We start from the raw sequence: 57,671 nt of genomic DNA, 5'->3' as shown, positions 1-57,671 counted from the left end.
AGAGAGAAACTCACTGTATCACGGGCTGTATTTTCAGTGATGATATGATTAAAGATATCTACAAATTCTTCTTTATCAGTGTTGGCTCTCAGTACTCTATAGCCAGCTAAATCTGCTTCAGTATTAGCTTTCCACGAAAGAGTAACTACACCTAAACTATCAATTTTTCCTTGTAGCCCTATAGGTCGGGCAGGAGGAATAGAATCGGATGGTTGCACTAAAGTACTATGTGAGAAATGTCGTTTTTGTTGTTTATCGACTGAGGCTATTTTGAAGTAGTTAGACGCTGAAAGTTTCTTATAAATCAGTTTTCTGTCTTCTTTTTTGATATTGTCCACTACTTTTTGATAGTTCGCATCTTCTTTGGTATTGTGCCAAAGTTCAAATTTTTCAGTAGCTTTTTCAGCTTCTTTAGGGTATTCCCAAATAAGTTCTACCCCGTCGTTAATGAAATTATAATCGGATATACGAGGGACAGCTGTAGTAGCAGAAATCCCTTGTACTTTTATAGGGGCTGAAGGACTACCTTTTTCGCCAAAGGCATTGATACCATAGATGCGAAAGAAGTAAGGCGTATCATTCGTTTCTAAAGTAGTCGCATAGAACATTTGTTTTTTACTTGTTCCATTCATATCTACAATAGGTGTTGAAGAAATGGGCTGAAAGTCAGTGCCATTTTCAGAACGTTCTATAATATAAGAAGTATATATATCTTTCAAATAGGTAATCCCCCACGAGAAGAGCACCTTTTTATCATCGGGAATAGCTGTGAAATCGTGAATTTTAGGAAGTGTTTCAACATCAGAAAGCCCTACCATCACCGCAGACGACTCTATTTCGGGCATTCCGAGAACTTCTACCTGATAAATATAGGTTCCTCCCGCTTTTACATCGGTATCTATAAATCCCCAACCTGCTTTCTGAGCTGCTACAAATGACATATCTGCTGCAAAAAGAGCAAAAGTATGACGCTGGTTTAGTTCCTCTGCTATATTTACAATTTTAGATATACCATTTTTACTATCTTGTTCTACAGAAAAAGATTCACCATATAGTGCCTGAGCAATGATAGCACCATAATTATCTTTTTGAATGAAGTCTATCCAATCTTCTTGTTTATCAGGTTTTAGAGTGGCTATAGTTTGTTTTTCAGGGTTTTCGAGGAGATTACCATCTTTTTTGAGGAGTATTTTGTGAAGAACAAAGCCTTTTTGATTTGCTTTCTGCCATTCAATAGGAGTATTTACCGCCCAACGGAGCAGTATTCTATCTTTTTGAACGTAGGACTTGAGCATTACTGAAGGAGTAGTATCAGACAATTGAGCAAAAGACCAATTTACTACCCAAAAGCAGATAAGAAATAAGGCTTTTTTCATACTTATAGCATATCAAAAGTATAGTAATATTTTAAACGCCACAAAATTATACATTTATTTTTAAATTACAAATATATTCTCAAATAAAATTGAAATATATTTTGTTATAAAAATACAAAACTCTGTAATTCAATAAAATATAATTTATATCTTATTCAAAAAAGATATAAAAACCCATTTCTAAAACACTTCATAAATGTATTTAATTTATAAGAATTGTTTCAATTTTTCTCTATCTCGCCGTTAATTGTGTAATCTAAAAGAATGTTTTTTGAATTTACTAATAAAATACGTACCTTTGCACAATCAAATTAGTAACTTAACATTAACATTTTAATACTTAACAACAATGGTAAAGAAAATATTTTTACTCACCTTTATGGCAATAGGAATGACTGCCTGCTCTAAGTCTGACGACACTCCTACTAATACTAATAATGGAGATAACAATAAGCTGCTAGGAACTTGGGTAGGTACAGTAGAAGTTATTGCAGAAAAACCTGCACAACAAAGTAAAGTATCAGAACTTTTTAAAAAATCGTATGGAGCTTTATTAGGTAGTCCTGAAAGTAACTATCAAACCTATGCAGTTAGAGTAGTTTTTAATGAAAAAAGGCTAAACATAACTAACAAGGAAGGTAAATATTCTTTTCAGGATATTGCATACTCAACTTTAGGCGACAAAATAGTTAATGAAGAAAATAAGTTGCCTTTAGCTACTTATTCTATTGAAAATAACAAATTATTAGCTGAAAATACTGATTTTTTCTATTTAGTAACAGATACTAACTTAGATAATTTAGAAAATGAAAAAGCAGAAGCATATCTAAAAGAATTTTCACAATTAGATACAACTGCTCCTGATTATCCAGAAAAGCTAATAGAATTACAATTAAAATATGGTTTAGCCTACAAGTATAAGTACAAGTACAATCTCGTACGCCAATAGATATAAAAACAGCCTCTGATAAGTAAGTCAGTTTATCAGGGGTATTTTATTATCGTTTAAAAGCTTTGTAAGTGCGCTGTTGCTCATCTTGAGATGTTTTATTTTCTGCAACCTTATTCTCAGACTTTTCAGCAGTTGGACGAAGTTTAAAGAATGTTTTATTCTCTTCAGCCCGTTCTTGCACAAAGTCTATTTGTGGGGCGTTGAGGCGCTCTTGCTTTTCTTGTTTGTACTGTGTAATAAGTCTTTCACGGATAATGGGTAATTCCTCATTGATTGCTTTGTCTATAGAGGCTATTTTATTTTCTACAATCTCTTGCTGATGTTGAAAATCGGCTATATTGACACCCTTTTTCGCCAGTTTTTCAATTACTTGCTCGATTTCTTTTTTAGCTCTTTCTACTTGTAGAGCTCTATATGGTAGTTTCTCTTTCCAATAATCATCTGTTTTAGCCCATTCCTTTACATCTTCATAGCTTTTTTTCTCTTTTAAATATTCATCATATACGTTAGTATAATCTTCGAATTTGCGAGAGATAAAACCTAAATCAGCAGCGTGTTTGGTTTTCTCATTCTCATAGCGTTTTTTCATCAACTCTACTTCAATTTCAGCACGTGTTTCGGGGTTGGTGATAATAGCGGTTTTGAGTTCTTGTGTATCTACATCAGACACATCAATGATGTTTGCCCCTTTTTTTATCGCCTCCATATAACGAGATTGCTTGGCTTGTAGTTTTTGTAACATAAATACATCAATACTATCATTAGTAAGCATATAGTTCATACGTACATTTTCCCATTTGTTGCCTTGTCGCCACATTCGTCCCTCTGTTTGTCGTAAAGAGGTAAAGTTGTAAGGTAGCGTTAAAAGGTACATATCGGTAGTGTTTTCCTGCAAGTTCATACCCTCTTGGATAGCTTCTGAGCCAATAACTATCTTTATCTTACCCGCATTGAATTTTTCTTGAATATCCAAACGTTGGTTTTTGTTGGTAGCCCCAGTGATGATACCTACTTCATCGGATTTATAGCCTACTTGGTCTACCAAATACTCTTTGAGACGAGGAAATTGTTGTACAGCTAACTCAGAATAGATGATTTGCCCCGCTTCGGGCTTGTCGGTTCTATTCTGACGAATTAAGTCCATTGTGGTTTTGAGTTTTGGAGAGTTCTCTATAAAATTTTTAGTACTTACTTTGTCTACATCACCTTCATAATTTTCAGAGAGGTAAGGAGAAAAAGCGATGAGTCTTGCATTGAGTATATGAGAAAGAATAGCCCCTTCTTCACTTTCGTCAAAAAGGAGGTTTAGGGTGTCGTATTCTTTTTTTGTAAACTCATTTTGTTCAATCTTGTATTCCTTATTGATACGGTTAGGGCGTACCAATTGCGGGTTGTCCTCTTCGCCTTTAATATCAATAAACTCGGATAAGAGTTGTTGAAATAGAGCGTTGTTCTTAAACCTGCGTACATTAGTTTTAAACTTTACATCACCTTTGGCATCAATTTCCATATCGTTGTCGGCTTCCATAAAGGTCTCAAAGAAGTTATTTACATTGAAATAGCCCGATTTTTCTAATCGCTGATTGGCAATAAGGGATAATACAGAATAATACTCTAACGGCTTGTTAGTGAAAGGAGTTGCAGAAAGTAAAGTAACATTACGCCCATCGTAATTTTCTTGTATATACTGAGAAGCTACCCAAGTGTTGAGTCCCAATTTTGAGGGGCGTTGGTTCTGACTGCGGAAATCGGAGGCAAAACGTTTGTCCTCGATACGTACCTTATCTATGATATGGTTGGCGTTGTGTACTTCATCAAAAGTAAGGTGGTCAAAACCAAAATCTTCCCAGTCGTATACCTTGCCTCGTTTCATTATTCCCTGCATTTTCTTTTCTTTTGCAATAGCTATTTCTATTTCACGCATTGTTTCATCGGAAACGCCTCCCGTAATAGGATTTTCTAAGCTATCAACATCTTTTTTATTGATATACGAGAATTTTTCAGCCAATCGTTGGGTAATTTCATCACTAAAGCCGATATTTTGAAACCCCTCGTAAGTTACTAAGGTTATTTCACTGTCTTTATTGTCAAAATGAGACAAATCGTAATCTTTACCAAGGTTGCCTAATACATTCACTTTGGCATTAGGAATAGCTTCAAAAATAGTTTCTACCCACTGTTTTAAGATACTATCATTAGGTACGACAATAAGAGGGCGTTTGGCATTGCCTCGCTCCATAGCCTCGTGCATAGAGAGCACTCCTGAAAGTGTCTTACCAAAACCTACTTCGTGGGCAAGTAGCCCTACTCCTTTGGTAGTAAGGCGACCGATACCCGCCCTCTGCACTTCTGTCAGCTTTAAAGGTTTGCCTTTGAAATTCTGATGTATCTTAGAAAACAATGGAAACTGAGAATAGTCAGGGATGTGGAGGTTATTGTATTTGCGGTTGAACTCGTTTACAAAACGCTCTTTAAGGTCATTAGGAAGTTCCTCACGCAGGAACTTTTGAAAGAGGTTATTAGCTATTTCTTTACGACGTTCTCGTATCAATGCATTACGCTCTTTATCATTACCAGTTACCATCTGGTTGTCTACAAATTCTATGACCTCCCAAGAAGAAGAAGGCTCAAGGGCTTGGCTTGGTAATTTTAAAACAAAGTCTTTGAACTTATCCGCTAAATTATAATCTACTTTGACCATATCATAGCGCCTCATATAGCTGTTATAGACCTCTTTTTCCACCTTTCCTAAGTCAAAATTATGTACAAACTCGTGATTAGGTGAAATGATAATATCTTCTAACTGTTTTTTAGGAGGTAAAACGCTTTGTAAGAGAGATTTTTGTTTGTTATATTGTGCTTTTAGTTTTTCATCATCTAATCTACCTGCAAAATCAACCGTTAGACGTTCTAATTTTTCGTAAATATCTCCTTCGGCATAGTAAAAATCGTGAATGTACTTTCCCTTGTAATAATTAGCATACTGGGCGTGTATTTCAGGATTGGCTATTTCGCCATTGTAATTGGTATCAGTAAAGGCTTTTACTTGCTCAGGAGTGATGTTATGACTATTCTGTAAAGCTGTATCTACCACGATATCATCTTTTACAAAATGATATTTGAGTGTCTTTTTGCTAATCTCTGGAGTGGATTGTACTTTGTACTCACCAGTATTTTCTATGGCTTGTTTTTTGCTTTTAGCAACAACTTCAATATCCGTTGCTTCTTGTGCCTTTTTAAATTTCGGGGTATGCTCTTGAATAATGCTATCCGCTTTCTTGCTAATATCCGAAAGTTCTTCTTTGGTAAATTTAGTATTTTTTCTATCGAGTTTTCTCAGTAAGGCAGCATAATTATCCCATTCAGTAATGACTGCTAATGATTTAAACTTGATATTCCTAAAGATATTAATTGCTTGTCCTACTTTTTCTTTAGCTTCAACAAGTAAATTGTTATACTCTTCATTAGGGACAGTAGTCACAACAACATCTTCTTCTTTTTCTGCAATAGGTTCTTTGGCAGGAGCACTCTCAAAAGTTGAAAACATATCAAGTTGTACCTCTCGTGTTGTTTGAGTTTGTTCAAGTTGTATGACTTTTTTTGTAGCAAACTCTTGTAGGCGTGTAAGGGCATCATCTAAGTTGCCTTTCACGTAGTCCTCCTCACGACCAAAGCGGTTTTTGCGCTGTAAAGTATTGCCTAATATCTGTTGAGGGTGTTCCTTAAAATAGTTGCTGATATCTTGGGTTTGCGCCTGACTATTCTTTTTGAGAATTACAATATCAGTACCTATATCGGTAGCTTTGAAAGCTCCGTTAGGCAGACGATACGCCTCATAGAGTTCAGCACCTGAGAGTTTATCCTGTCTATTGAGCCAACCTGAAGGGAGTACCATTGCAAGGGTAGCCCCTTCGTTCATTACATCGAGGGAACGTTTTACAAAATAATCTTCGTAGCGGGGGAGTTTAGTTTCTTCACCTAAACCTAAATAAAGTCCTCTGTGGCTACCATAAGGAGGATTTCCAATAACCAAATCGTACCGAGGGGTAAAGTCTTTTTTGGTACCATTGTCGGTAATAAATTCGGTTTCAAAGGAACGCAGCTTAATAGTAGCTTGGGGGTGCAGAAGTTTTGCTATTTTGGCAGTAGTTTCATTGATTTCAAAGGCGGTGATATTGGTTTTTAGTCCTAAATTATCAGTAGCGTGCAAGAAGTTACCCGTGCCTACACTGGGTTCTAATACATTGATGGACTGTTTACCTGTGAAGTTGTTTTTGATGAGGTTGCGTACGGCATTCACTAACTTTTCATCGGTGTAGTATTCATCTAATACACCACGATTGTCTTTAGTAATACCACCACTTTTATATTGGCTAATGGTGTCTTTTATCTCGTCAGTGATTTGTACCCCCTCTTTGAGCTGAATAGTATTATCATCAGCAACGAAAGTCAGCGAATTGACTAAGGTAGTTATTTCCTCATTGCTGACTTTCGTGCTGTTAGATTTGTTTAAAAGGGTAGGTCGTACAGAGTCTTTAGGTAATTGTTCGCCATCTCCTTGAGGTCGAGGTCGGTCTCCGTTTGGAATATCTCTTCCAGTGCTTCGGTGTTCTTCTGTTGAAAGAGGTCTTTGATTAGGTAGAATTTCTTGTTGTGCTCCAATGTTGCTGCCCATTTCGGGTCTTCCTGCTCGTCCTCCCAAATCGCTCCGCTCTGAGCTGCCAAGTCCATTTCCAGCATTGTTGCTGCCCACAGCTTGTCGGCTTGGGTGAGTTCCTTCTTGCTGGGATTGGCTTGACGAGAGAGGTTCTCTAAGGTTTGGTTCAAGTGGTTGCTCTCCCACCTGCTTAGGTGAGGATACTCTGTTGGGTTCAATTGTAGTGCTTCCATTTTGTGTCTGAATTTGTATGTTATTATCATTGGCAAATGTACGACTTTTATTTGGATTACGCAAGGAATTAAAGACTTTTAAATGAAAATCATTTAAGTCATTTATTTCACCTTTACCTATACCATATCTACCTCTTTCATCTACACTGTTTTTCAAACTGTTAAGTATGTTTTGTGTAGCATCATTACCTGCTTTGTCCCCATCTAAAAACAGATGTATTTTGCCTGTGTAGTTTTTAAATTGCTCAATAAAAGTACCCGTATTGGTAATGGAGTTCAGTACTACCAATGTACGGTCATTAGGTTTGCCGTTATCTTTAGCCATTTGCAGATAAGAAAACATATCGGTCATTCCCTCAAAGACGACTGTTTCGTTACGAGTACCAGAGATAATGCTTATATCACTTGCTCCTACTTTAGCTTTGATATAAGGATTACGTACATCGTAACCTCCCGATTGATTGCGCAAACCAATACCAAAATAATTTTTACCATCGTTATTGCGGTAATGTACTTGTTGAGCGTATTGCTGTAAAATTTCTTTTGAGATACCACGCCCTGCAAAATACTCTAACAATTTATCATTGTTAGGAATAGCTAATTGGGTAATTGTAGTTCTGGAGCTTTTCTCAATGTTATGCTGAGTGGAAGTAGCTATTTTATTTTCTGCATTTTTATTTTTGGCACTTTGGCTAATGGTAGTATTAGAAAAATCTTTCAGGAACTCGACAGCTTCTTTCCAAGTTTTCTTTTCAAGCTCCATTACAGCTTTAAAGATTTGTCCGCCTTTACCTGCCTTAAAGTCATAATAGCCTTTTTCGTTTACCGAAAACTTTTCACTATCCGTAAGGAAATAGTAATCTTGTCCGCGCTGACGATCGAATTTTACTCTACCTAATCTTTCAAGGTAGAAAAAATAATCAACTGCAGAAGTATTATTGACAATATTCTCAATATCTTGTGGTAATAATGTAGCCATATAGGTATTTCTATTTGCGTTTTTTGATAAAATCGTTAAATTCAAAGATGTTTTTAGCTTCGCTATCCCATTCCTTGCGAGGAAGGAGTTGCAGAGATATAAACACATCGTTTTGCTTGTTGTACAGGTCTATGCGTTCTATACGACCTCCGTACTCTTTGCCTTGCCTTTCATATAATTGATAAGGCAATATCGTATCGGTTTGATAAACATAATAGGTAGTGTAATTCTCAGGGGTGATTACCCTAAAGCGTTTGTATTGCTTTTTAAAAAGAATGGTATCATTAAGGTCTTTTCTGTAACCGTAATTCAGTAAGTGTTTTGATTTAAACACAGCCCCCTGTTCTTTTTTAGATTTCGGAATAGAGGGTGTTTTAGAGAGCGTGGAAAATATGAACTGTTGAGGATTTCTTTCGGTAATATCAAAAGCAAGCGTATCAGTAATGATAAATACTTTTTCAGTGATTTCAGGATAATCAGCATAAGGAACGAGCTCCACAATAGTATCGCCTTTGTAATTGAGTTTAGACACAACTACGCTTTTCATATCCTCTAAGCCTTTGGAGGCATTGAAATAGATGTTGGACACTATATCAATACCTCCTTTTTCAGCTTTTATCTCCTTTTTACCACAAGAAAAACACAATAATGCAGAAAATAAAAAGAGAGTTTTTTTCATTGTTAAGTTAGGTTTTATCGTGAAATACTGTGTTCAGGAACGTTGTTCTTTTGTTGAGACTGGGTAACTTCGGGCTTTACCAATTGGTTTTGAGTAGTAACCCTGTTCATCGCACTATCGTACAAATTGAGCATTTTCCACTGAGGATTTAACACAGCAAAACCTTGTATTTGTTTGTTTTCGTGTTGAAAATTTACCTGAGTGATATTGCCTTTTTCCAAGTGTTTTTTAGTGCGTTCTCTCTCTGTATCATTGGCAAAGGTTAAGTTAGACTTTTGCATAATGCTGTCTACATCCACACCGTAAGCTTTTTGATTATACCACTCGTACTTGTAGTTACCATAGTCAGTCTTAGGCTCTTTCATATTGAGTTTGATAAAGCTCTCGGTGCGTGACAATTCTCCCGTTTCCTTGTCTACTACATCGTGCTCCATTTTTACAGAACGCCCCTCAAGGAGGTTAATCGCTTCTTTGGCGGTAATACTATTTTCTTTCTGCACCTTAAAGGTTTGAGAGCGTTCCTCCCCTTTTTTGGTAGTGAGATTAGCACGGTAAGAATTTAGGAACACGCCCCCTTGCTCGGTTTTATTGATGTTTAAGTCAAAGGTAGCCGTGTTGCCTTTCATTAGGCGGTCGGGGTGATTGTATTCGGCACGAACGGTAATTTTAGCTTCGGGCGATAGTATAGCGTTTTCTAAGTCCTTGTGTAGTTTACTATCTTCGCCTAAACCAAGATATTTTACTTGGTTTTTAAGGTAGTTCAATTGAGTAAATTGTTGCTCTGACAGTTGAGTACTTGGTTGTGCTTGTTGCTGTTGTTGAGTAACCTCTACAAGTCTTCCTTCTTTAAGACCACTTTCTAAAGCTAACTTGCTCCAATGGTACTCTTGGTTGCCTGCGTACACACCTACGGGTTTCATTGTTAGTTCATCACTACCATCAGGGTGAGCATTTTTGTCAATCTTAACAACTTCTAAAACAGAATTACTTTCTTTGAGTTGAAATCTCTGACCTATGCTTACATCGTTTGTTTGAGCTGTTGATTGATTAACATTTTGATTTTGTTGCTGTTCAATGTTGTTAGGTTTTGCAAACTTGTACTGCCCGCTACTTATGACCTCCTCTAATTTTGACCTATACCAAGGGATTTCTACTCCCATTCCAATGGAGGGGTCTTTTAGAATGACCATATCTTGGCCGTTTTTGTCTTTAGCAAATCTTGCTACTTCAAAAACATCCTCTTTGTAATGGAGTTTTTGTCCTACTTGTAAATCAATTGTAGGTTGTTGATTTAGTTCTTTTTGTTCTGTTGTTTCCATTTGTTTTACAGTGTTAAAAAAGTTATTGATTTTGTTTTCTAAATTCTCTTTTTCGTCCTTTGATAATGGTTTCTCAAAGACTTCTTCAATAGAATTTGCCCCTTCTCTCACAGCATTTTTTTCTACAAATTCTCTCTCTTGAGGAGAAAATGAGAGGTATACTTGCTTAAGTCTGTCCGTTTCAGTACCATTTCCCCAAGCTAAATCGTCTATAAAGTCATTAAGTAAGGAGGTGTTTAAGGACTTTTTAGTTGTTTCTACAGCTTTCAACCTCTCTTCATTGAGAAGTCTCACAATATCAGACTTGTAAACGGTAACTTCTCTATCGGAATCAGTACCTCTCAGATAGATTTTAGGGTCGGTTTGCTGACGAATGCTATACACTTCTAAAGTTTCGTCGTAATCTTTAGAATAGAATTGCTGACCGATGTTAATCTGCAAGTTTTGCTTTCTAAGGTTATCAACTATTTTGAGAAGTTCTTTTTTAGCTTTTCTCTCTTCTCCCTCTTCAAAGCCTCTAACTTCCATTTCGTAATAATCTCCCTTAGTTCCATCGAAGTTATGAATGTCAAACTTGCTTGTTGGGTTTTCAAATACTTGTCTTACTTCTTCTAAAGTAACATCGTCTTTACTTACTTTTATATAAACTGCCATAATTTTGTATTTTTGATGTTATCTTCTAAAGCCACGATGGCGTTGCTGTTCTTGCTCTTGCTGTTCTTCACGGTGACGATTAGCATCTTGGTAGAGGTCATCGTCATTGACATCTAAACGGAGTTTAGACTGCTGTTGCTTTTGTGATTGGTTTTCATTAGGCGTAGTATCGTCTATGGTACTGATGGTCTTGGATACAATGTTTAGATTATTGGTGATTTCTTTGCCAATCTCAGGGAACTTCTCAATCTTATCCTGCAAATAACCTTTGAGTTTGAGAAGCTCATTTTTAAAACGGTTACTTTCTTGGATATCTTTTTTTTCTGCAACCACTTGTGCGATTTTCTCAGTATCCTTGAGAAGGTCATACTCAGTTACTTCTTGCGTTCTTTGGTCGTAGATAAAGGCTTTTTTCTCAATATCTATGGACTTACTATTGGTGAGTTCGTTAAGCAGGCTATAGACAATTTCCTTTTGGCTTTGTTTTACAATCTCGTCAATGGTTTTGTCGCGCTGATAGATATTCACATTTAAACGGGTGTTGTTATCCGTTAGGAGGAAAATTAAACGGTCTTTGCCGTTGTCGGCAATCATTGCGTGTCCTTTAAGGAAGTTTTCAATATCCTTGTTGGACAGTTTCTTAGAGAAAGTATTATCTTCACTCATAATACCATACTCTTTAAGGTCAGATGTGGGTAATTGTTCGTTCATATTGTTACTGATTTATTTGTTTTTAAATTTGCTTAACTGTTTCACCATTTTGATTAATTCAGGAGCTAATAGCCCTATACATACTCCCAACATTAGATTAACAGGAGCTATACATTTTTTAATAAGAATAGCTAACTCATTAGCCATTTGAGCTTCTTTAGAGGTAATGAGAGTCGAATCATCGATAGATTGTAAAGTTTCTATTACCAAACTATTAAAATCAACTACTGATACAACAATTCCTATAAAAAGCAATAGTAGTATAACGTTGCAAATAATTTCTAATTTCTGTTGTTTTGTCATTTCTTCTTATTGTTTTTAAATTCAAAATCTACTTTATAATTTTTAAGTACTAAGTACGCTTCAAAGTCTTTACCCACTTTGCTTTTAAAGCCTTTTAGCAGACTTGTTTTGCCTTTGGCAACAAGGTCGGCTACTTGCTTTGCGGTGATGGTTTTATGGGCTACCTCTTTCCAAATGGTAAAGTCGCAACCGTTTTTGTAGTTGGTGCAGCCAAAGGCTTTTTTACCCTCCACGATTTGCCCTTGTTTACATTTGGGACAAGTTCCCAAGGTTGGACGTTCCACCTTAACAGTAGCCTCAATGCTAAAGATGTTATATACCATATTCTGCACGTATTGCAATAAGTTATTGTAATACTGTGTTACTAATAACTTTCCTTCTGTTATCTGCTTTAGTTGATACTCAAGGCGGGCGGTTTGGGCTACATTCACCACTTCTAAATCTTTGATAGCATTGTAAAACTGTAGTCCCAACTCTGTAGGCAAATACTTGTTCTTCTGTAAGGTGATAAACTGTCTTTTTTGAATAAGCGTATCAAGTATGCCAGGGCGAGTACCTTTGGTACCGATTTGCAGACCTTTCAACTCAAACTGACTTGAAAGCTCCTTGTGTACTTCGGGCGATTGTTCTTGTAGGAACTTGTCCAAGTTACATAAATCATCGGTAAGGGTTGCAGGTGTGTATATAGCGGGAGGTCTGCTCTCAATTTCACGAACGTTTTTCGCCTCGATAGCGACCGCGTCGCCCTGCCTGTAAGGCAGATCCAAAACAGTAATTTTTTCATCGTCTGCTTCACTCTCTTCATCAGTAGCTGCTGTTTTATTTTTAGGCGTGTAACGCTCCCAACCTGCATATAACAGTTTGTTAGTATTGGTTTTAAAAGGCGTTCCTTGATTGTCAAAAAGATATATGCCTTTTTCATATTGAGAGCTCTCGGAAAAGCTTTCTAAACAGCGATATAGGATAAGTTCAAATACACGGTGTTCCTGCTCGGCTAAACTTTCTAAACCATTGGTGTAACCTGTAGGTATTAAAGCATCGTGTGAACCTGTTATTTTACTATCATCTACCGATTTTGGCTTGCTCATAAAAGCAAAGTCAGTAACGCCTAAAAAATCTCTACACAAACCGACAAAGAACTTTTGGAGGTTGTAATACCCTTCTTCAGTGATATAAGGGTCTTCAGTACGCGGGTAGGACAAATATTTACCTTCATACAGCTTTTGAGCAGACGCCAACACTTGGTCGGGCGTGTACTTATAGAGTTTGTTAGCTACAATCGTCAAACTGTCCAATGTATGCAATAGAGGCGGGTTTTTAGACACTTTTTTCACCTCGTGAGATACAAAGCTATGAGCGGGCAAAAGTCCGTTAAAAACGGTTTGAGCTTGTTCTTTGCTCTCATATATGGGGCTCTCGGTCGTATAGGTAGTACCATTGTAAGAATGATTGGTGATAATCTTGTAAGTATAGGTTTTTTCGTGCCCCTTATTCTTGATGTATCTATCGCAAATAATCTTTAAAATAGTACTCTGTACGCGTCCTATCGATAGCAATTTCCCTTGTCCTAATTGTAGGGTGGCTGCTTGGGTGGCGTTTACGCCAATGAGCCAATCGGTAAAAGCACGAGCATAGCCACTTTTACAAAGGTTTTCCAAAAATGGGTCACCCTGCTTGTAGATAGGGTGGGCAAAGGCTTCACGAATATTTTCATCAACTAATGCCGATACCCACACACGAATAAAGGGTTTCTTGCACTTAAAATAGTTGTAGATGTACCTAAAAATAAGCTCTCCCTCGCGGTCGGAGTCAGTAGCAACAATGATATTACCGATTTCAGGACTGTTCAGTAAGCTGCCTAACTTATTGAGTTGGGCTTGTCGGTTCTCCTCTTTCTTAGGTTCGTACTTATAATCTTTTATCTGCAGAAGCAGTGGCAAATAGGATTTATCCCATTTTCCTTCTCCTCGATAGGCGGTATCTTCAGCAAGTTCTAACAAGTGTCCAGCTGCACAAGAAAGGATAGTATCGCCTTTCTCGTAATGGTCTCCTTTGAGGGTAAAACCTAATGCGCGGGCGTACTCACGCATTTGTGTTGATTTTTCGGCTATGATTAGGGTTTTAAGCATAATCAATTATTTTATAGAGTTTCTTTTGTAGATAAAATCACGTAAATGATACATTATATCTACATATACATCTCTTGCGTCTATTTCTCCTTCTGTAGAGATAAAACCATTAGGGCGCATTGATTTTAGATATCCCAATAGATTTTTTACGGCATCTAACGCCTCTTGCTTAAGATTGTCTAAATATTCTTTTTGTTCTTCGTTCATAGTTTTGTTATTTTAGAGATATTAAATTGTTAAGAAATGTTACAGGGTTGATATATTCATTATTCTGCTTTACAGAAAAGTGCAAATGAGGTGCTGTTGAGAGTCCAGTATTACCGCTTTTACCAATAATAAACCCCGCTTTTACAGATTCCCCTTGCTGGTAATAGACTTCGGAGAGGTGACAGTAGGTTGTTTCAAAATTCTGATGTTTGACTTTGATATATACGCCTCCGCCTTTGCTATCCCAGCCTACTGCGCTAATTACCCCGTCTAAAACAGCGTATATGTGTTGGTAGTTAGCCCGTAAATCAATGCCGTTGTGCATACGCTCTTGCTTTAGAATGGGGTGGAAACGCTCTCCAAAATGAGAGGTAACGTGCAATTCTCCCTTCAGAGGCAGAGAGAGCCGTACGACTTCTTTGGTAGGAGTAGGTTGCTCATTGTCCTGCTGTTTGGTATGTGCTTCAGTCACTGCCTTTTTAGCAAGGGATAAGATGATAGAATCTTGCACCTGTTTGAGGATATTAGGTGCGGTAGGTTGTGATTGACAGATAAGTGTCTTCAGCGAATCTACCTCTTTGCGAAGGGCTGCCTTTTCACTGCGAAACAATCGCTTCCACACGCCACTGCTTTTTTTTTCTGCACTTACATTGCTATTACTTAGCTCATTATTCTCTACTACTCTAAATTTTTGGTACTCTTTTTCGGGAGCTACTTTTGGGGTGAGTGTATTGAATTGTGCATAGGTGCTACCTATTGCAGAAAAGAAAAGGTATAGGGCTATTGTTTTGATATGTTTTTTATTGGGTTGCATTTTTCAGGTGTTAGGTCTTAGGGTTTAGGTGTCAGTTAGGCTACTGCTTCTTTTATTTCTCTAATCATCATTTCAACTTCTTTGTTGATACGGCGGAAATTGGTCATAAGGATTTCATTTTTGCGGTCGTTGCCTGCACTGTCTTTGAATGAATAGTAGGTAGGCATTTTCACGTAATTTGCTTCCTCGTGTTTGATAGCTTTCATATCAAGGTTGATTTTACCTGAAATAGCTGATGTTTTAAACTCTTCGGTGGCGTTGTCCTCGCCTTGTACGACCATACCTACCATTTCACCTGTGCGTTGTCCTGCAATCTTGCCCGCGGGTATCATTACATCCATCTTCTCGCTGATGGTCATATTGGTACCTTGGTTGGAGATAGATTCCGAGTAGCTTTTTTGTTTGATTTTACCAAAGAGCTTTTCAAGCCAATCAAGGGTACCCTTGTCTCGCACGGCTCCTGAGAGGATATTCCCCATAATAGCTGAAATGGTTTCGGCTACTTCTTTTTTGTAGAATTGGCGCAATTGCGGTTGTTCCTGCAAACCGAGCATTACCGCTACTTGATTACTACGTGCAGTAGCTACGAGGTTGTCTATCTTGTGAATGTAGATAGTAGGAAACTCATCGGCAATAAGTCCGCTGTAGAGATTGCCTTTGTCGTTTATCTGACTTATTACCCTATTGAGTACCGCTGAATAAAGGGCTGAGTTAATATCCTGCGTGCGCGGATTGGAGGCGAGAATGAGGATAGAGGGATTTTCAGGGTCGGATATTTTAAGTTGCACTTCGTCGCCACTGAATACCCAAAAACTCTCTTTAGTAGCCAAACGCGATAAGAAAATCTTAATCGTTCCTATCTGTCCTTCGAGCTGGTCGAAGGCTTTATTTTCATAAGCTGATTTGAAAGGCGACATAAGCGATACTAACTCTTCATTGGTAAAGAGAGTGTCGAATATTTCTTGGTAACTGCGATTCATAAAGGCGAGTATATGAGGAAGGTCGGAATACTTACCATTCTCATAAGTAGCAAAGTAATAGATAGTAGAAGCGAGGAAGTTCACCGCTGACTGAGTAAAGAACTGTTCAGAGCCTCCTCCGCCTGAACCTCCTCCTTTTTGCAAAGCACTCACCATAGATTCAGCCATTTCTTGTGCTTGTGCCAAGGTGTTGATGTACTCTTTTTTGAATGGATTGACTCTTCGGGAGTACTCCACCTCATCGAGGTTCACCACGTGAAATTGATGCTTGTAGTTAGGGTCGGTTTTCTTTTTTAGCAAGTGGTGGTAATAGGCGATTTCACCTAAGCTTGGAAATTTAAAGTCATATATACAGAGACAAAAACCTTTGCTCACTAACTGACGAATAGCGGGGTTAATCACCCCAAAGGATTTACCCGAGCCAGGGACTCCTATTACCATTGAACCACGAAAGGGATCTATATTTATCCACCCTTGGTGCGTTTGTTTTTTGTAACGGAACTTGTAAGGGATGTTTACTGAGGTAGGAGTTTCCACAAGTTCCCTATTTTGGTCGAAACTCTCCTCTTCAGTATTCCAGCGGTCTTTATCCATTTTTGTTTGCATTAGTTTAGAAATACTATCAGCTCCCTTTTGGGTGATCATCGCTCCTGCATACGAGAGCAAGAGGTAACCTAATTGATAGCCATTAAGGTAAGGCACTATATAGGGCAAATTGGGATTACCTGCGCCCCATACAAGAGCTAATGATCCAATAATCATTATCAGCCCTACAGAGATAGGCAAAAAGATTTCTTTGGTTGCATCCAAGTCGCGTTTCTTTTTAGCACGTGTACCAATGGCGACCAAGGCGATTAACACGAGGGTGCTCAGTTTGGCATTGATAGGAGGAAAGAACACTCCCATTTTAGCAAAGCTTTGTAAGATATTGGACAGCACAGGTATTTCTGCATTCTGAAAGAAAAGAATCAGACAGTCCAAGGTAACGACTCCATAGACCATTTTTTGGAAGAAGTCGTATATCTTAATTTGATTTTGTTGTTCTTGCATACTCATAGGTTTCAGGTGTTAGGGGTTAGGTTTTAGAATGTATCAGCTTGGAGTACATCGGAGTAATTGACTTTCATATCAATCACGCGTCCTGAGATTTGCTCCTCGATAAGGCGTATTTTTAGTATTTTGCTATTGGGGAAGGTAAACTTCTCAAACACGAAAATATTGCGGTAGTTCTTGCGTATTTTAGTCTGATTATTTAGCGCATACAAAGGCGTTAGCAAGATACTTTGGTTATTGGTGGCTTTGTAAATTTTCTTGTCCTCGATACTGAATTTCATAGTGTCAATATTGCAAGGTAAATTAGTTAGGTTCTCAATACTGATGTCTAAGAAGATGTAATCATCTAATACATAAACGTTATTCAGTAGCATTCTGAGCTTTAGATTCTTTTTCTTGCGAATAGGCTTTTTGATTTTCTTTGCTTGGATATCCATCGCAAAGCGTTTGAGCTCGTAATTAGAGTACTTAAACTTAGGAAACTCCAACGGTTGCATATCTTCGGCTTTGATGTGGATATTAGAAGCTAACCAGTTGTGTTCTTGCTCTTGGTAGATAGCGCGGTATTGCGCCAAAAACGACTGCCCTACCACGGTGATAATACCGATGTCCGTTCCTGAGCGGAGTTGCTTTTTTTGAGTTGCATTCTCCATTAAATCATCTCCGTTCTGCTCTACTTTGATACGGGCGATATTCTCGGAAGGTAAATCACCTATAAGGAGATTTGTAGAGAGGTCTACAAACTGAATAGGTTCGGGGGCGATGATGTGGATATTCACTTCTTTGCCCATAAAGATAATGGGGAGGTCATCTACGTTGATTTGATTGACAAGGGTTTGTGCTTGTACTTGTCCTCCCCAAACAATGGCAAATAACGCTATAGAGAGTTTTGTAATGATGTTATTCTTCATTTTTGTTTAAATCTTGTTCGTTAATTAAATAGATGTAAGAGTTGTACTTGAGTTTTACTTTGTTCTTGCGAATGATAGCAGCTACAGCTTCGGAGGTAGAGCGGAATAGATTGGAGGCAAGGCTAGTAAAGAATCCTTGGCCTGTTTCTACATTTACCCCTTGTACGGAGTTCGCTCCTAACTCTCGAATCATTTCTCTAAAGGCACTCGCAGGCACGTATAGCCCCTTGAGTCCGTCCATATCGTAAATGGAAAGATTGATAGGGTAAATCTCATTGTTGGTCATTACTGATACGATACTCAGGTAAACGCGCTGTTGAGAAAACCCTGCAATCTCAGCGTATAGAAAACTGCCTTTTCTCACTAACCTCTTCTGCTTTTTACCGATGAAAATATCCTCCAATAGGCGTATGCGAATACGACTACCTAAATAGCCTTTGATATTCTCATCAATTACTGCTTTGATGTTGTTACCCTCTTTCTCTTTAGAGATGTGATTGAAATTACCCAAGTTATTTGCTTTGGTTACCTCTAATGTACGATTGAGAAAGGCATCGCGTTTCTCTTTATTAGCTTTCAAACGCTCTGATGCTGCTCTTTGTCGCACTGCTTCGGGGTCTTTGGATTTTTCCAATGAATCTAAGAACAACATTTGTTCGCGCAAGCCTTTTACTGGGTCGTACTCTTTCTCCTCTTTTTCTTGTTTTGCAGTTGCTGTAGGCTGTTGCGACTCGTTAAGCATACGTATCATTTCCTTGGAACGCTCGTAATCTTTATCGTCTTGCGATTGTTGTGATTGCGATGAAGACTGAGAAAAACCACTATTGTTAGGGTGGTAATAGGTGTTATCACCTATTTTGGTTACTTTGCTATTAGCGTTGCGCTTGCGTTCGTACTCCAAGGAGTCTAAGTAACGTTTTTGCGCGTCATTTAGATTGTCGGAATAATTGTAAAGACTATCACTTTCCTTCTCAAAGTCTTGAATCATAGAGCGGCTGTCGTTCGTATTCTCAAACATCTTGTCGTACGCATCGTTTTTGTTCATTATGGGCGTTTCCACCTTTCCTAAAGAGGTACTCAGGTCTTTCTGAGCTTGTTCCTTTTTATCGTCTTTGCCAAATAGGTCTATTACTTGATAGCCTATGAAACACACAAAAGGCAAAGCAATGAGAGGAAAGATATACTTGGGTTGCTTGAAGTTGATTTTTTTCATTGCTGACTTTGGTTTTGTAGGGTTTGATACTGCTGATATAAAAACTCAATTCTAAGGCTATCAGAAGGGGTGAGCTCTCCTAATTCGCGTTTGGCTTTATATCCCTTTAGTTCCTCAGTAATGTTTTGCATTTGCTCTTGTCTGTTCTCGTTTTGCCTGATAATTTTGCTACTTTGCTCATAAAGCATTGGTATCATACCATTTTTAGCTTGCTGAGACAAACGTATATCCCAAATAGTACTTCCTATAAACGACAGCACTAAGAAAGTCATCGCATAGAAATAAAACTTTTTAGGATTGGCATACAACCATTTACCTACTGAGGTTTCTTTAAATCTCTCTTTGAGTCTTTCTTTGAGCTTTTTATTAGGTTGCTGTTCTTGTTCCTCTGTTTGAGGCTCTATTGAGGTGTTTTGTTCTACTTCTTTTTCCATTCTAATAGCTGTATTTTTGTTTGACAGATAGTTCTGTATTATCTAAGATATTCCAGTTTTCTAACAGCACTCCGTGTGCATTGTTAGGCGTTCTCGGTATATCCCTAAAAGTACCTTGTGTAATGAGCTTTCGTATGATAAGGCTTGTCTTTCTATTAATCATCTGTGTACCATAGTACATAAACCTTTTGCTGTTCAAATCAATATTGATAGAGTCTGTTTGTATGGACACGGTTGCATTAGAGGAGATGATTTGGTTATACCAACCTTTTTCGGTTAAGTTACTTCGCTCTTTCTTTGCTGAATCATCCATAAGGTAGAGTGCTTTATCAATATTCTTATTGATATACTCATCATCAGGAGCTAAGGTGAAAAATAAGCGGTGAAAAAGTTCCACTTGTGCCTTGTACTCTACGGGGCGATTTAGGAGTTCATCAGTTTGTTTGACCAGCACAGGTACTCCGTTGTCTAAGATATAGATAGATTTTCGAGAGTCCTGTACAATTTTGTAGGAATAGCTAAACCCTACAATCACGATAACAATAGCAAATATCACGGTAGCTATAGCCATTGTTTTATTGATTTTGATACGTTTTTCTATGTTTTTTACTATCATTGTGAATTGAATTTGTTATCTAGATTTAGGTACGTCAGGCATTCTGTTGATATTCTTACTAACAACATCAAAAGTACTATTTGCCACTGAGTTTTTCACGCTATTTGCTAGAGAACGTCCTGCGTTTACAGTACCTCCTACAGCCTTACCACCTGCTGAAACTGCACTAGTTGCTTTGCTCGCAGCTCCTTTGGCTTTGGTCATTATGCTAGCTCCTCCAGCTGAAACCACTGAGTCGGCAATAGTAGGTGTCATTAGTACGGCTAATCCAGTTATTACATAGCCTACGCAAGGGAAAATCACAGAGTTCATCATTCCACTATAGGTGGTATATGCCATTAGAAGTCCTTGATTGATTACATTGCCATTAGCATCAACTATCGTTGAAAGACGTGTAATATCCATAGTGTAGCCTGCCATTATAATCTGTTGCCCTATATTGATAATCGTATAGGCTATAAAAGTGTATAGATTGATATTGATAAACTTAGAAATCCAGTTCGTAAGCGAACTTTCAAAACCTGGTATGAGCGACATCCCAACGGCTATAGGCCCTAAAACTATCAGTATATACGACCATACCTTTTGTATAAAGAAGATGAGATAGACCCCCACCCTTAAAATCATTAAACATACTAACTCAATAGCTTCTCCTATGATTTTTTGCATTTTGTAATTGAGTCTTTCCAATCCATCTTCAATAGGAGCTGTAAGTTTATCCCATTGGTCGCCAAAAGCTTCTCCTACATCACCATTACCTACTTTTGTCCAAAAGTCCTGTCTTTTAGCCATAAGAGCTGCTCTTTCTTTGATAGTAGCATCTAATACTTGCATTTGTTTGGTATAGCGAGTTGTCCGAAGATTATTAGTTGTCTTCTCTATCTCTTGGAAAACTCCCTTGGGCATTTCAGCAAGTTTTAGAAAAGGATATTGTACCATTTGGGTGAAAGGTACCCAGTAGATGAGTATAAGTCCTATGATAACGGGTTTAATCATTGGCTCTACGTCCCATTCGGCACTTCCGCTTTGCATTCTAAAACCTATGATTGAAAAGTAAATAAGCATTCCGAGTGCTCCAATAGCTTTTCCCAGTATAGAGGCTTGGTAGGCGTAACTTTCTATAAAAGTATCCAAGTGCGTAAAAGCTTCCATAAACCACTCTTCAAAGTCGCCACTACCTTTCATAAACTTTACGGTTTTATCTCCTTGCTCCATACTAGGTGGTGGCGGGCCTATTATAGATGAGCCCGCCCCTGAATAAGGAGGTCTGGGTTGTGCTAAAGAAGCAGGAGTTGCCAATATAAAGAGCAAACTTGCTATAATGATTGTAATTTTCTTTAAGTTCATATACTTAGAATTTATGTTTGTATTGTCGCATTATACTTTCCATTATTTGTACATCTTCAACATAAGGAGTTATTTCATCGGTAGCTTTATAAGAATCATTGAGGAGTCGTTCCGTTTCTAAAAACCACTGATTGATGTTCCCCGTGTTCTGTAGCATACGTTTAAATTCTCGCCAGCCTATCAGTGCTTTGTGATACATTAAAAATCGCTTGCCTCGTGGCATATCCAATGTAGTTGCCTTTTCGTAAATTCCTTTGATGATGTCTAACTTCTCTTGCAAAGGCTGTAATTGTCCTGTGCGTTTAGCATTCTCAAACGCTTTTTCATCTTTAAAACCCCATTGTGAATAAGTCTCAGGTCTGTCAGGAAAATTTTTAAGAGGGGTGAGCATTCTTTTATAGTACAACAAGAATAATGGGTCGGCTTTGACGGTTAAGGATGTCCAATGTGCCATATCACTGAGACTGCGTTTATAAATACTATCTACGTGTTTTTTGATGGTTTCAGCTTCTCTTTGCATTACCATAGCTTTGAGCTGCCGTTGTGTCTCTAAGCCTGTAGCACTGAGCGGACGGATATCCTCACCGTCCATATAACGGTGGTTATACTTGCGCCCGTTGTAAGAAAGCCATCCCCATACCATTGAATGGTTCTTGCTCAATTGAGGGCCTACCTTTATCCCGAATATTTTTTTGTACTGTGCTTCGGGCTTAAAATCTCCCCACTGCTGAAATACCTGCCGTTTTTCTTGTGCATTGAGGGCTTCATCTCTTACTTTGGTAATTTTATACTGAGCAGAGACCACAGTAGAAGCTAATAGACACACATAAAGAATAGTTTGTTTCATTGCATTAATAATGTTTATAACGTCTGTACTTTTGCATAATCTCTTCAACAAGTTGTTTGTCGTGTTCTACAAAGTTGTTGAATATGGGTATAGAATAGATATAAGCGCGACTCTTGTTAAACTCAATCATATTGATAACGTTTAAAATAGAAACATTGAGCAAACGGACTTTCATATATACACGGTCGAGAAGTGCATCTCTATCGGCTGAGTCCATCAGTAGCTTTCTATCTTTTTTTTGTATAAGTGTATATATTTCGTCACTCAGTGCTGTTGCTTTATTAATAACTTCATCAGTTTCTTTCTTTACCCAAAAAGCATACTGAGGATTTTCTATAGCTATTTGCCTCATTTTTTGTACGTTTTCGAATACATTGCCAAGGTAGATACCTATATATTTGAGCTGCTTGCTCTGTTTGAATAAAGAATTGATATTGTACAGATTTTGGTAAATTTTCTCGTGGATAGCTACTACTTGTACTATTTTTTTATTAGACTCTTCATAGAAATCTTTTTGTTTTTTAAAGATACTATTAAAGTTCGCTAAACTCGCTTCCCTTGTTACGTGATTGGCACTGATATGCGCCAATAAAGAACTATTGATCACCGTCTCATAGTAGCTTTGGGCTTGCAGTGTAGTTACTGCAGAAAAGAAAAGCAATACAGATAGTTGGATAAGTTGTTTCATATGCCAAGGCTTTTAACATTTTTTAAAATATCTTGTGCTAACTCCTTATCTCGGTCTATATAGTACTGAAATAAGCTTCTTCTGCGCTGTATGGCATAGCTCGTTTCACGAATAACACTAAGGGTGGCGTAAGAATCATTATACAGTCTATTGACTTCACTGAGAGCATAGTCAAGTAATATTTGGCGTTCAGCCCGTTCCATTTGGTTGATAGCCCCGTAAGAGAGTACTATACCTGCTAAAAATCGGGTAACCATTTGCAAATCGTCTATAAAATTGATTTGTTTGGGCAGGATAATAGGGAAAGCTTCTCTAAAAACATCAGGTGCATTGCGCATTTCTCTGTAAATTTTCTGTTGCACTTGTTTTATTTCTTTGGCTCTCTCACTTATTACATAGCCCGTAGGAATTGCTTGTAGGGTAAAATCTACTATCCGCAAGCGGTCTTGTATCTTGCGACCCGTTTCCTTATACTTCTCCCATTGACTTCTATTAAGTGCTTCAGTAGTAGTATTGAGCGTTTGTTTGTTGTTCAGCGTTTTTTGTCGCTTGTTTTCATCAACTGAACGCTCTACCTCGTTGTTAATCATTACGGGGGATAACGATTCTTTTTCCAAAGGAGCTCTACTTCTCCCTCCTGAAGAGCTGAGCCAAAAACCTAGAGTACATACTCCGATGAGATAAATAACCTTTTTCATTAGAAAGTGTGTTTGAATTTTCGCATTATGTTTTCTACTATATCCTTATCGGTATTGATATATTGGTCGAAAGGACTGATAGCCCTCCAAAAGCCAATACGCTGAGCATTTTCTATTCCTATTTGAATGGTTAAAAGCCATAGTTTAAAGGAACGTATTTTGCTCTCTATAGAATCTAATAACCTATAACGGTCGCCAGCGGTCATTAGGTTTTTACCCTTACTATCAATCACGCTGTTAATCTCTGCCGTGAGCTTGAGTATTTCCTCGTAAGCCTTTTCACTTGCTTTTACCCCAAAGACAGCGTACTGAGGATGTTTCTTAGCAAGGGTGAGTACATTAGAAGAATACTCTTGGCATTGCTTGAGTTGCTCCCATATATTTTTGAGTTGCATTCCGTTGGTAATGGTAGTAGAGACTTCTGTAAGTCCTTTATATACTTTTTCTTGTACCTGATTAACCAATGCCATTTGACCACTTATAAAGGTTTGCGCTTTTTGCAATTTGGTTTGCTCATCGGCAATTTTGTTCTGACCATTTTTAAGCGAAATAGCATAACCTGCCATTGAGCCTGTAACAGCTGGATCAAAATAAATGGTTTGTGCCTCTCCTATCGCAGGCAACAGCATTGTGGTAAGTAATAATTTAAATAGCTTGTTTTTCATATTGTTGTGTGTTTATAAGTTCAGATAAAGGTAACTCTCTGTCTTTTACATATTGGTCGAATTTCTTTAAGGTATCTTTAGGGTGCTCCTTCTTGAACTCCTTAAAGAAAGCTACTACTTTTTCATCTAAAGGCTTTTTATAGAGGTTTACCAAGGCAAATATGGCATCTGTCTTTTCTTTGTACTTTTTTACATCGGCTACAAAAGCGTCTAAGGCTTTGTCGTAATTGCCTAATGCTTTTACATAGTACAGAATAGCTGATTTTTCAGGCTTTTCAGTAGTATAGGTAAGGTATTGTTCCATAGATACTTCGTTACCATATACCTCTCCTTTAGCCCCTCGCTTTAGATAAAATTCTTTAAAACGCCCTCTACCTGTTTTGTTGTTTAGGTTATTAATCGTAAAGATTTTGTTTTGCTCTACTTTGTTAAGCGACAATAAAGCTGCTATACGGTCGAAATTGTCCTTAAACTTGGTTTGGTCAAGTAGTATGAACGTATCAGAATTATTGATGATTGAGTCCTTCACTACCGTATTACCGATGATATCGTCTAACTCTTGGGTAACTACTACCGCTTCACCCCAAAACTTGCGCACTGTTTTGTACAGATAGAGTATATAACCTCCCATTAGTTTAGAGGCAATGGCTTTCCACGCTTCCTCAATAATGAGGGCTTTACGCCTATCACTGCGCAAACGCATTTTTTGAATGAACGTATCCATAATAATGAGCGTTACTATGGGAAACAGCTTTGGATTGTCTTTCACATTATCTATCTCAAAGACAATGAAAGGCTCGTAAAACAAAGAACTATCGGCATTCTCATTGAGTGTGGTACCATAGCGTCCACCTCTGTAAAAATCTTTGAGTACAAAGAGAAAAGTACGCAGGTTAAACTCTTGTTCCGTAATGCGGTGATGTTTGTTGTTCATATACACGGGTAGGAACTTTTCACAAAAATCATAGAAGGTATTAAACGACAACTCTTGTACTTTAAATTCTTCTGCTACTTTTTTAACTCGTTTTACAATTGCTTGCCTTTGTCTATCAGTCTCTAAATCTTCATCATCTAAGGGGATTATTTCTCGTTTTACAGCAATGAGTGCGGCACTTTCATTATAGACTTTACGCCTTTTTTCATCAGAAAGGGTTTCGTAAGCTTCGTATATCTTATAGAACATATCTGCCATATTGGCGTTATACTCGTCCTTGCGTTTGTCGGGGTGGTATTCCTTTAAAAGTTTGCGACCTCTGTCCTTTATCTCTTCAGTACTCGCATCTAAAGGCAGTCCCAGTATATCATAGAAAGTCTCTTCCTCGTTACTGTCTAAATCTTCTTCATAGATGTTGAACTTATTGAGGTAGAGCAATAATTCCTCATTTGTTTTGGCTTTATACCACTGGGTGTCGCCCTCAAAATGTTGGTGATAATAGGCAAGGAGGGCATTATCTATAATGGATTTCTGAGCGGGGGACATTGTTGCATCAGCTCCTTGCCATATTAAGAAAATGAGATTGGTGAGAAATTCAGTTTTTTCAATGTTAAACTCTTCTTTACCTACCGCAAACGGATTCATTGTAATAGGCTTTTCTTCTGTATATTGTACGTAACGCCTTCCTTTATAGGAACAAGTACCTGAATAAGAATCACCCGTGTCTACGATTACTACATCGTAGTTATAAGTGAGGTATTGCTCTACAATATTGTTCATCAAGAACGATTTACCACTTCCCGAAGGTCCTAAAACAAACTTGTTGCGATTGTTGATTCGTCCTGTTTGGTAAGGTAAATCTGAAGTGTCTACCTTTAATGGTACTCCTTGTCTATCAGCAAAACGCAAGTAAAAATTAGATTTTTCACTTATTGGGTAGCTCTCTTTAAAAAAAAAACACAAGCCCGCTTCGCTCGTCGTGGTAAACAAATCGTAGTCCTGCAACTCTACCGCATTGCCTATAATAGCTGACCGAAATAACTCCATTTGGTTGTAAGCATTCTTAGAGATGATAATTCCCTTGGTAAAGAGTTTGCTCTCAATAGTAGATTGTGTTTTCTCCATTTTCTCCAAGGTATCACAAGCAAAAACTAACGAAAAGTGAGCGTCTACTATAAGCTGCCCATTGACAGCTATATCGTGCAAAAGCTCTTGAATTTCTTGGGCTACTATGGCATTGGAAGGGGCATTTTTAGCTACCCCATCGTGTTTTTTCATTTTCTTTTCTAACTCTCGTTGACGTGATACTTGGGGTGGAATAGCAATTACTTGGTTATAGACAATTGTTTGATATGCTTCTAACTCGTTGAGAAAAGAAAAATTATCTACTGCCAAATCGGCTACTGTACTGCTACCACCTAAGCGTGAATAGGTTTCTATTTCACTAGGTAACTCTATGTTTTCTACATCTACAAAAGAGATTGTTTTAACAAAGGAATTACCTATGCGCAGATACTCATTAGTAGATTTGATATTGTCAAACACGGGTACTTCAGCAAACTGCATTGTAAGCGTTCCTCCTATGTAATACTCAAAGTCTTTTTCAAAAAGCCATTCGGGGTCACATTCGCTTTGCTCTAACAGCATATAGACCTTTTCGCACTTGTCTCGTAGCTCCTTGTAAGCCCTTTCTGAAAATTTATATTTGCTTTTCTTCTTATCCAATAAATCGGTGAAAAGTAGTAAAGTATCTATGGTCTTATAAATGCGTCCATCGAAATGGTCAGAGTATTTCTGTTGCAAATAGGTATTTTCTTTTTCAGATACATATCGCTTTTTGGCAAAAATATCTACTTTCTGCACGATGTGTCCTTCTCCTACAATAGCAATTACTTGATTGAGAATAGTGTGAAACTGCTCGTAACGTTCAGGGTCGGCAGAGTATTGTTCTACTATATTTTTAATACGAATGCCTATCACAGGATTGCCATACTGCCCAATGAGCACATCGTACTTCCAACCGTGTTCACTGCCATAGTCGTACCCTATAAAAGGAAATTCAAAAGCCTTTGTCTTCATTTTGATATTCTTTTCTTGTTAAAAAGGAACGTTATCATCTGATTGATTTTCAGGTGCTTGTCCAAAAGCATTAAAAAACTCTCCCTGCTGTGCTTGTTGATTCATTGGAGATGGTGTTGTCTGTGCTTGCGTTTGTGCAGGAACGAATTGTCCTTGACTTGGGTTATAAGACACTTGTTGCATTTGTATAAGGTCTATTTTCCAACCTTCTACTGTGTTGAAATACTTTACCTCTCCTTGAGGAGATACCCATTCACGCCCTCTAAGGTTATAATGTACTTTTACTAACTGTCCTTTTTGTAAATTGTCTAATAATGTGCAACGCCCTTGTGTGAACTGAATAATAATATCATTAGGATATTGCTCCTCTGTGGTGATGACTAAGTCTCTTTTTTGGAAGCCATTGTTACCTACTGTCTCCAAGGAAAAAATTTCTTTAATACGTCCTTGTATTTCCATAGTTATAATGATTTAATTTGTTGTTTCTTTTGTGATGATTTTCTAAATCTTTTAGGAAAGATGTGTATTTCATCATTGTTTCTCATCTTGTTATATAGACCTTTCGTCTTCTGATTGTGAAAGGTGTACCATACCCCTCCAATGCCTATCCCTGCTCCTATAAGAGCTCCAAAAAAGCCAATGAAAGAAGGTAAAGAAGCCAAACAGATAAGTCCTCCTAAGGCTGAGCCTAAAGCGTAATAAATGTACTTATCTTTGAGTCCGAAAAAGACAAGGGGTTTTTTAAGCCCCTTGTACAGATAGAAGCCCATAGGTTGATGCTTTTTTAGTTGAGACCAAAGAATGCTCCTACGAAAATAGGTACTAAGATGAGGAACAAACAAGCACCTCCCCATCCGAGGATTTCCTTGTTGATGTCTTGGTCGCCATTCGTCCATTTGTTGTAGATACGCAAACCTCCAATGAGACCTACAATACCTCCAATCATCATAATGAGCGTTTTCAAAGGCCCCCAATAGGTTTTGATACTATTGGCAGCATCGGTAATAGCGCCCGCACCTTGTGCAAACATAGGAGTCGCTACAACTCCTAAAAGTAACAAGAGTAGTAGTTGCTTTCTTGTTACGGATTTTCGAATGTTTAACATAAATAGAATATTAAAATTAGAGTTTATAGTTTTTTACTTAGGTTGAACTGAGGCTTTGTATACCTTAATGCCATCCTCACCCTCTCCACTAACCACTACTTGTACGCTGGTCTCTGCCATATTCATAATGTCTTTAAAGCGCGCTTTATTGTCCTTTAAAAACTCTTGCTTTTTTTCAGCAGTGAGTTCTGTGTTTTCGCCTCCAGTGTTATCTGAGCTGGTGTCAGTGTTGCTGTTGTTGCTCTCTTCAGAGTCAAGTTGTTCTTCCTCTTGGTGTTTTCTCATCATCGCATTTAACACTTCATCAGGAACTGTTGCACTCTCATCATCAGTAGAAGGAAATAAATCTTTCTCATCTATTTCAGTGCTACTGCTGGTTGCTAATTCTTCCACATCACTAAAATCTATATTAGTGACTTTAGTTTCCTGTTCTATACCCGATAGAGAAAACTCTTGTTTGTCTTCCTCCTCTACAGCTTGTTTTTCTTTTTTGAAATACAAATCGTATAAGATATTTCCTGCGTAATAAAGGAGGTAGACAATTATTACTATTTGAAAAAATGTTGTCATCTGTGTTTTTTTAATTAATGGGTTAAGTAATTGCTTTTATAGGCTATCAGTTGCGCTATCATAGCCCGAAATTCTCGTTTGCTAAGCGCATAACGCAGACCTATATCAATGATTTCATTGAGGTCTACTTCAAAAGTGCCAAACTTCACCAATTCGATGTGCAAATCATTACTCATACTAATGGTTCTATCACGCCTGCTTCCCTCATTTTCTATCCAATCTCTGAGGAAGTCCTCTGTGTTTATTTCGTTGTATTTCCGCTCCAATTGTATGCTAAAGGGTAATTTAGATGGTTTCATTTATGTAGTGGATTAGTTCTTCAAACGTTTGTTTAACAGCATTCTTTTGTTCGTAAGAAAGGCGACGGGTATTGATACTCTGCAAGTCGTTGCGCTTGTAGATAGGTGTAGATAGTAGTTTCCCATACTTACCAAATTCCTCATCCATTGCCTGTTGATTGCGATAGAAATACCCCTTGTCGTATTTGGAACGCACGAACACACGGCTGGCTTGGCTTTCTATCATACCCAATAGGTTGATGAATACCATTGTAGATTTTACTGACACATCGGAGTACTCAAAAGGAATGATGATAAAGTCGCTGTATATGAGCAAATCAATATAACGCTCGTCCAATGTTCCTGCTAAGTCAAAGAGGTATACTGTCTCTTCTTCTTTTTTCATATCCATTAAGGTCTGAAAATCTAAAAGACTCTCTTGGTTCTCATCGCCTATTACCTCTACTTCATAGAGGGGTGGGATAGAAAGTACTTTATCCTCTTCCCATTTTTGATAGAAAGATTTCTGAAAGTCGAAGTCAAAGGCTTTTACTTTTTTATTCTTTACTAAGGTGAGGTAGTTTGCAAAAGCAACTGCTAAGGTAGTCTTGCCTACACCTCCTTTTTGGGTAGCAAATGTTATGACCATTTTATTTTCGTTTTTTACGTTTTTTCTTTAGTTCGTCTTCTGTGGTGTCACGAGGAGCATAGGTGCTTTTTCCTAAAGCTTTAAAGATGTCTGTTACATCGTTTAAAACCTCTGAGATTTTACCGCTTGGGCTGTGTTTGAGGTCAGTTTGGCTTCTAATCTCAGAGGTATTGTGTATGGATTTCCCTATTAAAAATGCTTGGTACTCCTCTTTTCCTAAAAGGAATGACAATTTATGTATTTGGTGATAACGCTCGTGTATAGCGTAAAACTCACCCTTGTCGTCTTGCTCCAAAATGACAAAATCATCGTCCTGTGCATTATGAATATGTCGCTTTACATCTTCTTTGAGCTGCTGAAAATCAGGATTGCTCTCTTTACCCTTAAAACGCTTGTTCTCAAAGAGCATAAAATCTTTGACAACAATACCTTCCTTACTCAAGTACTGCATAAGGATTTGCTTTTCCTTATCACTTCTCAAGTTGTAGTCCTTTAGGCGTTCAAACTCTTTTTTATCAATACTATCTTCAGTAAATTCAAAGATGTCTTTCATCTTAGCTATCTCACTGCCTTTGTACACCTGTTGGTTTTTATTGTCAATGAGGGTATAACCAAAGGGCTGTTTATCATCCTTAAAGTGAAAAACAATGTCTATCCCAAAGATTTGGCGCAACTTTTCTTGTAACTCGCTGGCGTATTCTATCTGAGGTGGGATAGGCTCTTGTAGAAGTATGTTTTTCTCGTACAGTCCCTGCTGAGCTCTATCATCTATCACCTTAAAGACTTTGTTGCTGTACAAGTCCTTGTACTTATCTATAAAGGCTTTGATTTGCTTGATACGTTTGTCGCCTTTCTGTTTCTCTTGGTAATTGAGCTTATCAATAGAGAGTGTCTTCTGAACCACTCCATTGTGCAATATATCCACTTGATTAGGATTATCTTCGCTTTGTACTGTTTTAAAACCATTGCGCGCAAGTAGCATTTCTAACTGCTGAAGGTTGCTAAACCTATACTGCAAGAGCTTGTCTATAGCTTCTTGGTAATTTGTTCCCAGTACTTTTTCCATTGCCTTTGCTAAGGCTTGTTGCGATTTGAGTCGCTCAAAGCTGTCGTTTATCTTCTTGCCAGTGTTTTTATCTACACGAGTAGAAACTATATGCACGTGGTTATTTTCAGTGTCTTTGTGAAAGACTACAAGGTAAGGTTGCTCCCCATAGCCCATCTCTTGCATAAAATTATCGGCTATATCAGTGAGCTGCTCTTTGCTGTGTTCTTGGTACTTGGTTGAAATCACCGCGTGGAACTGTGGCTTTTGGGTGCGCTCTCCTTGTGAGATAGCTTTAAAGTAATCTCTGACTTCCTCCTGCGAACTGTGCTCATTGATAAACGAAGGAAAGTTTTTCATCAGCATTAACTCGCCTTTCTCATTGTGCACCTTCTTGTCGTTGTATTTCACTCCGTGAAAGTCCTTACTGGCCGAACTAAGAATTTTTACTATCATTGGCAATGAGTTTATATATCTGCCTAAAGATTTGGTTTTGTTCAGCCTTGAGTTTCACTATCTCGTCCAAACGCTGGGTAAAGGCAATGAACTCTGCACGGTGTACTTCTTTCTTGGCATTGGCTACATAAGCAAACTGATTGATGTTGTTTTCAATCTTAGCAAAGATGTTATCTTGCTTTTCAATGAACTTTAAAAGCGCGCGTCGTTCTTGTGCATTCATATTACCTTCTACCGCTGATGTTATCAAATCGGTGAGGGTAGTTTTTCTTTCTGCGCTTAATCTTTTCCACCGCTCTTTCTGACTCTCACTAATTCTGAGAATAAGGTATTTTGATTTGTTAAGTGGTGTCTTTTTCAACGTTTTTAGGTTTAAATTTGAGGCAAAGTAAGGGAGGATTTTTAAGGTGCACAATAGGTGAAGAGGGGGTGTAGACTATAATAGACTATAAACAGCACAAATGGACGTAACTTTTTAAAAAATAGACTATTTTATACATAAATAGACGCAAATAGACGGTATTGGTGTTTATTGGACTCTATTGGTACGTATTAGAACGTAAAATATTGGATTTTTGAAGAATTTTTGATATATGATTTCTATTTCCGCTGCAGAAAGAAAAACAAGTTCCGCAGTTTTTCTCCCCTTTTAGCTTCCTTTGTAAAAGTGCAGACGATAGGCAAATTTTTCAAAGAAGCTAAAAGGCAAGATGAGTCTTTGTATACCGTTTTTTCAAAACTGTGTATATACAAAGACACATCTTGCCCCTAAAACCGCGACCGAATACAAAACCGAAAAATATAACTGATTAATAATGAATTACAGATTTAGAAGATTTTAGTTGCAGAAAAAGAAGAGAGGTGTGTATGCTATATATTTTTATTTACATATATACATTATATAGGTATATTTGTTTATTTTTTTTGAAGAAATAATATATTTGACTGTAAATCAATTATTTATAAAATATAAGTAGGTTTTATTTTATCCTACCTTAGTCAGTAAGCAGGTATTATTTTAACCTACCTTGTTGGAAAGTAGGTTTTATTTTATCCTATCTTAGACGGTGGGTAGGTATTATTTTAACCTACCTTGTTGGAAAATAGGTCTTATTTTATCCTATCTTAGACGGTGGGTAGGTGTTATTTTAAGCTACCTTGTTGGAAAATAGGTCTTATTTTATCCTACCTTAGTCAGTAGGTAGGTATTATTTTAACCTATCTTGTTGAAAAGTAGGTCTTATTTTATCCTACCTTAGTCAGTAAGTAGGTATTATTTTAACCTACCTTGTTGGAAAGTAGGTTTTATTTTATCCTATCTTAGACGGTGGGTAGGTATTATTTTTAATCTGCCTTGTTGGAAAGTAGATTTTATTTTGTCCTACCTAAGTCAGTAGGTAGGTGTTATTTTAATCTACCTTCAGTCTCTTAATGAAACAAGGACTAAAAAATAAGGATAGTCCCTATTTCAGTCCCTGTTATAAGTTAAAACATTGATAATTAATGTAATTTGTGGAGTCGGAGAGAATCGAACTCTCGTCCAAATAAGTCATCAAAAAGCTTTCTACATACTTAGTCCTCGTTTGGTTTTCGTCACAAAACTGACCGAGCACCGCCCATTTTGCGCTTAGCTCCCTAAAATTAAGAACCGTTAGCAGGAGCATACCGCAGGTTCGATGTTGACTTTTATGGTGCCTCTATACGAAACGCCGTCAACAAGGGCTTTTCAGAGACATCTCGCTTCCCTACCTTGTAGAGACTTAGCCAGCAATCTTACTAAACTTCAGATTAGGCAGCAAGAGCGTAGTTATTCTCGCCATTTAAATTTTTGAAATAGAGATTATCGAGCATTCATTTCACAGCTCGGTATGCTTACTGTTCAATGCCACTTACTGTCAAAACCGGTCGACCCCAAGTGTTTATTTCTTTAATTCGGTGCAAAGATACAAAAAATATTCATATCCACAATCATTACAATTCTTTTTATCCACTATAGTGTTCATCGATGATAACGTCTATAGTCTGCTACCCAGCTAGCAAGTGCTTACCAATTCCATTCCACTACCTGTCGCAATCCTCCTGCTCTGTTTTAAAGATGTAAGACACAAGGCAATCTCGTGGAACTATATAAACTCCGAAATCCACAGCTACAAGCCATACAGGCAATTAAAACTTTAAATACCTTGTTAATTAGTAAAAAACGAAGAGGTTATCTGAAAAATCACTTTTGCGTTGATACAGTTTCATCTCTGGTAATAATATTTTTCCAAACAGCCAATTAATTTATTTGCAAGACAAGTAAACAAAATTATGACGTATAACTTGTACCATAAAAACTATCACTTTTTCTGTTAAAATCCCTATTTTACTGCTTTTTGTTCAATAATTTAAAAAGCACTTCTCTCCTACTGACGTTCAGCTTACTAACACCTTTCCTTCGTCTTAGGTTCGTCTTAGGTTCGTCTTAGCTTCGCCTTAGGTTCGTCTTTCCTTCGCTCAACCTTCGGTGAAAGTAAAAGATAAGAAGAGAAAATATATTCTGAATATCAATGTTTTGTATTTTTAAGAAAGATAAAAGATATAAAAATGTTATTTTGAAGAAAAAGTATATGTTTAACAAAATTTGGCGAATAAAATAATGTATTTGTTAATTTACAAATATCGAAGGATAGAAAATCTCTTACTGCTTTTAAGCCTGCGATACCACTTACACAAAGGAAGCGAGAGAAGTATCACAAGTAGTACTAACCCATACATCTGCATCATTGTAATGCCAAAGGTAGGAGGTACACCCCCGAGATAGGTAGTAAAATCAAGCGTTTCGCCTTGATAAAGTATATAAAGTACTACTCCACAGTGGAGCAAATATAAGTGCAATATATAAAAGAACATAGGCGTCTGTCCCAAAATAATCAATAGGTTTTTAAGCGAAAACTGTTTACCATCGGTCAAGGCGAGCACAATGAGACTCAAACCTACAAATAATAGCGCAAAAGGTAGAGATATAGGATATTTGGTAACATTGAACACTTGCATTAGTAGCGGTACTGAACTGTTATAATCCAGTATACTCGCATCGCCGTAGCCTATAAAACGTAGGGCAATACCGGTGGAAAACATAACCACACCTAAGGTAAACAGTTTTATCTTGCGTTTTGGGGTAGGCTGGCTATACCAAGCTCCTATCACATAGCCCAGTGCCATAATAGCTATAATGGGCAATACAGGATAGGTGGTGCGTACATAATGCCCGAAACCTACAAGTAGCATATTTTTCTGCAACAGAAAACTCCAAAGATAGTGCATAAAGTCGTTGTTCCATTGCAAGGCATTCACCAAAGGGTGCAAGATAAGTATCGCAATACTGATAAGGGCTATGCATTTCCGACTTAAAAACACCAGCGCACTAAGGGCAATCATCGCTACGCCTATTGCCCAAATCACCTGCAAATAAGTAACTTTGTATAACGGATTAAAACTCCAACCCCAGTTCACAAGGGTTACTTCCAAGAGCATTAAGATAGCCCCACGTGTAAGCAAGTATTTAGCTAAGTCTTTTTTACTAAGCCTGTTGTCTACGATAGCCACCGCAATACCCGCCAGTAGCACAAAGGTAGGGGCACACCAATGCGCTAATATCCTCAACACAAAAACGTCATTGGGGGTATCAGGCAACAGCATAGGGTCAGCAGGGTGATAATGAGTATAGTCGCGGGCGTGATCAATGCACATTAAAAGCATCACTACACCGCGCAACAAGTCGATATTGGTAAGACGCATAGTAAACAAATTAAGGCGACAAAGATACTAAATAATAGGCAATTAGCAAATAAAAAATCCCTTACTCGACTGAGCAAGAGATTTTTTAATGAAATAATTATTATTACTATGATGGAATTACATAACCTAAAAGCATTTCAACTAGTGCAGGGTCGTAATGTGAGAAGAAAAGACTTTCTTTAGTGTCCAAGGCTTCAATCTTCGCCATATCAGCTTGGTTCAAACTAAAGTCGAACACGTTGAGGTTTTGCTCCATACGCTCTTTGCGCACCGATTTGGGGATGCAGATAATGTCCTTTTGCAACAAGTAGCGCAAAGCTACTTGGGCAGTGCTCTTGCCATATTGGTCGCCTACAGCTTTAAGCACAGGATTGTTAAAGAAATCGTTACGCCCTTCGGCAAAAGGTCCCCACGACATTAGTTTGGTATCGTGTTTTTTCATCACCTCTTGTAGGGCTTGTTGCTGGTGGAACACGTGGGTTTCTACTTGGTTCACCGCAGGTTTGATTTCGGCAAAGTGAGCCAAATCTACATACCTATCAGCATAGAAGTTGCTCACCCCAATAGCGCGCAGTTTGCCCGCTTTGTAGGCTTCTTCCATAGCGCGGTAAGTACCGTAATAGTCGCCAAAAGGTTGGTGGATAAGGAGCAAGTCGATGTAATCGGTTTGCAGGCGGCGCAAAGAGGCTTCGATAGAGGCTTTAGCCTTTTCATAGCCTGCATTGCTAATCCACACTTTGGTAACGATGAAGAACTCTTTGCGGTCGATCCCGCTTTTCTTCACGGCATTGCCTACGCCTTCTTCATTGCCGTAGGCTTGGGCAGTATCTATCATTCGGTAGCCTACTGCAATAGCATCGCTCACGCAACGCTCACATTCTTCGGGCGTTACTTGGTATACGCCATAACCTAATTGGGGCATTTCCACCCCGTTGTTCAATACGATGTTTTTCATTATAATTCTTATTTTTAAATTTGATGGTGCAAAAATAGGGTACTTTTGGCAAACAACCATTACACAAAAGTCGGTTTATTTTGCACTTTTTTCGGTATAAACTATATGGCTAATGCAAAAGCATTAATTAGCGTTTACTTCACGAATATCGTTGTACATAAAGTTGGATACGCGTTTTTTGATGAGCCATTTGCCGTTTTGCTTTACGTAGGTATCGGTGTAGCGTACGCCTGAAAAACGACCTATCTGCTTGCCATTGTCCTCACGGATGAGCACTACTTGGCAATAGCTAATGCCTTGAGCAGTATCGCCGTTAATCTCTACAGTTTGCTGTCCGTTGATGTGATAGACGGTATGGAAGAGGGCAAGATAGTTGGCAAAGGCATCGCCAATGGCTTTTTTGCCTTTGAACTCCGATACTACTTTATCACCACTCATTGAGGTTACCTCGGCATCGTCGGTAAAGAGCTCCATTTGCTCGGTTACTTTCTTCTCGTCCGATAGGTTAGAGAAGGTATCGACTACATTTTTAAGGGCTACGCGGTCTGAGAGTTCTTGCAATTCTTTGTTCATAGTTTCTGTTTGTATATTGTTATTATTTTCTTGTGGTTGTGGGGCTTGGCAAGCAACAAATGCCAAAGCCATTGCGGGGATAATGTTTCTGATTTTCATTTGTATTTTAAGTTAAACGCTTTTGATGAATTTGGCGGGGTTGCCACCTACGATGGTATTGGGAGCAACGTCTTTGGTAACTACGGCACCGGCGGCTACTACGGCGTTTTCGCCTATAGTGATACCAGGCAGTATGGTAGCCCCTGCGCCTATCCACGCATTTTTGCAAATGCGTACAGGTTTGCAAATAAGAACTTGGCGGTCGTACAAGTCGTGGTTGTTGGAGATGAGTTGCGCGTTGGTGGCTATCATCACGTTTTCTTCGATAGTGATACCTCCACGCCCCATCATCAGGCAGTTGTTCATAATGAGAGCACCTTCGGCTATGGTGACTTTGTGGAAGCACACGCCTGTGAGTCCGCTCATTACGCGCACATTGTTGGCTATATTTGCGCCAAAGAGTTCGCGCAAGAGGGCATCATATTCTTCAGTGAAAGGCATAGTGTGGTTGAGTTTGAAGAGCACTTGTGCTTGGCGGATGCCTTCAGCGAGTTCTTCGGGGGTCATTTTTCTGGGGTCTACTCTTAGTTCTTGCATAATATTAATTTGTTAATTTGTTACTTATTACGTGAAATCGTGGGGTTTTGTATTTCGCCAAACCAGTAGGCAGCCGTCACACCGCCGTCCATTAGGAAGTCGGAGCCTGTGATAAAGGCACCGCGATGGGTGAGCAGCAGTTCGCCTATTTCACCTACTTCATCGGGGGTAGCAGCGCGTCCCATAGGTGACTGAGAAAGCATACGGCGATACCCCTCACCACGTGGGCCATTGAGTTCGTCGTTAGCCAAAGGTGTAATGACAATACCCGGACTGATAGTGTTGATACGGGCTTTTTTCTCGCCCCAACGTATTGCTTCAGCCATTACACGCAAGCCGTTAGCACGCTTGGAGACTTGGTAAGCGCGGAGCGAATCGGTGATGTTTTTGGTAATGGGCAGGCTCAATAGTTCCTCAGTAGGGGTAAGAGCCAAAGCGCGGTTTTCTTCCTCAGTAAGAGCTTCCAAGCGGTGTCCGGACTGTGAGGAAATCACTACCCCTGCACCTCCTTCGGCGATATAGTTGCCAAAGACTTCGAGCACGAGGGCAGTGCCGTACAAATCGACTCTTAGGATAGTTTCGGGCGAGGCTTGAGAGGGTGATACCCCAGCGGCGTGAATAAGGGTAGTAATGCGCCCCATAGCGTTGGCTTTTTCAGCCAAAGCTTCTACGGAAGCGCGTGAAGATACATCTACGGTGGCGGTACTGTAGTTAAAGCCCGCATTGTAGAGTGTTTGTCCTGCTTTTTCAGCGTTTTCAGGGTGCAAATCGGCAAGGAGAATGTGCTTGCCAGCACCTATTCGGCGAGCAATGGCGATACCTATTGCTCCTGCTCCAATGAGTACGATAATGTCTTTTTTCATAATATCTAAATTCAAGTTGCTAAGGTAACTTTTTTATTTTACAATTTGCTAATCCCAACATTGGCATTTTGGTAGGAGGTGGGGTCGGCAATGATTTTGCTGATAAAGTCGGCAATAGACTTGCGGGATACGGCACCTCCTACTTCGGGTTCGGGTTTTTGGGTGATGTGATAGTCAATTTCATTGGCATTGGTGAACCAATCGGGGCGGATGATGGTGTAGTTCAAGCCTGAAGCCTCGATGTTATCAGCCAGCTTGCGGTAAGCCACTACGGCACTGTGTACGGGTTCTTTATAAATGCCGATAGAGCTGATGGCGATGATGCGCTTCACACCCGTGTCTTTCATTGCGGTGATGATGTTGCGGCTCATTGTATCGAGGTCGCCAGCGAGGTTTACATATACGATGTCTTGCCCTGCAATGGCTTTTTTAAGGTCGTCGACCTTGAGGGCATCGCCTTGAACTTTAGCGTGATTGCTATTGGGCAGGCGACTGATATTGCGCGCAAAGAGGGTAAGTGCTACCTTAGGGTTCTTTTCTACGGTCTTGATTACTTCGGTAGCCAACGAACCTGTGGCACCGATAACGATTACTTTTGTCATTTTAGTTTCTTTTTTAGGGTTGCTTACTTGTGAGTGGGCTGTGCTGGCGACAAATATAAGGGCTAACACAGCGATAAGGTTGCTGATTTTCATAAAGATAATTTGATAATTTGTCAATTTGTTAATTTGCTAATTATTAAAAGGGATTGACTCTAATCCATTGGTTATTGCGTTTTTCAAAATACATAGTGGCGTTGATGCGGAAATTGGGGTAATGTGAGCCGTAGATACGAGCATCGAGCACTGAGGTAAAAGTCATTACCGCCTTGTTGCCATTGACTTGTATTTTGAGGTTTTCGCGTTGCACGCTAAAGTAGCGCATTTGCTCGGTGCGAATATCTTCTAACCATTCGGTTTTGCTTTGCTTTCTGCCCGTAACGTGCACGAGTACGAGGTCATCGGCCATAAGGCTGCCCAAGGTTGCGATGTCTCTATCAACCATTGCTTTGTTATGGCGGTCGAGGGTTGCTCTCAGGGCTTGCTCGTCGGCAGAGGCATTGGGTTGCTCGGCAGGAGGATTGGGGTTGTTAGGTTGTTCCATAGAGGTTTGATTTTGAGGTGATACAGTAGGTTGTTCGTCTTGTTTGCTGCAAGCTGATAGGGTATATAACATAGCTCCTATAAGGATTATTGTACGTGATAACATATCTTTTTGTTTTTAAGGTTTTTAATAAGTAGAAAAACGGCGGTTCTTTTCAAGAGCGTTGATGCGTTGCATTTCGGCATCGGTAAGTGAAAAATCAAAGATATTGAAGTTTTCGGCGATATGGGCTTCGTTTGACGAGCCTGGAATCGCTACATTACCGCTTTGCAAGTGCCAGCGCAACAGTACTTGGTAAGGCGTTTTGTTGTGGGCAGAGGCAATGCTTTTAATAGTCTCGTCTTGTGAGAGGGTAGCTATACCACGTCTGCCTCCTAATGGGTACCACGATTCCATTACGGTACCGTGAGGAGCAATGTGGTTTTTCACGGCATTACCTTGATGATAAGGGTGAGTTTCGTTCTGCAAAACAGCAGGCTTGATAGTAGCGATGCCGAGGATACGGTCATAATCGGTTTCGTAGAAGTTGGAAATACCGATACTGCGCAACTTTCCTGCCTTTACCCCGCGTTCCATAGCCTTATAGGCGTGCTCATCGTTAGGAGCGGTGTGGTGCAATAGCAAAAGGTCTACATAATCCAAACCGAGCTTTTGGAGGCGTTCATCTACTTCGGCATCAGCATCAGCAAATGAGGCTGTCCAGAGTTTAGAGGTTACGAATATTTCTTCGCACTTGATGCCAAAATCTTTCATTGCGCGACGGATACCACGACCTACGCCTTCTTCATTGCCGTAAATATCGGCAGTATCAATCAAACGCATACCTACTTTAAGAGCGTTGTAGACAGAGGCTTCTGCTTGATCATTGCTAAGCATAAACACCCCAATACCGATGATAGGCATTTCGTAGCCACTGTTCAGCTTTACGGTCTTTTTGTTTAAATCAAAAGCGATGTGCTTTTGGTATTCAGTGGCTGCTACACTTGAGGTTTCGTTTTTAGAATCTTTTTTCATTTCTTCTTTTTTACTTTGGCAGTGGACGTTCAAAAAAGCAACGCTCAACAACACCACTGCTAATAGGGTTTTTGATGTTTTTTTCATTGTTCTTAATCTTTAAGTTTGTTCTTCTAATTTCACGGTGCAAAGGTACGGCGGTTTCGCAAGAGGGTTGTTGTCTTTTTTGCGGAAAGATTTGGCACTTTTGCGGTATTTGCCTATTTGCTATTTTTTCAAAGGGGTTTTTCCGTGGGTGCCTTTGGATGGATTGCCGTAATTTACGCCTGTATCGTGAGCTGCTTTGAGGCTTTCAGGGGCGCGGTCGCCTACGATTTGGAGTTGGTCGTATTGCTCGTTGAGCCATTGCATATCGGCAGGGGTGAGCTGTACGTTAATAGCCTGATTGTTCTCGGCTAAGTGGCTGAGCTTGGTAGTACCTGGGATAGGTACGATGAACGGCTGGCGCGCCAAGAGCCACGCTAAGGCTATCTGGGCAGGAGTGGCGTTTTTGCGCTTGGCCATCGTTTCAAGCACGGCTACTACCGGTTGGTTTTTAGCAATTGCTTCGGCAGTAAAGCGAGGGAAGTTCAACGATTTGCGTATATCGCCTTGCTGGAATTGGTAGGCGGGGGTAACCTTACTAGTGAGGTAGCCCATTCCTAGCGGACTCCAAGGCACGAAGCCAATACCGAGTTCGTCGCAGGTAGGGATTACTTCCATTTCGGCATTGCGCACCCAGAAAGAGTATTCGTTTTGCACGGCTGTTACGGGGAACTCGCTATGCGCACGGCGGATAGTAGCTTCGCCTACTTCGGAGAGGCCTAAGTGCAATACTTTACCAGCTTTTACGAGTTCGCCCACAGTGCCTGCTACGTCTTCAATAGGCACATTAGGGTCGATGCGGTGCTGGTAAAGTAGGTCGATATGGTCGGTTTGGAGGCGTTTGAGCATACGGTCGACTACTGCTTTGATGTGTTCGGGGCGGCTGTTGAGTCCGTTTACCGATTTGGTATCAGGGTGAATGTCAAAACCAAACTTAGTGGCTATGACCGCATTGTTGCGCACCGCTTTAAGGGCTTCGCCTACTACTTCTTCGCTGTAGAAAGGTCCGTAGATTTCGGCAGTGTCAAAGAAGCGGATACCCGCCTCGTAAGCCGCGCGAATGAGTTTTACGGCTTCAGGACGCGGAGTAGAGGGGCCATACGCCCAAGCGATATTCATACAGCCAAAGCCGAGTTCGGTAACTTCCAAAGAACCGAGTTTGCGTTTTTTGAACTCAAGAGGTTGGTTCTTTTTAGGTTTATCGGTAGCACTGATGATGCTACTATTGGCAAAAATATTTCCTGCTATAAAAGCCCCTGCGCCTGCCAATGAAGAACGCAAGATAAAATCACGTCTGTTCATAATATGAGTTGTTTTATTATTTCGGTGCAAAGGTACGGCGGTTAGGTGAGGTGGGTATTACCTTTTTTGCGGAAAGATTTGGCACTTTTGCGGTTTATTCAAAATTTATGCGTATCTTTGTGCTATGAAAGCAGTTACAACACCTTTACAGAACGATTTTATCTTTACTGAGAGCCTTACCGAGGCACTCAGCAACCGCTATTTGAGCTACTGCTTGCACATTTTCTGTACGCAAGGCAGGGCGCAATTCAGTATAGACGGCAAAGCGTTTACCCTCACAGCGGGGCAGTGTATTATCAAATCATCGGGGAGGGAGGTGAATGAAGTGGTGTGTTCGGACGATTTGGAAGTGTTTGGGGTGATTATCAGTATGGATTACTTGCGCAACAATGCCCCTAATACGGCTTATGATGTGGGGGGGATACTGCAATTGCAGGACAACCCTATTATGGAGGTGCCCGAAGCCGATATGCCACGCTTAAAGAGAGATGTGGACGAAATACAAGCGCGCCTTGCGATGACTTATCACCTTTTTTACGAAGAAACGTTGCGCAATGCGGTAGGAAATATGGTGTATGACCTTTTTGATGTGCATTCGCGCGTAACGGAAGGGGCTGCCGACAATGGTTCGCAGGCGATGCTGATTTTGCAACGCTTTGTGGCACTACTGAGCACGGGCATTTTCAAAGAGGAGCGGAAGGTGAGTTACTATGCCGACCGCCTTTTTATCACCCCTAAGTATCTGTCGGAGGCTTGTGTGAAAGCCAGTGGGCACAATGCTTCGTACTGGATTGACTACTTCCTGATAGATGCTATCAGCAAGGCACTTACCGACACTGATACCCCTTTGATAGAGCTATCAGAGGAATACAGATTCAGCAGTCTGTCGCATTTCAGCAGGTATGTAAAGAGTCATTTAGGGGTGTCGCCTACGGAGTATAGGAAATGACGAATGACGAGTTACGTTAGGTTCTACCTTAATTTAGCATATTCCTTTGGGTTTACAGGCTCTTGCCATTCGGTTTTTTCTTTGGCAGTGTCCATAACCGAAAGGTGAGCAAACCAACTGTTGGCTGAAGCACCGTGCCAGTGTTTTACCCCTTTGGGCACTACTACCACATCGCCTTTGTGGAGCTCTTGGGCGGGTTTGCCCCACTCTTGATACCAACCAGTGCCTTCGGTAACTAAGAGGATTTGCTCGGTAGTGTGTTTGTGCCAATGGTTGATACAACCAGGTTCAAAAGTAACATTGGATACGTTGATCGTATTGCTCTTATCAGGACTCACCAAGCTATTGAGCCAACTTTTGCCTGTAAAATACTGCTGGTAAGCTTCGTTGGGCACGCCTACCCCGAAGATGTAGCCCGCATTGCTGCCTGTTGGGTCGGCTGCGATTTCATCGGCATAGACTTCTTTAGCGGCGTTGAACGCACCCCACGCCTTAGGCCAGCCGGCATAAAAGGCGATATGGGTAATCATCTCGGCAATCTCGTTCTTAGAGATGCCGTTCTTCTTGCCTTCGGTAAGGTGGGCTTTAAGGGTGAACTCAGGAGCCCCACTGCCTATGAGGGTCGCAATGGTGATGGTACTGCGGTCGCGTGGTGAGAGTTCGCCCTCACGGCTCCACACCTGCCCAAAGAGCACATCGTCGTTGAGTTCCGCAAATTTAGGGGCGAAGGTACCAAGGCGGTCGCGCCCTGCGGTTTGTTTTTTTACTTCTTTTTTCATTGTTGTTTTGTTTTTAGGCTGCGCTACTACCGCAGGAACTGTTAGTAGCAGCGTTAAGGCTATTAGTAATTTCTTCATAGAGGTTTATTTAATCCTCTCCCCGTTCCCCTCTCCCAAGGAGAGGGGCAAGATGCAATCATACTTATTAAGAGTATTCAAGCAGTTTTTAATGGAAAGTTTATTTATCTAAGTTCTTTTCGGCAAGCCAAGAGCTGAGCAAGTCGGCTACTTGGAGGTTGTTTTTTTCGGCAAACATAAAGTGGCTGTTGCCAGTGATGCCTTTTTCGGGCAAGAGTACTACTGAGGCATCGCCTCCGTGCTTGTTGATGCAAGCGGCAAAGGCTTTGGCTACCTGCATGCGCTCGTACCAACGGTTGAAAGCAAAGTGCTCGGTGCCCGTACGGATATTGTCGCCGTAATAGATAACGATAGGGATGCGCGTCAGTGCTTTGAACTGCTCTAAGCTGATAGGTTGAGAAAGAGAGATATGAGCTACATCATTGGCAGGCGTAGGCACAGTGGGCATTTCACCTTCGGGGAAAACAAACTCGGTACCAGGCTCGTATGAGATAACCGCCTTTACCTTGTCGGTTTTCAGGGCTGTTTGCCAACCAGGTCCGCCCCCTTGGGAGTGGGTGATGAGGATACCCTCGCCTATACGGTCAAAAACGGCTGCTGTAGCCGAGGCAATGGCTTCTAAATCATACGCCCCCGTGTTCGGTGTTATCTGGCGCAAGAATTGGTTCAGACTCTCAGGATCATTAGGAAACTGACTGTTAGGAAAGAGGTTAGGGTACATCCCCATACGGAAGTTTTCAAACCAAAACTGGTCGTTCGGCAGTACGGTAATTTGCTCGGAAACGGTCGAGTTGCCCGCACGACCTCGACGAGGCTGGTCGAGTATATAGGTTGCAAAGCCCCTGCGGAGGAAGATAGAGCCAAAGCCCTCGCGCCCATCGGGGGTAGATTCCCACGTTTTGCCCGATTGCCCTGCTCCGTGCAAGAAGACCAACGGCAGGCGGTGAGGATTTTCTGGGATTTGAAAGCTCACATAAGCGTGGTCGCCGTAAAGCGTTTGTCCACTATGCGAGTTAGGGTTTGAGGAGCTATAGGTACCCTCGTTCTTTATAGTAGTACCGCCTGCAAAGAAGCTGCCTTGCTGCGCAATTACTAAAGGTTCGTTTGTGTTCATAAGGTTTTCTTTTTTAGGGGACTCAGTAGGGTTTGAGCAAGCTACAAGACAACCTACCAAAGCGTAAAAGGTTCTTTTCATACTGATTTTATTTTTCACGGGGCAAAGGTACGGTGGTTTGGTGAGAGGATTGTTACACAAAAGGCGGTAGTTTTTGTAGATTTTTTGTTTTTTAGCACTTAAAGCCTATGATTTAGCGACAAAGCTACAAAAACTTTTTGAATTATTTCAGTTTTTCAGCGAGTTTTTGTGCTTGGGCTTGGTTGTTAGCCATTCCTTGGTAGGAGAAGCCGTACATTTCGCAGAAACGTTTGACGGTGTATTCGCCATCGTTGATCATAAAAGCTTCGGGAGCAAAACCTTGATAGACAAAAAAGAGCTGGCGAGGTGCGAAAGAGCCATTGGGTACGGGTCCATAAAAGCGGTCAAGCAGGTCGCGTACGGCAGCATTGATGTTGTGCCAATAGATGGGTGAACCGAGTACAATGATGTCGGCGGATTTCATCTTAGCAAGTACTTCGTCGAACTGGTCGCCAGGGAGGGTTTGCCCATAGTGGTTGATGCGGTACTGCACGAGGTTCAGCGTTTCATAGGTCTTGCCTTTGAGCAAGGTTTGAGCGAGCTTGGCAGTATTGCCATTGGGGTTGGGACTGCCGTTGATGAAGAGGATTTTGGGGTTGTTGTTCTTGGTGTTCATTTCTTGTTTGTTTTGACAGCTTGCGGTGCTTATTAGGGCAAAGAACGCAAGGAATAAAGTAAGGGATTTCATTTTGCTTGTGTTATTTAAGTTTTACGGTGCAAAGGTAGGATATTTTTGGCAAATGGCAATTATACAAAAGTCGGTAATATTTGCATATTTTCCGGTTCTCACCCCGTTCCTGCACCTACTCTCCTGCAAGTCTTCGGATACTTCTCCCAAGGAGAGGGGCAAGCTGCAAATAAAAAAGGTGCGGGGCTTGTTTGTGGGGCTTACACTACGCGGCAGTGTTATGATTAGTGTCCGATTAGTGTTCGATGTAGAGCCGATGTAGAGCCGATGTAGAGCCGATCAGTCTCCGCTTAAGCTCCGCTTAGTGTCCGAGTAAGGTGTATTTTTGGGAGGCTGGTTCTGGGGAGGTTTTTCTTTTTTTATTCAGCTTCTAACCTTTTTTATAGATAGTGCGGTAAGTGTGCTGAGCAGTACAAAAGCTGTGATAATCCACACCATAGCGCGAGGGGTGTCTGTTGAAAAGAGGGCTAAGAGCACTGAAGAGATGATTCCACTGCCGTAGCGTTAGGGAATATACTGTTTCCAAAACTGTACGGCTAAATCAAGCCAGCCTTCGGCATCGGTGCCTGTACCAAGACCAAAGCCGTGAGAGGCTGTTTGGTAGCGGTGGAAAGCAACGGGCACGCCTGCAAGGCGGAGGTTCTCGGTGCGGCGTTGCATACCATCGGCAGAGGCAATGGGGTCGTTGGAAGCTACGGTGAGGAAGGTAGGAGGAAAATTGTTGCTGTAAGTGCTTTGCCCTGTATAGGCAATGACGGCTGTTGCAGGTTGGAGTACATTGGCGGTAGTGAAATTCTTCGCCCCGTAATAGGCAATATTGCCCACCATACGCGCCCCTGCTGAGCTACCCCAAAGGGAATAATTTTCGGCAGATACCCCAAGTTCTTTGGCGTGCTGTATTACGTAGGCGATAGCAGCGGCTAAATCTTCGGTGGCGTACTGCTCACTGCCGATACGGTAGCGTATCACAAAGGCGTTATAGCCCAGTTCGCTAATGCGCTTTGCCAAAGGCAGTCCTTCGTGCAGAGAGCCCACGTAAGAAAAGCCACCACCAGGGCATACTATGGCAAAGGGAGCATTAGGTTTGCCGCGAAAGAAGAAAACGCCTGTGTGTTGCTTGCGTGGGTCGGCTTGGCGTTGGGCTTCGGAGTAGATGTTGTAAAAGATCGTCTTCCCGCTATCAGCTTCATCTATCAAGTGATTGACAGCACCGAGCACCACTTCTGGGCGTACGTGGCTGTGGTAGGGCATTGTACGAGCTACTTGGGCAAGAGGTAGCGAGTAGTAACTGCTGTTATCGTCGTACGGCAAGAGCAAGTCGCCAAAACCTGTAAAGACTTTATGAGTAGCGAGGTCGCGCACCGTATTTGCGGTGGTGAGATGTTCTGTTTTTACTGAGGGTTGAGGGTTATTATTAGGCATAGTTTCTTTGTTTTGGGCGCAGCTGATGCAGGTAACAAGTAAAGCTTGCAATAGCAAGGTATGTGCGTAACAGATAACAGATAGTGGGGATAAAAGGGTTTTCATATTGTTTAATTTTCTTAGTAATTTTGTTTATAGTCAAAAAGAAATAGATTGCAACTCTTTTGTGTGGGCGTTTGCCAAACGCCCCTACATATACCGCAAAAGCGACTGATTATGAGGGAATCAACTTTGCTAAAGTTTTGAACTTTGGCAAAGTTTGCAGTGCAATTAAGTTTTATCTCCTAAAGGTTAAGCATTATCTATCGATATTCTTTTGAGCTTCGGGGGAATAGCGGTTGCCTTGTAACTGTATTTTGCTAAGTGCTTCAGCAATAGCTTGTAGCTCTTCATTGGTATAACTGATATTGGCAGCGGCAATGTTGTCGGTAAGGTGGTGCAGACTACGACTGCCTGGTATAGAGACAATAAAGGGCTGTTGCGCTTTGAGCCACGAGAGGGCTACTTGGGCGGGGGTGCAACCTTTTTGCTGAGCTATTTGCTTTACCAAATCGACAATGACCATATTGGCTTCGATGTTTTCGGCTTGAAAGCGGGGAACGGTAGTGCGGAAGTCGTTCTTGGCAAAACTCACTTCTTTGGTAATGCTACCTGTGAGGAAACCTTTGCCCAACGGACTGAAAGGCACTAAGCCTATGCCGAGTTCTTTTAGTACAGGAATGAGTTGCTCTTCGGGTTCGCGCCAAAACATTGAGTATTCGCTCTGTATAGCAGTGAGCGGCAATACACTATGAGCGCGACGGATATTAGCAACGCCTGCTTCGCTCATTCCCCAATGGAGTACTTTGCCTTCTTTTACAAGCTGTGCTACTGTGAAAGCAACATCTTCAATAGGGGTGTTGGGGTCTACACGATGCTGGTAGTAGAGGTCGATATGGTCGGTACGGAGGCGGCGCAAGGAGCCTTCCACGCTTTGGCGAATAGTAGCAGGACGGCTATCCAAAGTTTGCTTAAAGTTGGCAAGCTGTATACCGAACTTAGTAGCTATTTTCACCTCGTTGCGGATAGGAGCTAAAGCCTCGCCTACGAGTTCTTCATTGATATAAGGTCCGTAACACTCGGCAGTATCGAAGAAATCGACGCCCAGCTCGTGCGCTTTGCGGATAAGGGCTATCATTTCGTTTTTGTCTTTAGGGTCGCCATAGCCGTGGCTCATACCCATACAACCTAAGCCTATACTTGATACGCTGAGGTTGCGACCTAAGATTCTCTTTTCCATAGTAATAGATAATTTTTTAAGTTTGATTATTTGGATTAAAACGCTCCTAAACCACCATCAACATTTAGTACAGAGCCAGAGATGTAACGCGCCTCATCGCTTGCTAAAAATAGAGCTAAGTTAGCTACTTCTTCCGAGGTGCCAAAACGTTTCATCGGGATGTTGCTTGTGATGCCCTCTTTGTGTTTGCGTTCTTCTTCAGGAGAAAGATTGGTAACATTCCATATATTGGTGTCGATAGCCCCTGGAGCAATAGCGTTTACCCTTACGCCATCGGTGGCAAGGTCTAATGCCCAAACACGTGTAAAGCCCTCGACGGCAGATTTCGCCCCTATATACATAGAGAGGTTGGCACCGCGATTGGTAACCCCTACTGTTGAAAGGTTGATGATATTGCCTTTTGCTTTGATGAGATAGGGTAAAGATTGAATGGTAACATCTACAAGGGCACGCACGTCTAAATCAAAAGCACGGTCGTAATCTTTAAGGGTTACCTCTTTGATAGACTGCACAGGGCACCAACCCGCATTATTGACCAAAATATCTAACTGACCGTTATAGTCGGTTTCGACCTTACGGATCATATTGCTCACTTGTTCGGTTTTGGTAATATCGGCAACCACGTACGAGATGTTGGGGTGAACAGCAGCTGTTTCCTTTAAGGTTTTTTCAGTGCGCCCTGCGATAATTACTTTGGCGCCTTCTTGAGCATAACGGATAGCAATAGCGCGCCCAATACCTGAGCCTCCGCCAGTAACAATGGCTACTTTGCCAGTGAGGGGAGTTTTGGGTTGTGCTTTTTGTTGTTTTTGTTGTGCCATAGCGAATAATGGGAGCACTAAGAGTGCTATTAAAAGTTTTTTCATTGTATTATTTTTTACGGATGGATTCTAATTGGTTTTTTACCTCTTGGGGTTCTTTGGCGAAAGGCATATTGTCTTTGTCGAGCGGACCATCTATGCCTTTATCGGCTAAAGTAGGTTTGAAGAGGGCTTCGAGGTCGGTAGTTTTAGCACCTTTTTCGGCTACGAGCTCTACGGTTTTGTTTTTAGCTGAAGGAGTTACAGCACTGCGTACGAGCACTTCAGCCAATTGGCGGCGAGAGATAACGCCATCTTTAGGAGAGCCTGTAAGGTGCGAATCGTCTTGGCGGAGTACGAGTTTCAGCTCATCGGCTTTATTGTAATCAAACCAACCTGGGCGCACGATGGTATAAGGGTTGCCGCTGGCGCGCACGAGGCGTTCGCCACGTCGTTTCCAATCGCCGCGAGAGCCTTCGGGGTCGTTGCCACGACGGGCAGTAACGCCTATGGAGGTCATTAGCGAGATATAGGCTTTTTTGCCGTTGAGGGCTTTGAGAATGTTGTACACGCCGCCGTAATCAACGGCTTTGCCTTCAGCACCACCACCGTGAGTGCCGTGGGTAAAGACGATTACATCGACTCCTTCAACAGCTTTGGCAAGGGTTTCGGGCTTAGTAAGATCGCCTTGTACGATTTCAACCGACTTATCGAAGTTGGCTTTTTGAGGGTTGCGCACTAAGGCGCGTACTTTATAGCCATCGGCAAGGGCAACTTCTACCACGTGTTTGCCGATAGAGCCTGTAGCCCCTACAGCTAAGAGGGTTTTACCTTCTTGGGCAGGTAAGAGGTAAGAGATAAAAGGTAAGATAAAAAATAAAGTCTTTTTCATTGTTTTATTTCTTTTAAGTTTTACGGTGCAAAGGTACGGCGGTTTGGCGGAAGGGTTGTTACACAAAAGGCGGTAGTTTTTGTAGTTTTTTCGGTTAGGTAAGAGGTAAGAGATAAGAAAGGCGCGAGGTGTGAGTCTGTGGAGCTTACACTTCGCGCCTATGTTTTATGTTGGGCGAATTGCAATTCGCCCCTACGGCTTACTTTACTTCTGAGAAATTGAGTATCATTTCGGGGAGGCGCAAGCCTTCGATGGTGAAACTATCAAGGGCGGTGCGGTAGCGTTGTAGCTCTTCGGCAGTGAAGGTAATATCGGTAGCACCGAGGTTTTCTAAGAGGTGATACCCTTTGGTAGTGCCTGGAATGGCTACGATAAAAGGCTTTTGCGTTTGTAACCACGCTAAGGCAAACTGGGCTGTAGTGCAGCCTTTTTCCTTGGCAAAACGGTCGATCATTTGGTAAAGGGCGAGATTATGCTTCATTGCTTGTTCTGAAAAGCGAGGGATAATCGTCTTGAGGTCTTGGGCAGGTGGATTGTTAAAGCGGGTGTGTTCATCTACATAACCGCAGAGGGTGCCCATACCCAGCGGACTCCAAGGCACAAAGCCAATACCGAGTTCTTCGCATACGGGGAGTACATCGTTTTCTCTGCCTCTGAACAACAAGGAATATTCGCTTTGGATAGCGGTAAGGGGCAGGATTTTATGCGCCTTGCGTATGGTAGTGGGGCTTACCTCGCAGAGCCCCCAGTGAAGTACTTTGCCCTGCTTCATCAGGTCTTGAACGGCTCCTGCAAACTCTTCCACAGGTACGGTAGGGTCGGCACGGTGCTGGTAGAGCAGGTCGATACGGTCGGTACGGAGGCGGCGGAGCATATTATCAACTACCTGCTTGATGTGAGCAGGCTTGCTGTTGAGTCCACCAGTGCGTTTGCCCGTTTGCTGGTCGATGTCCCAACCGAATTTAGTAGCGATGACAATGTCGTTGCGGAAGTTTTGGGTAGCCTCGCCTACAATGCGTTCGCTTTCAAAGGGTCCGTAGGCTTCGGCAGTATCAAAGAAGCGCACGCCGTGGTCAAAAGCCTGTTGCACTACCTTGATAGCATCGGCTTTGGAGGGTTGCGGAACGCCGTACATATCTTGCCCCAAACCTTGACAGCCTAAGCCCAAGGCAGAGACTTCAAGCGTGCCGAGCTTGCGGGTAGGGAGCGGGGTGGCTTTGATACCTCCTTTTTTAGGTTTTTTAGCTTCAGCTGAAGCTGAAATCATATCTGTTTTTCCAAGAGCTAAGGCAGTAGAAGCCAAAGCACCGAGAGTAAGGAATGAGCGTCTTTCCATTGTTTAGGTGTTAGGTTTTAGGTTTTAGGTGTTAGTAAATAATTCGAGTATAAGATAAAGAGAGCAATTGCCATTTGCGACCTTTCTGGGTATAGGTTTCGGTAACTACAAAGGGATTGACAACTTCGTTGCCACCGACGATAGCAGTAAGGCGCAGTTTGCGCAAGAGCACGGCGGTTTTGCCTACGATGCGCACAGAAGTTTCTTCAGTAGCAACGTCTTTTAGCACAATGCCTTTTTGTTGCAATACCTCAAGTTCCTTATCGCGGGTAAGGGTAGCCCCCATATGCACAAATACGGCTTCAGGGGCGATGTGTTCGGTAAGAACAGAGGTGTTTACCTCTTGCATTGCTTTCCAAAGGTTTTCGGAAAGGGTTAGGATTTTAGCTTCTTGAGCATTTGTTAGGTAAGAGGTAAGAAGTAAGAGAAAAAACAGGGTGTTTTTCATTGTATATATAATTTTTGTAGGGGCGAATGGCAATTCGCCTTTATTGTTCAACGGTGCAAAGGTACGGCTGTTTGGTGAAATAACAATTATACAAAAGTCGGTAGTTTTTGTGGATTTTTCGCCCCCTATCCCCCGAAGGGGGGAAAATCCGTAAATGTGATTTGCTAATTGGCTAATCATTACTATCTTTGTCGCTTAAAACAATTAACAAATTGGCAAATTAGCAAATTAGACTATGAGCAACTTTTTGGAACATATTATTCTCGATACTGACCTCAGCCGTTTGGGCAGTGAGGCACTGGCGCACTACGTGGCGCATGTGTTGTGCCATAAAGGGCAATACAATTTTAAGTTTAACGGGGAAACTTTTAGTTTGAAGGCAGGCGAGGCGATGATTATTGCAGTAAGTGATGGTTTTAGTCCACTACAAGTGTCAGCCGATTTCGAGGCTACTTGTATTTACGTGTCGCCTGAATATATTGAGCGTTGCACCCCGCGCAGCAATTACGGTATTAGGGGCTCCTTAGCACTATTTGCGAACCCTGTGATGCCGATGAGTGCTGCTCAATTCAATACTTTGAAAGCTGATTTTGAGCAAATAGCTCATCGGATTGCCAGCACCGACCACGGTTTTCAGGACAATATACTGCGGTGTGCCCTGCAGATGCTTTTCTTAGATTTCTTCGACATTCACGCCTCGCATAACGGACTGGCACACATCTCCTTGCAGGATAACGATATAATGGTGCGCTTTATGGAGCTATTGGACAAAGAGGCGTACTTGGAACATCGTGAAGTGGGTTACTATGCTGAGCAGCTGTTCGTAACCCCAAAATACCTTTCGCAGGTGTGCAAGCGGGTGAGTGGCAGGAATGCGCTGTACTGGATTAACCGCTTTACGACCATACACCTGCGCAAACTCTTACAGGCAAAAGAGTTCAGCCTTACTGAGATTGCTGATAAATTCAACTTTTCATCGATGGCGTACTTCACAAAGTTTGTGCAGCAGCATTTAGGGGTACTACCAAGTCAATTTGCCAATTAGAAAATTTGTCAATTAGCAAATAAAAAATCCGCGTGCGATCGCACGTGGATTTTTTATTTTCGCAAGATTGGAAAAGTATCTTCATTAAAAAGACTGTACCTTTGCCCCGAAATTTAAAAAATAGCACTTATGAAACCCATTACTCGCAACGACTACACCCAGCGCATCAACAAAGTGGTGGAATACATCAATCATCATCTCGATGAGCCTATCAGCTTGAAAACGCTTGCCGATATTGCTAATGTGTCACACTTTCACTTTTGTTGTATCTTCAAGGCTATCAAAGGGGAAGCTCCTATGGCTTTTATCGCTCGTGTGCGCATAGAAACCGCTGCCCAACTGTTGCGCTATTCGGCGCTGCCTGTTGAGCAAATTGCCTTTAACATAGGCTACGAAAGTCCGGCGTCGCTCTCCAAAGCCTTTAAAAACCAATATGGTATCACCCCTACCCAGTACAGAACAGATAAAGAAATTTATATTATGAAGAAAGAATTTTTTTTGCCCGATTTGGCTCTTAAAGCTCCGAAAATAATAGAGCTTGAGCCTAAAAATGTAATTTATGTAGCCCTTACAGGCGAATACGGTACGCTGGATTACGGCAAGGCTTATGAGCAGTTGTGGGCAGTGGTGAAAGCGCAAAAGCTCTTCACCAAAGGCATTGAAATGATATGCGTATCGTACGATGATCCTAAGATTACTGAAGCTCAGTTGCAGCGCTCGGATATTTGTTTGCACATTCACAAACCTGCTGAGCCACAGGGCGAGGTGAGTTGTAAAACCTTAGCAGGCGGCAAGTATGCTGTCTTTTTCTATCAAGGTAGTTACGATCATCTTTCGGCAGTGTACGATGCGGCAATGCGTTGGGTGGTAAATAGCGAATACGAGGTGCGCGATGAGCCGATGTTTGAAAAATACCTCAACGACCGTAGGCGTACTCCTGAAGAAAAACTAAAAACTGAAATTTATATTCCAGTGCGAGCCGCACAGGCAATTAATTAACAAATGAATCTTATGACACTTACAAAAACAGAAAAAACAGTAGGGTTTGTTTTGGCAATCTTCTTGTTGCTCCTCACGCTTTCAGGTAGTGGTTATTTCTTCTTTACGCTGAAAGTGAACTTTGTACAATGGTTGGCTTACAACGCTTGTTCGCCCAGCAGTTTGGTGTATTTAGCTTGCTTTGTTGCTTTTTGGGCAAGCAAAAAGAGCGTTTGGCTACCATTGGCATTCTTGCCGATGTACTATTTTGGCACGATGGGGCTCTTTACTTTTACGTGGAGTGGTGCTAATATTTTTGCGCAACTCTCGCATATTACGATGACACTCAACCTCATTTGGGCAGTTTATATCCTCTTCCGCATTGGTGACTACAAAGCCTTTACACGTGGTTTGCTGTGGAGTATCCTCCTCTTTGTGCCTTTTATCGCCTTTGTGATGTATTATTGCCGTACTCACGCTGAGGAGATTGAAAGTTTATTGCAAATGACACCTTAACTTTAATTCATTAGTCCCATTCGTTTGGCAAAGGCTACGGCTTCTAATATATTGCCGGTGTGGGTTTTTTCGAGGATATTTTGGCGATGGCGGTTTACGGTATGCACACTGATGTGCAGTCTTTCAGAAATTTCTTTGCTGAACATTCCTTCGTTTGCCAATAATAGTACTTCTTTTTCACGAGGGGTGAGCTGCACATCGGTAGGTGGGGTAAGGCGTAAGGGTACTATCTCATCGGTAAGGCAATTGATCATCTGAAAACGCACAGGCTGCTCTGCCGATTGCTCTGGCGAAATATCCATAAAGCCCATAGCCAACCAATTGTCGGTTTGTACTGCTAAGAGTTGCAGTTGGTAAATCACTCGCATATATTTACCTTTATCCAAAACCCTAAATTCGTAAATGTGCTTGTACTGCAACCGCTCTTGGGCAGGCAAAGTCTCCAAAAACGCCCATATTTGTGCATCGATTTGCTTCACCACCTCTCTATCTTCAGGGTGCAAACTATCGGGGTGCACATCAGGGAAATCAAATACTTCCGACAAGTAGTAATAACGCCCGTGTTTATCGACTATAAACACGGCGCTATTGGCTACTTTTTCTAATATTTTGGCGTAAGAAATGTACTCTTGCGCGAGTTCTTCTATGCTTTTTCCGGAATTCATCGTTAAAATGGTTATTATTCAGTATTGCCAAGGTGCTGCCACTGCCGTAATTTTGCCGCCAAAGTTACATAAATATTTTTAATGATGAAAAAACAAGTACAAACTATTAGGAATTTATGCATTTTTATCCTCGTAGCCCTTAGTTGTGGCTGGATAGGGGTATGGGTCGATTCGCTTACGGGCGAAACCACTGGCGATTTTGCCGATACTAACAATGGTACCAGCGGAATGGGCATTTTTATCATCGCTCCCGTACTGGCGTGGCTCGTGTTGCGTGCCTTTATGGGCGACGGTTGGCGCGATGCGGGTTTGCGACTGCTACTGAAGAAAAATTGGAAATGGTACGGGGTAGCAACTTTTATTTACCCTGTAGTCATTGCCCTTACACTACTTATTGGCGAAGTTTTGGGGTGGCTGAAAGTACAAATACGCTGGACGGACTATCTCGCGGGGTTTGGTATTTTTGTATTAGCGGAATTTGTAAAGAATTTCTTTGAAGAATCGTCGTGGCGGGGGTATCTCACTGCCCGCTTGCTGAGCTTGAAAATCAAAGATGTGTGGCTTTACCTCATTGTAGGCTTCGTATGGTGTTCGTGGCATTGGCCTTATTTCTTTTACTTTATAAAGCCCGAACAAATGTTTGCTGTATTCCCTTACGACAAGGTTACTTTTTGCGTAATGGCACTCGTGTGTTGCACTTCGTGGACGGTGATGTACACTGAGCTTTTCCGCCTTACGCGCTCTATCTGGCCTGGGGTGTGGATGCACGCCATTGAAGATACTACTATCAACAGCTTGATATACGACCAGCATATTGCTATCACAACAGGCAAAGAAATTCTCATCTCTCCCGTTTCGGGGATTATTCCTTGCTTGCTGTACGTAGGGGTAGGGTTGTGGTTGCGAAGTGTGAGAATTCGCAAAATGGCATTAGCTGATGAATATTAGTTAATTCATTAAGCTTTGTATTTCCCTTTTTTCCAGATTTCTATAGAGTTCACGATGTTCTGCCAAAGGATATAGCAACCTGGTCCTACGGTAGATAGGGGGTTCAAGTAAGTGGCGGCTATCCAGATGGCAAAGGCGGTGTTCTTCTGCCCGAGGGCTTGTCCGGATTCAATAGAAGCATTGAAAAAACGACCTATCCCCCACCCTACTGCGTATTGCAAAAAACACAATAACAAACCCGAAAAAGCGATGATTAACAAGAATCCCACACTCGTCTCGGCGTGGACGATGTTCTTAACAGTGGTGCCGGTTACGATCATCAGGGAGCAACCCCAAAGGTAAAAGGAGAGGTCGGGGATGGCGATAAGCCATTGGTGGAAGCGGCGCAATTGCGGCAGACTCTTGGTGATGAGTGCCAAGAGCATTGGCACTACCAAAACTAACGACACTTTTTGCATAATGAGCGCAAAAGCACTCCAGAAGTTCATTTGTGAAGCGGGTTCTATCAGCGGGAAGCAAATAGGAATGAGCATAGCGCACAGCAGATTCGAGAGGAAAGTGTAGGTGGTCATCTGCTCCAAATTGCCCCCGAGCTTGAGGGTTACTACCGCAGCCGCCGCTGCACAAGGGCCAATGATACACGCCAGCACGCTCTCTAAGAGTATCAGTGCGTTGCCACTGAGGCGAAAATAGAGAATGAGCCCCACGATAAACACTACCGAAACGACTTGGAACACAATTGCCCAGAGATGCCAACGCACGGGCAAGAGTTTTTTGAAATTGACTTTACAGAAGGTTACGTACAAAATCAAAAACATAAAGAGCGGCAGAATCGCATCGAACACAGGGGCGAGTTGCTGTGAAAGCGTATCGAGGGCAGGAACGTAATAAAAAATGAGGTACACTACTGCACCAAAAGTCATTGATACCGGTAGTGTCCAATCTTTTATGAATTGCAAGAGGCGCATTTTCAGTGTTTTTAACTTTTGAAAGGTGATTGCAAGAAAAGCAACAAGAATTCTTCTACATTCAACTGACGTTTAACAGAATGCAAATGTACAAATAAATTATTAATTAACGCTGAAGTTTGTCTATAAAAAAACGAGAAGAATACGGGAAAGTTTTAAAAGTTGCTTTTGCGTCATTGTTCTCCCTTTGAGGGTTATTTGCGATAGGTAGAGTAAGAAAACATAGTCCCTTTAAAGGGGGACAATCCATAACTATATTTTTCTGATATTTTTCCGGACAACTTTATTGGTTATTACGAATAACGCCCCTATCTTATCCGAACACTAAGACTTCTTATAGTGGTTCATCAACGGTTCTACATCGGCTCTACATCGGCTCTACATCGGCTCTACAACGAACACTAATCGAACCTAAACCGAAGCTTACCCGAAGCTAAGACGTTTCTAACCACTATACGCAATAAGTATTTGTTAATTGAAAAAATATTCTTATCTTTGCGTCATCAATCTGAGCTGTGAAACCTAAAACCTAAGAAATGAACCTTATCAATCATTTTGGTGTATTTATCTCACATTTTACGGAAGATGAGACCTCTTGCGTGCCGGTGGTAGAAAACCATTCGCTTACTTACGTGTACAGTGGTGAAATGGAGTTTGACCTAATGGGCACCCAGCACTACGCGCACAAAGGTGATTGTGTGTTCTTGCGTCGCAACCACCAAACGCAATTCACGAAGCGCACTTTTCGGGGTGC

At 41.0% G+C, this 57,671-nt stretch carries 54 protein-coding genes, 1 other RNA gene and 1 pseudogene (2 of these 56 only partly in view); 7 read left to right on the top strand and 49 right to left on the bottom strand.

The genetic code is table 11. The features are described from left to right. Positions 1-1,376, bottom strand: partial view of a fibronectin type III domain-containing protein gene (locus tag RCZ04_RS03240; RefSeq protein WP_460484522.1) — the 5' portion only. 667 nt of this gene lie to the left of the window's left edge; only the first 1,376 of its 2,043 coding nucleotides appear in the window; its start codon is at positions 1,374-1,376; its stop codon lies off the left edge, out of view. A gap of 349 nt (positions 1,377-1,725) precedes the next feature. On the opposite strand from RCZ04_RS03240, the gene RCZ04_RS03235 reads away from it, so the two are divergent. Beyond that, a complete protein-coding gene (locus tag RCZ04_RS03235) occupies positions 1,726-2,325 on the top strand; it encodes a hypothetical protein (protein ID WP_460484521.1) in 600 nt (199 codons plus the stop codon). A 49-nt stretch (positions 2,326-2,374) separates the two neighbouring features. Here RCZ04_RS03235 and RCZ04_RS03230 read toward each other — a convergent pair whose 3' ends face one another. The 37 genes and pseudogenes from RCZ04_RS03230 to RCZ04_RS03050 form a co-directional block, all read right to left on the bottom strand. Further along, positions 2,375-8,197, bottom strand: a complete 5,823-nt coding sequence (locus tag RCZ04_RS03230; protein WP_460484520.1) for a toprim domain-containing protein — start codon at positions 8,195-8,197, stop codon at positions 2,375-2,377. 10 nt (positions 8,198-8,207) lie between these two features. After that, on the bottom strand, positions 8,208-8,876 hold the full coding sequence (locus tag RCZ04_RS03225) for a hypothetical protein (protein WP_460484519.1): 669 nt from the start codon (positions 8,874-8,876) through the stop codon (positions 8,208-8,210). A gap of 14 nt (positions 8,877-8,890) precedes the next feature. Continuing rightward, positions 8,891-10,849, bottom strand: coding sequence for a hypothetical protein (locus RCZ04_RS03220; RefSeq protein WP_460484518.1), 1,959 nt, complete (start codon positions 10,847-10,849; stop codon positions 8,891-8,893). Positions 10,850-10,867: 18 nt separating this feature from the next. Further along, on the bottom strand, positions 10,868-11,560 hold the full coding sequence (locus tag RCZ04_RS03215) for a hypothetical protein (RefSeq protein WP_460484517.1): 693 nt from the start codon (positions 11,558-11,560) through the stop codon (positions 10,868-10,870). A gap of 12 nt (positions 11,561-11,572) precedes the next feature. Next, on the bottom strand, positions 11,573-11,863 hold the full coding sequence (locus RCZ04_RS03210) for a hypothetical protein (RefSeq protein ID WP_460484516.1): 291 nt from the start codon (positions 11,861-11,863) through the stop codon (positions 11,573-11,575). Next, positions 11,860-13,992 (bottom strand): type IA DNA topoisomerase, encoded by a 2,133-nt coding sequence (locus tag RCZ04_RS03205; RefSeq protein WP_460484515.1) that lies wholly within the window; start codon positions 13,990-13,992, stop codon positions 11,860-11,862. Before RCZ04_RS03205 ends, RCZ04_RS03210 begins: the two co-directional genes overlap by 4 nt. A 6-nt stretch (positions 13,993-13,998) precedes the next feature. Beyond that, positions 13,999-14,199, bottom strand: a complete 201-nt coding sequence (locus RCZ04_RS03200) for a hypothetical protein (RefSeq protein WP_002678111.1) — start codon at positions 14,197-14,199, stop codon at positions 13,999-14,001. Positions 14,200-14,206: 7 nt separating this feature from the next. Next, the gene (locus tag RCZ04_RS03195; RefSeq protein WP_460484514.1) at positions 14,207-15,013 is read right to left on the bottom strand and encodes a M23 family metallopeptidase; all 807 of its coding nucleotides are present in this window, start codon (positions 15,011-15,013) and stop codon (positions 14,207-14,209) included. Between the two features lie 35 nt (positions 15,014-15,048). Beyond that, the gene (locus tag RCZ04_RS03190; protein ID WP_460484513.1) at positions 15,049-17,043 is read right to left on the bottom strand and encodes a type IV secretion system DNA-binding domain-containing protein; all 1,995 of its coding nucleotides are present in this window, start codon (positions 17,041-17,043) and stop codon (positions 15,049-15,051) included. A gap of 32 nt (positions 17,044-17,075) precedes the next feature. Next, positions 17,076-17,957, bottom strand: a complete 882-nt coding sequence (gene traN, locus RCZ04_RS03185; RefSeq protein WP_460484512.1) for a conjugative transposon protein TraN — start codon at positions 17,955-17,957, stop codon at positions 17,076-17,078. Then, the gene (traM, locus tag RCZ04_RS03180; protein WP_460484511.1) at positions 17,947-19,170 is read right to left on the bottom strand and encodes a conjugative transposon protein TraM; all 1,224 of its coding nucleotides are present in this window, start codon (positions 19,168-19,170) and stop codon (positions 17,947-17,949) included. The genes traN and traM overlap by 11 nt, the downstream gene beginning before the upstream one ends. Continuing rightward, positions 19,167-19,604, bottom strand: coding sequence for a hypothetical protein (locus tag RCZ04_RS03175; RefSeq protein ID WP_311334405.1), 438 nt, complete (start codon positions 19,602-19,604; stop codon positions 19,167-19,169). The genes traM and RCZ04_RS03175 overlap by 4 nt, the downstream gene beginning before the upstream one ends. 1 nt (position 19,605) lies before the next feature. Continuing rightward, positions 19,606-20,220, bottom strand: coding sequence for a conjugative transposon protein TraK (traK, locus tag RCZ04_RS03170; protein WP_009419764.1), 615 nt, complete (start codon positions 20,218-20,220; stop codon positions 19,606-19,608). Between the two features lie 15 nt (positions 20,221-20,235). Then, complete coding sequence (locus RCZ04_RS03165) at positions 20,236-21,567, bottom strand: hypothetical protein (protein WP_460484510.1); 1,332 nt, start codon at positions 21,565-21,567, stop codon at positions 20,236-20,238. A 4-nt stretch (positions 21,568-21,571) separates the two neighbouring features. Beyond that, entirely contained in the window at positions 21,572-22,414 is an 843-nt protein-coding gene (locus RCZ04_RS03160) for a hypothetical protein (RefSeq protein WP_460484509.1), read from the bottom strand. 4 nt (positions 22,415-22,418) lie between these two features. Further along, the gene (locus RCZ04_RS03155) at positions 22,419-23,102 is read right to left on the bottom strand and encodes a hypothetical protein (RefSeq protein ID WP_460484508.1); all 684 of its coding nucleotides are present in this window, start codon (positions 23,100-23,102) and stop codon (positions 22,419-22,421) included. Next, positions 23,099-23,800: a hypothetical protein gene (locus tag RCZ04_RS03150; protein WP_460484507.1), complete on the bottom strand. Its 702-nt coding sequence runs from the start codon at positions 23,798-23,800 to the stop codon at positions 23,099-23,101. The genes RCZ04_RS03155 and RCZ04_RS03150 overlap by 4 nt, the downstream gene beginning before the upstream one ends. Then, positions 23,800-24,465, bottom strand: a complete 666-nt coding sequence (locus RCZ04_RS03145) for a hypothetical protein (RefSeq protein WP_009419759.1) — start codon at positions 24,463-24,465, stop codon at positions 23,800-23,802. The genes RCZ04_RS03150 and RCZ04_RS03145 overlap by 1 nt, the downstream gene beginning before the upstream one ends. Further along, the gene (locus RCZ04_RS03140) at positions 24,446-27,478 is read right to left on the bottom strand and encodes a TraG family conjugative transposon ATPase (RefSeq protein WP_460484506.1); all 3,033 of its coding nucleotides are present in this window, start codon (positions 27,476-27,478) and stop codon (positions 24,446-24,448) included. The genes RCZ04_RS03145 and RCZ04_RS03140 overlap by 20 nt, the downstream gene beginning before the upstream one ends. Before the next feature lie 18 nt (positions 27,479-27,496). Next, a complete protein-coding gene (locus tag RCZ04_RS03135) occupies positions 27,497-27,937 on the bottom strand; it encodes a DUF3127 domain-containing protein (protein ID WP_460484505.1) in 441 nt (146 codons plus the stop codon). Positions 27,938-27,939: 2 nt separating this feature from the next. Continuing rightward, on the bottom strand, positions 27,940-28,248 hold the full coding sequence (locus RCZ04_RS03130) for a DUF4133 domain-containing protein (protein ID WP_009419756.1): 309 nt from the start codon (positions 28,246-28,248) through the stop codon (positions 27,940-27,942). 14 nt (positions 28,249-28,262) lie between these two features. Beyond that, entirely contained in the window at positions 28,263-28,583 is a 321-nt protein-coding gene (locus RCZ04_RS03125; RefSeq protein ID WP_460484504.1) for a DUF4134 family protein, read from the bottom strand. A 33-nt stretch (positions 28,584-28,616) separates the two neighbouring features. After that, positions 28,617-29,153 carry a hypothetical protein gene (locus RCZ04_RS03120; RefSeq protein ID WP_460484503.1) on the bottom strand — a complete coding sequence of 179 codons (537 nt, stop codon included), beginning with the start codon at positions 29,151-29,153 and terminating at the stop codon, positions 28,617-28,619. Positions 29,154-29,167: 14 nt separating this feature from the next. Then, positions 29,168-29,452: a hypothetical protein gene (locus RCZ04_RS03115; protein ID WP_460484502.1), complete on the bottom strand. Its 285-nt coding sequence runs from the start codon at positions 29,450-29,452 to the stop codon at positions 29,168-29,170. Then, the gene (locus RCZ04_RS03110) at positions 29,439-30,080 is read right to left on the bottom strand and encodes a ParA family protein (RefSeq protein WP_460484501.1); all 642 of its coding nucleotides are present in this window, start codon (positions 30,078-30,080) and stop codon (positions 29,439-29,441) included. Before RCZ04_RS03110 ends, RCZ04_RS03115 begins: the two co-directional genes overlap by 14 nt. Before the next feature lies 1 nt (position 30,081). Next, a complete protein-coding gene (locus RCZ04_RS03105) occupies positions 30,082-31,581 on the bottom strand; it encodes a relaxase/mobilization nuclease domain-containing protein (protein WP_460484500.1) in 1,500 nt (499 codons plus the stop codon). Then, the gene (locus RCZ04_RS03100; RefSeq protein WP_460484499.1) at positions 31,562-31,942 is read right to left on the bottom strand and encodes a hypothetical protein; all 381 of its coding nucleotides are present in this window, start codon (positions 31,940-31,942) and stop codon (positions 31,562-31,564) included. The genes RCZ04_RS03105 and RCZ04_RS03100 overlap by 20 nt, the downstream gene beginning before the upstream one ends. 1,149 nt (positions 31,943-33,091) lie before the next feature. After that, positions 33,092-33,494, bottom strand: a transfer-messenger RNA (tmRNA) gene (ssrA, locus tag RCZ04_RS03095). A 739-nt stretch (positions 33,495-34,233) separates the two neighbouring features. After that, positions 34,234-35,361 (bottom strand): DUF1624 domain-containing protein, encoded by a 1,128-nt coding sequence (locus tag RCZ04_RS03090; RefSeq protein ID WP_460484498.1) that lies wholly within the window; start codon positions 35,359-35,361, stop codon positions 34,234-34,236. A 106-nt stretch (positions 35,362-35,467) separates the two neighbouring features. Continuing rightward, entirely contained in the window at positions 35,468-36,316 is an 849-nt protein-coding gene (locus RCZ04_RS03085) for an aldo/keto reductase (RefSeq protein WP_460484497.1), read from the bottom strand. Positions 36,317-36,439: 123 nt separating this feature from the next. Beyond that, positions 36,440-36,988 carry a nuclear transport factor 2 family protein gene (locus RCZ04_RS03080; protein ID WP_460484496.1) on the bottom strand — a complete coding sequence of 183 codons (549 nt, stop codon included), beginning with the start codon at positions 36,986-36,988 and terminating at the stop codon, positions 36,440-36,442. 21 nt (positions 36,989-37,009) lie between these two features. After that, positions 37,010-37,159, bottom strand: a pseudogene (locus RCZ04_RS03075) (acyltransferase); the annotation flags it as partial. Positions 37,160-37,545: 386 nt separating this feature from the next. Next, positions 37,546-38,388: an SDR family oxidoreductase gene (locus RCZ04_RS03070; protein WP_460484495.1), complete on the bottom strand. Its 843-nt coding sequence runs from the start codon at positions 38,386-38,388 to the stop codon at positions 37,546-37,548. Positions 38,389-38,426: 38 nt separating this feature from the next. Beyond that, the gene (locus RCZ04_RS03065) at positions 38,427-39,083 is read right to left on the bottom strand and encodes a Rossmann-fold NAD(P)-binding domain-containing protein (RefSeq protein WP_460484494.1); all 657 of its coding nucleotides are present in this window, start codon (positions 39,081-39,083) and stop codon (positions 38,427-38,429) included. A gap of 43 nt (positions 39,084-39,126) precedes the next feature. After that, on the bottom strand, positions 39,127-39,636 hold the full coding sequence (locus RCZ04_RS03060; protein ID WP_460484493.1) for a nuclear transport factor 2 family protein: 510 nt from the start codon (positions 39,634-39,636) through the stop codon (positions 39,127-39,129). A 21-nt stretch (positions 39,637-39,657) separates the two neighbouring features. Beyond that, on the bottom strand, positions 39,658-40,632 hold the full coding sequence (locus RCZ04_RS03055; RefSeq protein ID WP_460484492.1) for an aldo/keto reductase: 975 nt from the start codon (positions 40,630-40,632) through the stop codon (positions 39,658-39,660). 120 nt (positions 40,633-40,752) lie between these two features. Then, the gene (locus RCZ04_RS03050) at positions 40,753-41,931 is read right to left on the bottom strand and encodes an aldo/keto reductase (RefSeq protein WP_460484491.1); all 1,179 of its coding nucleotides are present in this window, start codon (positions 41,929-41,931) and stop codon (positions 40,753-40,755) included. 124 nt (positions 41,932-42,055) lie between these two features. Here RCZ04_RS03050 and RCZ04_RS03045 point away from each other — a divergent pair, with 124 nt between their 5' ends. Further along, entirely contained in the window at positions 42,056-42,880 is an 825-nt protein-coding gene (locus RCZ04_RS03045) for a helix-turn-helix domain-containing protein (RefSeq protein ID WP_460484490.1), read from the top strand. 23 nt (positions 42,881-42,903) lie between these two features. On the opposite strand, the gene RCZ04_RS03040 is transcribed toward RCZ04_RS03045, so the two are convergent. The 9 genes from RCZ04_RS03040 to RCZ04_RS03000 all read right to left on the bottom strand — a co-directional run bounded on the left by RCZ04_RS03040 (position 42,904) and on the right by RCZ04_RS03000 (position 51,797). Then, positions 42,904-43,737 (bottom strand): carboxymuconolactone decarboxylase family protein, encoded by an 834-nt coding sequence (locus RCZ04_RS03040; protein ID WP_460484489.1) that lies wholly within the window; start codon positions 43,735-43,737, stop codon positions 42,904-42,906. 100 nt (positions 43,738-43,837) lie between these two features. After that, entirely contained in the window at positions 43,838-44,932 is a 1,095-nt protein-coding gene (locus RCZ04_RS03035; RefSeq protein WP_460484488.1) for an alpha/beta hydrolase, read from the bottom strand. A gap of 142 nt (positions 44,933-45,074) precedes the next feature. Further along, entirely contained in the window at positions 45,075-45,548 is a 474-nt protein-coding gene (locus RCZ04_RS03030; RefSeq protein ID WP_460484487.1) for a flavodoxin family protein, read from the bottom strand. A gap of 576 nt (positions 45,549-46,124) precedes the next feature. After that, positions 46,125-47,147 carry an alpha/beta hydrolase gene (locus RCZ04_RS03025; RefSeq protein ID WP_460484486.1) on the bottom strand — a complete coding sequence of 341 codons (1,023 nt, stop codon included), beginning with the start codon at positions 47,145-47,147 and terminating at the stop codon, positions 46,125-46,127. Between the two features lie 193 nt (positions 47,148-47,340). After that, on the bottom strand, positions 47,341-48,321 hold the full coding sequence (locus RCZ04_RS03020) for an aldo/keto reductase (protein ID WP_460484485.1): 981 nt from the start codon (positions 48,319-48,321) through the stop codon (positions 47,341-47,343). Between the two features lie 35 nt (positions 48,322-48,356). Continuing rightward, entirely contained in the window at positions 48,357-49,187 is an 831-nt protein-coding gene (locus RCZ04_RS03015) for an SDR family NAD(P)-dependent oxidoreductase (RefSeq protein ID WP_460484484.1), read from the bottom strand. A 4-nt stretch (positions 49,188-49,191) separates the two neighbouring features. Further along, entirely contained in the window at positions 49,192-50,013 is an 822-nt protein-coding gene (locus tag RCZ04_RS03010) for an SDR family oxidoreductase (RefSeq protein WP_460484483.1), read from the bottom strand. A 199-nt stretch (positions 50,014-50,212) separates the two neighbouring features. Further along, positions 50,213-51,349, bottom strand: coding sequence for an aldo-keto reductase family protein (locus RCZ04_RS03005; protein ID WP_460484482.1), 1,137 nt, complete (start codon positions 51,347-51,349; stop codon positions 50,213-50,215). Between the two features lie 31 nt (positions 51,350-51,380). Continuing rightward, the gene (locus RCZ04_RS03000) at positions 51,381-51,797 is read right to left on the bottom strand and encodes a nuclear transport factor 2 family protein (RefSeq protein ID WP_460484481.1); all 417 of its coding nucleotides are present in this window, start codon (positions 51,795-51,797) and stop codon (positions 51,381-51,383) included. Positions 51,798-52,032: 235 nt separating this feature from the next. Here RCZ04_RS03000 and RCZ04_RS02995 point away from each other — a divergent pair, with 235 nt between their 5' ends. The 3 genes from RCZ04_RS02995 to RCZ04_RS02985 all read left to right on the top strand — a co-directional run bounded on the left by RCZ04_RS02995 (position 52,033) and on the right by RCZ04_RS02985 (position 54,336). Next, a complete protein-coding gene (locus RCZ04_RS02995; protein ID WP_460484480.1) occupies positions 52,033-52,842 on the top strand; it encodes a helix-turn-helix domain-containing protein in 810 nt (269 codons plus the stop codon). Positions 52,843-52,971: 129 nt separating this feature from the next. Further along, complete coding sequence (locus RCZ04_RS02990; protein ID WP_460484479.1) at positions 52,972-53,841, top strand: AraC family transcriptional regulator; 870 nt, start codon at positions 52,972-52,974, stop codon at positions 53,839-53,841. Positions 53,842-53,853: 12 nt separating this feature from the next. Next, positions 53,854-54,336, top strand: coding sequence for a hypothetical protein (locus RCZ04_RS02985; protein ID WP_460484478.1), 483 nt, complete (start codon positions 53,854-53,856; stop codon positions 54,334-54,336). 2 nt (positions 54,337-54,338) lie between these two features. Here the strand turns inward: RCZ04_RS02985 and RCZ04_RS02980 are convergent, their stop codons facing one another. Further along, entirely contained in the window at positions 54,339-55,001 is a 663-nt protein-coding gene (locus RCZ04_RS02980; RefSeq protein WP_460484477.1) for a helix-turn-helix transcriptional regulator, read from the bottom strand. An 84-nt stretch (positions 55,002-55,085) separates the two neighbouring features. Here RCZ04_RS02980 and RCZ04_RS02975 point away from each other — a divergent pair, with 84 nt between their 5' ends. After that, entirely contained in the window at positions 55,086-55,949 is an 864-nt protein-coding gene (locus RCZ04_RS02975; protein ID WP_460484476.1) for a CPBP family glutamic-type intramembrane protease, read from the top strand. An 8-nt stretch (positions 55,950-55,957) separates the two neighbouring features. Here RCZ04_RS02975 and RCZ04_RS02970 read toward each other — a convergent pair whose 3' ends face one another. Continuing rightward, a complete protein-coding gene (locus tag RCZ04_RS02970; RefSeq protein WP_460484475.1) occupies positions 55,958-56,917 on the bottom strand; it encodes a transporter in 960 nt (319 codons plus the stop codon). 536 nt (positions 56,918-57,453) lie between these two features. Between RCZ04_RS02970 and RCZ04_RS02965 the strand changes: the two genes are divergently transcribed. Further along, positions 57,454-57,671: the start of an AraC family transcriptional regulator gene (locus tag RCZ04_RS02965; RefSeq protein WP_460484474.1), read on the top strand. It continues 589 nt past the right edge of the window; the window shows 218 of its 807 coding nt (coding positions 1-218); it begins with the start codon at positions 57,454-57,456; its stop codon lies beyond the right edge, outside the window.

This window comes from Capnocytophaga sp. HP1101, from assembly GCF_054772415.1.
Note: the sequence above shows the minus strand (reverse complement) of the source record. Positions and strands in the feature narration are given on the sequence as shown.

Bases quoted from the DNA above. Each gene is read 5' to 3' on its own strand.
- RCZ04_RS03235 (WP_460484521.1), top strand. From the start codon at position 1,726: ATGGTAAAGAAAATATTTTTACTCACCTTTATGGCAATAGGAATGACT.
- RCZ04_RS03230 (WP_460484520.1), bottom strand. From the start codon at position 8,197: ATGGCTACATTATTACCACAAGATATTGAGAATATTGTCAATAATACT.
- RCZ04_RS03225 (WP_460484519.1), bottom strand. From the start codon at position 8,876: ATGAAAAAAACTCTCTTTTTATTTTCTGCATTATTGTGTTTTTCTTGT.
- RCZ04_RS03220 (WP_460484518.1), bottom strand. From the start codon at position 10,849: ATGGCAGTTTATATAAAAGTAAGTAAAGACGATGTTACTTTAGAAGAA.
- RCZ04_RS03215 (WP_460484517.1), bottom strand. From the start codon at position 11,560: ATGAACGAACAATTACCCACATCTGACCTTAAAGAGTATGGTATTATG.
- RCZ04_RS03210 (WP_460484516.1), bottom strand. From the start codon at position 11,863: ATGACAAAACAACAGAAATTAGAAATTATTTGCAACGTTATACTACTA.
- RCZ04_RS03205 (WP_460484515.1), bottom strand. From the start codon at position 13,992: ATGCTTAAAACCCTAATCATAGCCGAAAAATCAACACAAATGCGTGAG.
- RCZ04_RS03200 (WP_002678111.1), bottom strand. From the start codon at position 14,199: ATGAACGAAGAACAAAAAGAATATTTAGACAATCTTAAGCAAGAGGCG.
- RCZ04_RS03195 (WP_460484514.1), bottom strand. From the start codon at position 15,013: ATGCAACCCAATAAAAAACATATCAAAACAATAGCCCTATACCTTTTC.
- RCZ04_RS03190 (WP_460484513.1), bottom strand. From the start codon at position 17,043: ATGCAAGAACAACAAAATCAAATTAAGATATACGACTTCTTCCAAAAA.
- traN (WP_460484512.1), bottom strand. From the start codon at position 17,957: ATGAAGAATAACATCATTACAAAACTCTCTATAGCGTTATTTGCCATT.
- traM (WP_460484511.1), bottom strand. From the start codon at position 19,170: ATGAAAAAAATCAACTTCAAGCAACCCAAGTATATCTTTCCTCTCATT.
- RCZ04_RS03175 (WP_311334405.1), bottom strand. From the start codon at position 19,604: ATGGAAAAAGAAGTAGAACAAAACACCTCAATAGAGCCTCAAACAGAG.
- traK (WP_009419764.1), bottom strand. From the start codon at position 20,220: ATGATAGTAAAAAACATAGAAAAACGTATCAAAATCAATAAAACAATG.
- RCZ04_RS03165 (WP_460484510.1), bottom strand. From the start codon at position 21,567: ATGAACTTAAAGAAAATTACAATCATTATAGCAAGTTTGCTCTTTATA.
- RCZ04_RS03160 (WP_460484509.1), bottom strand. From the start codon at position 22,414: ATGAAACAAACTATTCTTTATGTGTGTCTATTAGCTTCTACTGTGGTC.
- RCZ04_RS03155 (WP_460484508.1), bottom strand. From the start codon at position 23,102: ATGAAACAACTTATCCAACTATCTGTATTGCTTTTCTTTTCTGCAGTA.
- RCZ04_RS03150 (WP_460484507.1), bottom strand. From the start codon at position 23,800: ATGAAAAAGGTTATTTATCTCATCGGAGTATGTACTCTAGGTTTTTGG.
- RCZ04_RS03145 (WP_009419759.1), bottom strand. From the start codon at position 24,465: ATGAAAAACAAGCTATTTAAATTATTACTTACCACAATGCTGTTGCCT.
- RCZ04_RS03140 (WP_460484506.1), bottom strand. From the start codon at position 27,478: ATGAAGACAAAGGCTTTTGAATTTCCTTTTATAGGGTACGACTATGGC.
- RCZ04_RS03135 (WP_460484505.1), bottom strand. From the start codon at position 27,937: ATGGAAATACAAGGACGTATTAAAGAAATTTTTTCCTTGGAGACAGTA.
- RCZ04_RS03130 (WP_009419756.1), bottom strand. From the start codon at position 28,248: ATGGGCTTCTATCTGTACAAGGGGCTTAAAAAACCCCTTGTCTTTTTC.
- RCZ04_RS03125 (WP_460484504.1), bottom strand. From the start codon at position 28,583: ATGTTAAACATTCGAAAATCCGTAACAAGAAAGCAACTACTACTCTTG.
- RCZ04_RS03120 (WP_460484503.1), bottom strand. From the start codon at position 29,153: ATGACAACATTTTTTCAAATAGTAATAATTGTCTACCTCCTTTATTAC.
- RCZ04_RS03115 (WP_460484502.1), bottom strand. From the start codon at position 29,452: ATGAAACCATCTAAATTACCCTTTAGCATACAATTGGAGCGGAAATAC.
- RCZ04_RS03110 (WP_460484501.1), bottom strand. From the start codon at position 30,080: ATGGTCATAACATTTGCTACCCAAAAAGGAGGTGTAGGCAAGACTACC.
- RCZ04_RS03105 (WP_460484500.1), bottom strand. From the start codon at position 31,581: ATGATAGTAAAAATTCTTAGTTCGGCCAGTAAGGACTTTCACGGAGTG.
- RCZ04_RS03090 (WP_460484498.1), bottom strand. From the start codon at position 35,361: ATGCGTCTTACCAATATCGACTTGTTGCGCGGTGTAGTGATGCTTTTA.
- RCZ04_RS03085 (WP_460484497.1), bottom strand. From the start codon at position 36,316: ATGAAAAACATCGTATTGAACAACGGGGTGGAAATGCCCCAATTAGGT.
- RCZ04_RS03080 (WP_460484496.1), bottom strand. From the start codon at position 36,988: ATGAAAATCAGAAACATTATCCCCGCAATGGCTTTGGCATTTGTTGCT.
- RCZ04_RS03070 (WP_460484495.1), bottom strand. From the start codon at position 38,388: ATGAAAAAAGACATTATCGTACTCATTGGAGCAGGAGCAATAGGTATC.
- RCZ04_RS03065 (WP_460484494.1), bottom strand. From the start codon at position 39,083: ATGAAAATCAGCAACCTTATCGCTGTGTTAGCCCTTATATTTGTCGCC.
- RCZ04_RS03060 (WP_460484493.1), bottom strand. From the start codon at position 39,636: ATGTTATCACGTACAATAATCCTTATAGGAGCTATGTTATATACCCTA.
- RCZ04_RS03055 (WP_460484492.1), bottom strand. From the start codon at position 40,632: ATGAAAAAAACATCAAAAACCCTATTAGCAGTGGTGTTGTTGAGCGTT.
- RCZ04_RS03050 (WP_460484491.1), bottom strand. From the start codon at position 41,931: ATGAACAGACGTGATTTTATCTTGCGTTCTTCATTGGCAGGCGCAGGG.
- RCZ04_RS03045 (WP_460484490.1), top strand. From the start codon at position 42,056: ATGAAAGCAGTTACAACACCTTTACAGAACGATTTTATCTTTACTGAG.
- RCZ04_RS03040 (WP_460484489.1), bottom strand. From the start codon at position 43,737: ATGAAGAAATTACTAATAGCCTTAACGCTGCTACTAACAGTTCCTGCG.
- RCZ04_RS03035 (WP_460484488.1), bottom strand. From the start codon at position 44,932: ATGAAAAGAACCTTTTACGCTTTGGTAGGTTGTCTTGTAGCTTGCTCA.
- RCZ04_RS03030 (WP_460484487.1), bottom strand. From the start codon at position 45,548: ATGAACACCAAGAACAACAACCCCAAAATCCTCTTCATCAACGGCAGT.
- RCZ04_RS03025 (WP_460484486.1), bottom strand. From the start codon at position 47,147: ATGAAAACCCTTTTATCCCCACTATCTGTTATCTGTTACGCACATACC.
- RCZ04_RS03020 (WP_460484485.1), bottom strand. From the start codon at position 48,321: ATGGAAAAGAGAATCTTAGGTCGCAACCTCAGCGTATCAAGTATAGGC.
- RCZ04_RS03015 (WP_460484484.1), bottom strand. From the start codon at position 49,187: ATGAAAAAACTTTTAATAGCACTCTTAGTGCTCCCATTATTCGCTATG.
- RCZ04_RS03010 (WP_460484483.1), bottom strand. From the start codon at position 50,013: ATGAAAAAGACTTTATTTTTTATCTTACCTTTTATCTCTTACCTCTTA.
- RCZ04_RS03005 (WP_460484482.1), bottom strand. From the start codon at position 51,349: ATGGAAAGACGCTCATTCCTTACTCTCGGTGCTTTGGCTTCTACTGCC.
- RCZ04_RS03000 (WP_460484481.1), bottom strand. From the start codon at position 51,797: ATGAAAAACACCCTGTTTTTTCTCTTACTTCTTACCTCTTACCTAACA.
- RCZ04_RS02995 (WP_460484480.1), top strand. From the start codon at position 52,033: ATGAGCAACTTTTTGGAACATATTATTCTCGATACTGACCTCAGCCGT.
- RCZ04_RS02990 (WP_460484479.1), top strand. From the start codon at position 52,972: ATGAAACCCATTACTCGCAACGACTACACCCAGCGCATCAACAAAGTG.
- RCZ04_RS02985 (WP_460484478.1), top strand. From the start codon at position 53,854: ATGACACTTACAAAAACAGAAAAAACAGTAGGGTTTGTTTTGGCAATC.
- RCZ04_RS02980 (WP_460484477.1), bottom strand. From the start codon at position 55,001: ATGAATTCCGGAAAAAGCATAGAAGAACTCGCGCAAGAGTACATTTCT.
- RCZ04_RS02975 (WP_460484476.1), top strand. From the start codon at position 55,086: ATGAAAAAACAAGTACAAACTATTAGGAATTTATGCATTTTTATCCTC.
- RCZ04_RS02970 (WP_460484475.1), bottom strand. From the start codon at position 56,917: ATGCGCCTCTTGCAATTCATAAAAGATTGGACACTACCGGTATCAATG.